Source organism: Pseudomonas sp. ok272 (assembly GCF_900109995.1).
In the GTDB taxonomy this organism is placed as follows: Bacteria; Pseudomonadota; Gammaproteobacteria; order Pseudomonadales; family Pseudomonadaceae; genus Aquipseudomonas.
Genome location: NZ_FOCB01000003.1, coordinates 380,902 through 435,243, shown reverse-complemented (window position 1 = coordinate 435,243; position 54,342 = coordinate 380,902). Strand labels below are relative to the sequence as shown.

Sequence of the window (54,342 nt, the reverse complement as noted above, 5' to 3'; positions counted from 1 at the left end):
GTTCCAGGACAAAGTCGGTGATCTGGCGGATCTGTCCGGAGTTCTCCGCCATGGGAATGAACAGGTCCGGGCTGGTCAGCGTTCCGTCCGGGCGCCGCCAGCGCAACAAGGCTTCGGCACCGACACACTGGCGGCTGCCCAAGTCAAAGATCGGTTGGTACAGCACCTGCAACTCATCGCGTTTGAGCGCACCGTGCAACTCGCCGCCCATCGACTGGCGCTGGCGAGCCAACAAGTACACCACCGCGCCAATGCAGGCCCCCAGGAGCAAGCTCGACGGCACCAACCACCACCACAAGACCGGCAGGTGCAAGGCGGTACGCGGCGAGATCAGCACCAGTTGGTATTCGGGGTTGATGGTGGGCATGCGATAGATCAGGCGATTCTGGGTGATCTGCAGCGGTTCAGTGCTGAAGGGCGACCAGGCCTCCTTCGGCGGCCACGACTGGGGGGCGCCCAGCACCGGTATGGCCCGAGTGCCGTGGTCGACAATCACCAGCAAGCTGCTGCCCGGCATCAGGTCGACCATATCGGCCAGGTGCCCGCGAGAGGTCGCGACCCGAAAGTTGCCCCGCCCAAGCATCAAGGCCGCGCGGTTCTCATTGGGCTCGGTGCTGGTGTTGAGCCAGTAGCTGTAGGTCGGGCCCTGGATGTCGGGGGATCGAACGGCGGCCAGGTCTTCCTGGCGGGGGCGGTTGGAACACAGTTGCGACTTATCGATGTAGGCGGCTTCATACACAAATCGGTAGTTGAAGCTGACCTCCTGTAACGCCGCGATCATTTGCGCGCTGCACCCCCTCAAGGGCTGCGCCTCCAGGTCATCGAGGCTTTCGCGCAACTGGCCGAACAATTGCTCCAGGCGTTCAAGGAAACGTTCGCCCTGGGCGTTCATCTGTTCGCTTTCACGCTGTTGGACCTGACGCAACGCCACCCCCAGGCTGACGGTCAACAGCAGCGTGAGACTCAGCGCAGCCGCCATCATCGCCAAGGGCCAGGGGCGATAGAACCAACGGTGTAGGGTCTGCCTAGCGGCCGCCATCATCGAGTATCCGAAGGATTACCAATGAGTTATAGCTACTAATTTGGATTTAGCGAAAGTCCTCGGACAAGCGCCATTATTTTGTCTGGTTCAGCACCTGCAGGATCGCTGCACTTTGCGCATCTGGCGTACCGTCAAAGCGCGCCGGACGAAAACGCATCTGGAAGGCGGCCAGCACGTGGCGCGTGGCGACATCCAGTTCACCGGTCTGCGGCGTGGCGTAACCCAGCCGGGCGAGTTCTTCCTGGAACCAGGTGATGCTGGGCAACTGCGCGGCAAATACCGCTTGCTGGCGGGCCACGGCCTGCTCGTCCGGCCAGACCGCAACGCCGGCTTCAGCCAGGCGCTTCCAGGGGAACAACGGACCCGGATCGAGTTTGCGCAGCGGGGCAATGTCGCTGTGGCCAATCACATGCCGAGGGCTGATGCCATATCGCTTGTTGATGTCTTTGATCAAGACAATCAGCGATTGGACCTGTGCCTCACTGTAGGGATACCAGACGCGCCCAGTGGGCATGTCGCGGTAGCCGGGGTTGACGATCTCAATGCCGATGGAGCTGGAGTTCAACCAGGTACGCCCCTGCCATTCACTTTCACCGGCATGCCAGGCGCGATAGTTTTCATCCACCAGCTTGTAGATGGTCCCGTTCTTGTCGTCGCCAATCAGGTAGTGGCTGCTGACTTCGCCATGGGTCAGCAGGGCCAGCGAACGCTCCAGCGAGGCGGAGGTGTAATGCACCACGACAAACTGCACGCGGCTGTCGTAGTTGACCGAGGGATGGCGGGTGTCGATACGCGGGCCGCTCGCACAACCGGCCAGGACAATAAGCGACACAAGCAAGGCAATAAATTTCATGGCAGAGACAGTACGCTGAAGACAGTAATGCAACAGTGTAACGTAATGCCCGCGACCGAGCCGGCAAAAGCCGGGGATTATACAAAATGGAACAATTGGCTCAGCCAATCTCGATCCGGTTACGACCGGCATCCTTTGCCCGGTACAGCGCCTGATCGGCTCTTTTAAGCACCAGATCGCTGTGTTCTCCCGCCTTGAACGCACTCATCCCGATAGAGACGCTGATGGTGACCCGCTCGCCCTTGAAATGAAACGGGCAGGCCTCGATCGCTGCACGCAGGGTTTCCAGCAGCTTGGCCCCCACCGGTAACGAGGTGTCAGGCATCAGCAGCACAAACTCCTCGCCACCAAAGCGCGCAATAAAGTCTGATCCGCGCAGGCGCTTGCGCAGGACGGTGGCGATGATCTTCAGTACCTTGTCGCCCGCCAGGTGCCCGTAGTTGTCGTTAATGCGCTTGAAATGATCGAGGTCGAGCATGGCCAGCAACAGGGTATTGCCGTGCTGCTGCCACTGCCCGACCTCATGCTCCAAGCGTTCGCTCCACGCCGCGCGATTCGGCAACCCGGTCAGCGGGTCGACCAGGGCTTTCTGCCGCTGCTCTTCAAGGTGCTCGCGATAGCCCTGGGCTTCCTGCTCCATGCTCGCCACCCGCTCGGCCAGGCCCTGCAGGCGCATAGCGACTTCCTGCTCACGCTCGTCGCGCTGCTTTTTATGCTGGTCCATGGTGCCGAGCAAGCCTTCGAGGTGATTCTCCAGCACGTGCTTGAGGCCTTCCAGGTCCTCGGCCTGCTGCATGCTGCTGTGTAAGCCATCGACCTGCTCACGGATTTGCGTGTCCAACTCATGCGCCGCGCTGCGGTTATCCGCATGCCCGTCACTGGCGGCTTGCAAGTTGCTCTGGAACGACTCCAGCCGCTCGTTGAGTTGCTTTAGATACACTTCGAATTCGTGCTGGCCGCTGTCGGTGATTGCCAGCATCAGCACCGCCAGGTCGTCCAGGATCGGCAGCAGTTCGTACCAATTGAGTCCGTTTTTCAGCCGCTCACGCATGGCCTCGGCTTGCGGCCGGTGGCGCTCAGGCAATGTCAGGTCGTCCAGCAGGCCCAGCAGTGTGCTTTCAATGTGCTTGGCGACCGAACTGTACGAAGGCTCGGGTGAATCCGGGAGGGCATAGTGCACCGGGTACTCGGGGTGCTCCGAGTCGGCTTCGACCGGCGCCTCGCCCTCCGTTGGCAACAGGGGCTCAGGCAACGGTTCGGGCTCTTCCGGCGGCGGGGCCTTGGGTGCCAGTTCCTCGACCTGCGCCGCCGCAGCCGGCGGGTCCTGCTCGACGTCCGACACCGGAGCGGGCGCCACCTTGGGTTCCACCACCGGCGGCACAAACGCCACGACCGCAGGAGCGAGCGGCTCAGCAACCGGCACCGCCGCAACCACGGATGGCGCCGGTGCCGCGACGGGAGCCGGCACGGGTGCAGCAGATGCCAGCAGGGAAGGTTCAGGGCTGGGCGCCAGCACCTCGTGATTCGGCTCGGGAGCGGCGCTCGGGGCAGGGGCAGGCGCCACCTCGACCACGCCCGTGACCTGCGGCGCTTGCGCGTCCTCGTCACGAGCGCCAAACAGACGCTGCAGCAGCCCCGGGCGGGCGGGCTCCGTGGGGGTCTCCAGTGCATCGATGGCCTGCGCCTGCAAACTGCTCAGTTCACCGAGCAATAAGGGAATCTCTCGGGCCTGGCCGACGCGGGCATCCAACTGCTTGGCAAACGTCTTCAGCGGGCGGCTGACTTCGCGGGGCAGCGGCAGGCTCTGGAGCTGATTGACCAGGGCGGTCAGCGCGGTGCCAATCTGATCGACCCGGGTCTCACGGCGCTGTTCGGAGTCGAGCACGGCTTTTTCAAGACGCGGCAGCAACGCCGCCAACCCGGCGTCCATGTCGTTGGTGCGGATGACTTCGCGCATTTCCTTCATGCACTGGTCAACCACCCGGTCGGTGCCCTCCGCCGCCAGCGTGCTGCGCACCAGCCCACGACGCAACAAGTCGAGCCGGGCATCCCAGCGACGTTCGAGTTTTTCCTGTTGTTCGATGCTCTTGAGGTACTTCTCTTTCCAGCGCTGTGCTTCGTCGCTCATTCAGGGGTTCCGCGCAGGGCAGGGCTCAACGCGGGCAATGCATCGGCCGTGAGCGAACCGGGCAGACGAATCTCTACCGCGACCGGCAGGTGATCTGAAATCGGCTGCGCCAGCACTTCGACCCGTTCGAGGGTCAAGGTCGGGCTGAGCAGAATATGGTCCAGGCAGCGCTGAGGGCGCCAGCTGGGGAACGTGGCTTCGACTTGCGGCGCGAGCAGGCCAAGGTCGCGCAAGGGCGAACTTTGCAGCAGGTCGCTGGCATGGGTGTTCATATCGCCCATCAACACCTGGTGCTTATAGCCGCCAATCAGCTCGCGAATGTACGCCAACTGCAGGCTGCGCACCCGTGCCCCCAACGCCAGGTGCATCATCACCACCACTAACGCTTCGGGGCCCTCGCCAAAGCGCACCAGGATGGCGCCCCGGCCCTTGGGGCCTGGCAACGGGTGATCCTCGATCTGCCACGGCCGCAGCCGGCTGAGCACGCCATTGCTGTGCTGGCCAAAGCGGCCCAGGTTGCGATTGAGTTGTTGATACCAGTAGGGGAAGGCGCCGAGTTGGGCCAGGTGCTCGACCTGGTTGACGTAGCCCGAGCGCAGGCTGCCGCCATCGGCTTCCTGCAAGGCGACCAAATCGTAGTCACCCAGCAGGTTGCCGATCTTTTGTAGGTTGTCGGCACGCCCGACATGGGGCAGCAAGTGCTGCCAGCCCCGGGTCAGGTAATGCCGATAGCGCTCGGTACTGATACCGACCTGGATATTGAAGCTGAGCAAGCGCAAGCGACTGTCTGCGGGCAAGCCCGCGGGTTGCAGGTGATGCTCGTTGACCTGCGGGTCATGCAGGCCAACGATGCGCTCATTACCCCAGCGACGCATGGCGGGGCGCGCGCTTAGTTAGCGGCGGCCTTGTTTGTCGCTCGCTCTTTGGCAACCAGTTGATCCGCTAGGTTCAGGGCTTGCTCAGGGCCGCCGGCAGAACCAATGTCGAAGCGGTATTTACCGTTGACAATCAGGGTGGGGACGCCGGAGATTTCATACTTCTTGGCCAGCTCTTTGGCCTGGACGACTTTGCCTTTGATGGCAAAGGAATCGAACGTCGCGAGGAACTTGTCCTTGTCGACACCCTGGGTGGCCAGGAAGTTGGCCATGTCGTTCTTATCGACCAGCTTCTCGCGCTTGTTCTGGATAGCGTCAAAAACCGCAGCGTGAACTTTGTGCTCTACGCCCATGGCTTCCAGGGTCAAGAACATCTGGCCGTGTGCGTCCCAAGGGCCGCCGAACATGGCGGGAATACGCACGAAATTCACATCCGACGGCAGTTTCTCAACCCATGGATTGATTACCGGCTCAAATGAGTAGCAATGTGGGCAGCCGTACCAAAACAACTCCACCACTTCGATCTTGCCTGGCACCGCGACCGGCACCGCATTGCTCAATTCGACGTAAGGTGCGCTAGGCGCTTCGGCAGCCTGGGCGGTCATGCCGAACAGGCTGGCAGTGACGAGTGCGGCGCTGAGAATCAGATTACGCATGCTTTGCTCCTGGACAAATTAGGTCGCCTCGCTCGGCAAGTGTTCAGACACATCGCGGCGGGCTTGAGTTCGCTAGTGTAACGGCAGCGGCCACAAAAAAGGGCGGCCAAGGCCACCCTTTTTATGCTCGCACCCAAGGATTAATCGAGCGTTAACGCTGTGCGCGGTCAATACCGCCACAACGCCCGCCCGAGAGGCCTTAGTGCAGGCCCTGGATGTAGCTGGAGACCGCCGCGATATCTTCGTCGCTCAGTCGTTTAGCAATGGTTTGCATGGTCTTGGTGTCGCCGTCGTTGGTGCGGCCGCCTTCTTCCTTGCGGAAGTCGGTCAGTTGCTTGGCCACGTACGACGCATGCTGGCCACCCAGGTGCGGGAAGCCGGCCGCCGCGTTGCCAGCACCGTTAGGCGAATGGCAACCGGTGCAGGCCGGCAGGCCCTTGGCCAAGTCGCCGCCACGGAACAGTGCTTCACCGCGCGCCACGAGTTTCGGGTCTGCTGCACCGACGCTACCTTTCTGGCTAGCGAAGTAGGCGGCAATGTCAGCCAGGTCCTGGTCGCTCAGGTTGGTCAACAGGCCGGTCATTTCCAGGACCGTGCGCTTGCCCGACTTGATGTCGTGCAACTGCTTGCTCAGGTATTTTTCACCCTGGCCTGCCAGCTTTGGAAAGTTTGGCGCCATGCTGTTGCCATCCGGGCCATGGCAAGCACCACAGACTGCGGCTTTCGCCTGACCAGCTTTAGCATCGCCTGTCACTGCGTTACCTGCGGCATGGGCAATGCCGGAGATCCCCACGGTCAACAGCAGACTCACGATCAATTTGTTCATCAGCTAATCCAACTACGGCTAAGGGTTAAAGAGTTATGGACCGGGATCACTCGCTCATCCACTGGATGATGGCCTGGTAATCCTCGGCACTGCAGTCCATGCACAAACCACGCGGCGGCATTGCCTTGAAACCCTGGGTCACGTGTTGCACCAGCGTCTCCATACCTTGCGCCAATCTTGGCGCCCAAGCTTGCTGATCGCCTTTTTGAGGCGCCGTCGGCAGCTGGCCGGAATGACAGGCGCCACAAACACGGTTGTACACAACTTCCGGATCCTGTGTAGCCTGCGCGCTATAAAGCGGCATCAAGACACCAGCAGCCAGCAGCCATTTCGTCATAAAACGACCTTTTCAGGGTTGAGAGCGTGCTGCGTTCTTATGCGCAATCAAGGTCAATCGCTCTCGTGAACTTCATCCTACGCTGGGACAAAGCGCACACAAAATCTGCGGCATTATATACTGGCGTCACTGAAACGGAAACGACGCAGCTCTTTGCGACCATTCTCGGCACCGCCCATATCGGAAATCCCATGCAACTCAAGAACCCCATCCTCGGTCTGTGCCAACAGTCCACCTTCATGCTCAGCGCTGCCAAAGTTGATCAATGCCCCGATGACGAGGGCTTTGAAGTGGCCTTCGCCGGGCGTTCCAACGCCGGCAAATCCAGCGCCCTGAACACCCTGACCCACGCCAGCCTGGCGCGCACCTCGAAAACCCCGGGCCGCACGCAGCTGTTGAACTTCTTCAAGCTAGACGATGATCGGCGTCTGGTCGACCTGCCGGGCTACGGTTATGCAAAAGTACCCATCCCGCTGAAGCTGCACTGGCAGCGTCACCTGGAAGCCTACCTGGGCAGCCGCGAGAGCCTGAAGGGCTTGATCCTGATGATGGACATCCGTCATCCAATGACTGACTTCGACCTGCTGATGCTCGATTGGGCCGTGGCCAGCGGCATGCCGATGCATATCTTGCTGACCAAGGCCGACAAGCTGACCTATGGCGCCGCCAAGAACACGCTGCTCAAGGTCCAGGCGGATATCCGCAAGGGCTGGGGCGATGCGGTGTCCATCCAGCTGTTCTCGGCGCCAAAGCGCCTGGGCCTGGAAGACGCCTACACCGTGCTGGCGGAGTGGATGGAGCTGGCGGACAAGGGCGCAGAAGTCGCCGAGTAAGGCAGGAGCGAAAACTCGCCGAGCGGCGATCAGGCAAGGCAAACGTGCGGCTCGAAAGCGGAGCCTAGGGGCCTAAGTGAGCATTTCGAGCCGCACGTTTAACGCCGCATGATCGACGCACAGGCAGTTTTCAGGCAAAAAAAACCCCGAATCTCTATGGGGAGGGAAAATTCGGGGTCCAAGGCCCGGACCGCCAGGGGAGGGGTCCGGATATCTGCCAACACTTAACACAACATAGGAGCATTGAAGGGCTTCACCACCCAACAGTAGCTCTGAGTAGCGGTTCATGGATTTAGTTCAAACTGATTTCAAAACCCATTGGCAATAAGCCCAAGTGTTTTACGAACTAATAGCCCTTCGCCGCTGATTGGCCGCGACACTATGCCGCGGCAATCCCCCCGAAAAACCGCCCGGATCGGCCTAGTGAGCCTCGTCCCAGTTGTTCCCCACGCCCACTTCCACCAACAGTGGCACCTCCAGGGTGGCCGCGCCGCTCATGTGCACCCGAATCTCCTCGCTGACCTGATCCACCAGATCCTCGCGAACCTCAAGTACCAATTCATCGTGCACCTGCAGGATGACCCTGGCATCCAGGCCGGAAGCGGCCAGCCAGTTATCCACCGCCACCATGGCGCGCTTGATGATGTCTGCCGCCGTGCCTTGCATCGGCGCGTTGATCGCCGTGCGCTCGGCGCCGGCACGTTCCTGCGGCTTGTTGGAGTTGATCTCCGGCAGGTACAGGCGCCGGCCGAACAGCGTTTCCACGTAGCCCTGGTCCGCCGCCTGGGCACGGGTGCGGTCCATATATTCGCGAACTCCCGGGTAGCGGGCGAAATAGGTGTCGATATAGGCCTTGGCCTGCTTGGCCCCAACGCCGATGTCCTTGCCGAGCTTCTGCGCGCCCATGCCGTAGATCAGGCCGAAGTTGATCGCCTTGGCACTGCGCCGCTGATCGGTCGTCACGTCTGCCAGCTCGACCTTGAACACTTCCGCCGCTGTCGCGGTGTGCACGTCGAGGTTGTTGCGAAAGGCATTCAACAAGCCTTCATCGCGGGACAGGTGGGCCATGATCCGCAACTCGATCTGCGAATAGTCCGCCGCCAGCAGCTTGTAGCCCTTGGGCGCGACAAACGCCTGGCGAATACGCCGGCCCTCGGCCGTCCGTACGGGGATGTTCTGCAGGTTCGGATCACTTGAGGACAAGCGCCCCGTGGAGGCCACGGCCTGGTGGTAAGAGGTGTGGATGCGCCCGGTGCGCGGGTTGATCTGCTCTGGCAACCGGTCGGTGTAGGTGCTTTTGAGCTTGCTCATGGAACGGTACTGCATCAGCACCTTGGGCAGCGGATAGTCATCTTCCGCGAGCTTGGCCAGCACCTCTTCGGCGGTGGACGGCTGGCCCTTGGCGGTCTTCTTCAGCACCGGCAAGCCGAGCTTTTCGTAGAGGATCACGCCCAACTGCTTGGGCGAGCTGAGGTTGAATTCCTCACCGGCGATCTCGAAGGCTTCGCGCTCCAGGGCAACCATCTTGTTGCCCAGCTCAATGCTCTGGATGCCCAGCAACTCCGCATCCACCAGCGCACCCTGGCGCTCGATGCGCGCCAGCACCGGCACCAGGGGCATCTCGATATCGCTGAGCACGCTGGCCAGGGTCGGGATAGCGGCCAGCTTCTCATGCAGGACTTGATGCAGGCGCAGCGTCACGTCGGCATCCTCGGCCGCGTAAGGTCCGGCCTGCTCAAGGGCGATCTGGTCGAACGTCAGTTGCTTGGCACCCTTGCCGGCGATGTCCTGAAAACTCACGGTGGTGTGGTCCAGGTACTTCTGCGCCAGGCTGTCCATGTCATGCCGGGTCGCCGTGGAGTTGAGTACGTAGGACTCCAGCATGGTGTCGAAGGCAACGCCGCGCACCGTGATGCCACAGGCCGGGTCGCCACCGATGGCGCAGTTGGCCAGGATGTTGATGTCGAACTTGGCGTGCTGGCCAACCTTGAGCCTGGTCTCATCTTCCAGCAGTGGCTTCAAGGCCCGCAGTACGGTGTCGCGGTCCAGTTGGTCCGGGACGCCGATGTAGGAGTGGGTCAGCGGGATGTAGGCCGCTTCATTGGCGCGCACGGCGAAGGACAGCCCGACCAGTTGCGCCTGCTGGGCATCGACGCCCGTGGTTTCGGTGTCGAAGGCGAACAGCTTGGCCTTGTTCAGCTTCGCCAGCCAAACGTCGAAACGCGCCTGGTCGAGGATGGTTTCGTACTGCGCCTCGGCGACCACCGCCACTTCGGGCTCGGCTTCACTCAACAGGTCCACCGCGGGCGCCGCCTGGGCCGCCGCCTTGAGTTCTACGCGCTTGGCATCACGTTGCAGTTCGTCGAGCCAGCTCTTGAATTCAAGCAGGGCGTAGAGCTCGGCCAGCTTTTCACGGTCCGGCTCACCCAGGTGCAGGTCCTCCAGCCCTACGTCCAGCGGCACGTCGACCTTGATGGTCGCCAGTGCATAGGACAGGAACGCCATGTCCTTGTGCTCTTCGAGCTTGGCCGGCAGGGTCTTCGCCCCCCGAATCGGCAGGGTCGGGACGATGTCGAGCTGCGCATACAGCTCGGTCAGGCCACCATTGACGCCCACCAACAGGCCGGATGCCGTCTTCGGCCCGATGCCGGGAACGCCGGGAATGTTGTCGGAGGAGTCGCCCATGAGCGCCAGGTAATCGATGATCTGCTCGGGAGCGACACCGAATTTCTCCTTCACGCCAGCCACGTCCATCGCGCTACCGGTCATGGTGTTGACCAAGGTAATGTGCCCGTCGACCAACTGCGCCATGTCCTTGTCGCCCGTGGAGATCACCACCGGACGGCCTGCGGCGGCGCTGCTGCGGGCCAGCGTACCGATCACGTCGTCCGCCTCCACACCTTCGACGCACAACAGCGGGAAGCCCATGGCGATCACACTGGCGTGCAACGGCTCGATCTGCACCCGCATGTCGTCGGGCATGCTCGGACGGTTGGCCTTGTATTCGGCGTACATGTCATCGCGAAATGTCCCGCCCTTGGCGTCGAACACCACGGCGAACGGGCTATCCGGGTACTGCTTGCGCAGACTCTTGAGCATGTTCAGGACGCCCTTGACCGCGCCGGTCGGCAGGCCTTTGGACGTGGTCAAGGGTGGCAGCGCGTGGAAGGCGCGATACAGGTATGAAGAACCGTCCACCAGGACGAGGGGGGCTTGGCTCATGAGCAGGATCAACCTTTTCGGCGGGTCCGGCGCTAGAATAGCGGGACCGTTGACGACAAAGGGACAAGGTTATCATGCGTACACTTAATCGCCTGTTGCTGGCTGGCTTCTTTGCAATGACTCCGCTGGCCGTGATGGCAGCCAATGACGCACCGACGCCTGAGCCAGAGGTCACCATCCACACCGAAGGCGACAAAGTCATTCAGGAGTACCGCCAGAATGGCTTCCTGTACGCCATCAAGGTCACCCCGAAGGGCGCACCACCGTACTTTCTGGTACGCGCGGACGGGACGGATGCCAATTTCATCCGCTCGGACCAGCCGGATATGCTGATTCCGGCGTGGAAGATCTTTGAATGGAAATAGTTTCTTAACTTTAATCGGCGCTGGCTGGTTCGCAGCGCCCGAACTGAGCAGTTTTTAACCATGTCTGTGTTCACCCCCCTGGCTCGGCCCGAGCTGGAAACCTTTCTCGCCCCTTACGGGCTCGGCCGCCTGCTTGATTTCCAGGGAATCGCCGCGGGAAGCGAAAACACCAATTTCTTCATCAGCCTGGAGCGGGGCGAATGTGTCCTGACCCTGGTTGAGCGCGGTCCGGTGCAAGAGATGCCGTTCTTCATCGAGTTGCTCGATGTCCTGCACGACGCCAACCTGCCCGTGCCCTACGCCCTGCGCACCACCGACGGCGTCGCCCTGCGCACCCTGGCCGGCAAGCCCGCGCTGTTACAGCCCAGGCTTGCGGGCAAGCACATCAAGGTCGCCAACGCCCAGCATTGCGTGCAAGTCGGCGAGTTGCTGGGGCACCTGCACCTGGCGACCAAAGACCAGATGATCCCGCGCAAGACGGACCGGGGCCTGGACTGGATGCTGGAGCAAGGCACCCAACTGCTGTCGCACCTGGCCACCGAGCCACGGGAGCTGCTGCAACGCGCCCTGGATGAAATCAGCGCGCAGAAGGCGAACATTCTCGCGCTGCCCCAGGCCAACATCCACGCCGACCTGTTCCGCGACAATGCCATGTTCGAAGGCACGCACCTGACCGGGCTGATCGACTTCTACAACGCCTGTTCGGGCCCCATGCTCTATGACGTGGCCATCGCCTTGAATGACTGGTGCGCAGACGACGACGGCGTCATCGACGGCCCGCGCGCGCGCGCGCTGCTGGGCGCCTATGCCGCACTGCGGCCGTTCACCGCCGCCGAAGCCGAGCTGTGGCCAACCCTGTTGCGGGTGGCGTGCGTTCGGTTCTGGCTGTCTCGGCTGATCGCCGCCGAGTCGTTTGCCGGGCAGGACGTGCTGATTCACGATCCGATGGAGTTCCAGCAGCGCCTGACCCAGCGGCAGCAAGTCAGCACACCGCTGCCGTTCGCCCTCTAAACGGTTCGCGAACAGTCTCGCTCCCACAAGAGCCGCGTTGTACCTGTGGGAGCGAGACTGCTCGCGATTGAGGCGAAGCCGAATACGGCTTAAAGCGACTCCAGGCACCCCGCCAAATCATTGCCCAGCTTCTCCAGCACCTGCTCATAGCCCTGCGCCGTGGCGGGCGTGTAGCTACCGAGCGCATCCAACTCCGCGAGTTTCACCGGCAGGCCGGCGACCAGGGTTTCAGCCAGTCGTGGACGCAACGGTGGCTCACTGAACACACAGGTCTTGCCCACGTCCTGCAAGCGCGTGCGCATCGCCGCAACATGCTGGGCGCCCGGCTGTACTTCGGCGGCCACGCTGAACACACCGGCGTGCTTGAGGCCGTAGGCGTCTTCGAAGTAGTCGAAGGCTTCGTGGAACACGAAGTACGGCTTGCCCGCAACGGCGGCCAAACGGGCCTTGAGCCGCTGATCCAGCGCGTCCATGCGCGCATCGAAGGCCTTGAGGTTGCTCTGGTAGCGCGCTGCATTGGCGGGGTCGGCAGCACTGAGGTCGGCGGCGACCTTCGCCGCGATCACCCGCGCATTGACCGTCGACAACCACAGGTGGGCATCCAGCGTCCCTGGACGATGGTCGTGATCGTGCTCGTCGGCCTCTTCGGTGTGGGAGTGGCTATCCTCGGCGAAGTGACGCAGCTTCAGCCCGGGCAGGTCCTGCACCGCCACCGTGGGCAAGGTGCGCCCCTTGAGTACCCGAGGCAGGAAGCCTTCCATGTCCGGGCCGATCCAGTACAGCAAGTCCACGGCTTGCACCTTGCGAACGTCGGAAGGGCGCAAGGCATAGTTGTGCGGCGATGCCCCCGGTGGCAGCAAGACCTCGGGAACCCCGACGCCGTCCTGCACCGCCGCGACAATCAACTGCAGCGGCTTGATGCTGGTCAGCACCTTGACCTCGGCCTGGGCAGTGCCAATCACGAACAAACTGGCGGTAAATGTGACAAGGATGACAAAAAGTCTGGACACGATGAGCACTCAAGGAGACGAGAACGGGTAACATAATAACGTCTCCAACTAAACGCGTCGCCGCCCATGCCTAAAACACCGCTCGCCAGCCGCCCCCACGACCACTCGCACTGCGTGCATAACGCGCTGTCCGCGGCCGATGTCATCTGCGAACAAAAAGGTCTGCGCCTGACCGCCCTGCGCCGGCGGGTGCTGGAACTGGTGTGGCAAAGCCACAAGCCGCTGGGCGCCTACGACATCCTCGCGGTGCTCAGCGAGCAGGACGGTCGCCGCGCCGCGCCGCCCACCGTGTACCGCGCCCTGGACTTCCTGCTGGATAACGGCCTGGTGCATCGCATTTCGTCGCTCAACGCCTTCGTCGGCTGCAACCATCCGGCGCACGCCCACCAGGGCCAGTTCCTGATCTGCCGCCAATGCCATGCGGCCATCGAGCTGCAACAGCAGTCCATCAGCGATGCCATCGTGCACAGCGCCCTCGACGTCGGGTTCGTGGTCGAAGGCCAGACCGTCGAAGTGATCGGGCTCTGCTCGGGTTGCCAGGGGGCTTGATGAGCACTGCGTTGATACGCCTTGAGCAGGTCGCCGTGGCCTTTGCCGGGCAAGCCGTGCTGGACAAGATCGACCTGAGTGTCGAGCCGGGGCAGATCGTCACCCTGATCGGCCCCAACGGCGCCGGCAAGACCACCCTGGTGCGGGCGGTACTCGGCTTGCTCAAGCCCGACAGCGGCAGCGTCTGGCGCAAGCCCAAGCTGCGTGTCGGCTATATGCCGCAAAAACTCCATGTCGACCCCACGCTGCCGCTGTCGGTCCTGCGCTTCTTGCGCCTGGTGCCGGGCGTGGACCGGGCCAGGGCCCTGGCGGCGCTCCAGGAGGTTGGCGCCGAGCAGGTGATCGACAGCCCGGTACAGAGCGTTTCCGGTGGCGAGATGCAGCGCGTGCTGCTGGCCCGCGCCTTGTTGCGCGAACCGCAATTGCTGGTCCTCGATGAGCCGGTGCAAGGCGTCGATGTCGCCGGGCAAGCCGAGCTGTACAGCCTGATCACGCGCCTGCGCGACCGTCATGGTTGCGGCGTGTTGATGGTCTCCCATGATTTGCACCTGGTAATGAGCACCACCGACCAGGTGGTCTGCCTCAATCGCCATGTCTGCTGCTCCGGACACCCCGAGCAGGTCAGCGGCGACCCGGCGTTCATCGAGCTGTTCGGCAAGAACGCGCAAAGCCTGGCGATTTATCACCACCACCACGACCATGCCCACGATTTGCACGGCTCGGTCGTCAGCGCGGCACCGTCCGCCCACACCCACGTTCATGGAGATGGCTGCAAGCATGGCTGATTTTCTGTTGTATGCCCTGCTCGCAGGCCTGGCCCTGGCTGTGGTCGCGGGGCCGCTCGGCTCGTTCGTGGTCTGGCGGCGCATGGCCTATTTCGGCGACACCCTGTCCCATGCCGCCTTGCTCGGCGTGGCGCTGGGGTTCTTGCTGGATGTCAGCCCCACCGTCGCCGTGACCGTCGGCTGCCTGTTGCTGGCCGTGCTGCTGGTCACCCTGCAACAGCGCCAGCCACTGGCCTCGGACACCCTGCTGGGGATTCTTGCACCCAGCACCCTCTCTCTGGGCCTGGTGGTACTAAGCTTCATGCATGAAGTGCGGATCGACCTGATGGCCTACCTGTTTGGCGACCTGCTGGCGATCAGCCCGGGCGACCTGGCCTGGATCCTGGGCGGCAGCGCGGTGGTGCTGCTGTTGCTGGTCGCCCTGTGGCGGCCACTGCTGGCGATCACCGTGCACGAAGAGCTGGCCAGGGTCGAAGGCCTGCCCGTCGCGGCGTTGCGCCTGACATTGATGCTGTTGATTGCGGTGGTGATTGCGGTGGCGATGAAAATCGTCGGTGTGTTACTGATCACATCGTTGCTGATTATCCCGGCAGCCGCGGCACAACGTCACGCCCGATCACCCGAGCAGATGGCGTTGGGCGCCAGTTTGCTAGGTATACTCGCCGTCTGCGGTGGCCTGGCGCTGTCGTGGTTCAAGGACACGCCCGCCGGCCCCTCGATTGTGGTCGCCGCCGCCGCGCTGTTTTTGCTGAGTTTTGTCCTGCCCCGTCGAGGGGTGTAGACTTGCTCGTTTTTTGCGCAATCAGAGAGTCGCAGGAATGAAGCCGTTCGCCTCACGTTATCTGCTCCTTGTTGCATGCTTGCTGCTTGGCGCCTGCCAAAGCACGCCTCCGGCCGCCGAGGTCCCGGACGCGCGCGCGACGGCGCTCGCTCAGTTGCAGCAAAGCCTGGCCAGCAGTGAGCTGGCCACCGCCGAAGACCAATTGGCCACCTTACAGGCGCAATCGCCCAACGACCCGGCGCTGGAACCCTACCAGCGGCAGCTCGCCGAAGCGTATTTGCAGCGCAGCCAGATCGTCCTGCAAAAGGGTGATGTGAATGCCGCGGCCACGGCGCTGAGCCGTGCCCGCGCGCTGATGCCCAAGGCCCCCGCACTGACAGGCGGGGTCAACGGGGCGATTACCCAAGCGCGCAAAGCTGAGCTGGACCAGGCCGAAGCCGCCTTGCAAGCCGCTGCCGCCAGACGTGCGGCCAAGGTCATCGACCCGGCGGCCGAAAGCACCACCGTAGCGCTGAACATCAACGATAGTAAGCAACTTCGCCGACAACTGGATGCGATCGCCGCCGATGTGGTGAATTACCAGTGCGACGTGACCATTCAGGCCCCGCGTACCGAGGATTACCCCTGGCTGGCGACGCTGTTGAGCAAACGGGTGACCAAACTGGACGCCGGGTTCGACCTGAAGATCGAGCGACAGATCCTGCGCCATGTCCCGGCGCAGATGGTGCTGTCGCCACGTAAACCGTAACAGAGGATCGCCGCCTCCTGCGGGCTACCCATAAAAGCCCTGCGAGAGACGGCGATCTTTACGTTTAGGATGGCTTGGTTATTTCCAAATGGCATAACAGCCATCAAACAAATGCTAAGTACGTCTAAAAAGACACGCTAAAATGCGCGCCCGGCTAACCGCTGACCCTTTTCCAACGCGCCCCACAAGGTTCGCTAAGTGATCGAGTTTCAAAACGTCCATAAAACCTACCGCGTCGCCGGCAAGGATATTCCCGCACTGCACCCGACCAGTCTGACGATTGAGAACGGCCAGGTGTTTGGCCTGATCGGCCACTCCGGTGCAGGAAAAAGTACCCTGCTGCGCCTGATCAATCGCCTGGAAAACGCCAGCGGTGGCAAGATCTTCGTCGACGGCGAAGAAGTCACCGCGCTGGACGCCAAGGCACTGCGCCGTTTCCGCCAGCAAGTCGGGATGATCTTCCAGCACTTCAACCTGCTGGCCTCCAAGACGGTGGCCGACAACGTGGCGCTGCCCCTGACCCTGGCCGGCGAACTGTCGCGTAGCGATATCGACCGGCGCGTGGCCGAGTTGCTGGAGCGGGTCGGCCTGTCCGACCACGCCAAGAAGTACCCGGCCCAGTTGTCCGGCGGCCAGAAGCAGCGCGTCGGCATTGCTCGCGCCCTGGCGACCAAACCCAAGATCCTGCTGTGTGACGAAGCCACCAGCGCCCTGGATCCGCAAACCACCGCGTCGGTCCTGCAACTGCTGGCCGAGATCAACCGCGAACTGAAGTTGACCATCGTGCTGATCACCCATGAAATGGACGTGATCCGCCGAGTCTGCGACGAAGTGGCGGTGATGGATGCCGGCGTCATCGTCGAGCAAGGCCCGGTGGCCAAGGTGTTCCTACACCCGGCGCACCCGACCACCAAGCGTTTTGTCCAGGAAGCCGAGCAGGTCGACGAAGGCGAGCAGCGCGATGACTTCGCCCACGTGCCGGGCCGCATCGTGCGCCTGACGTTCCAGGGTGATGCGACCTACGCGCCACTGCTGGGCACCGTCGCCCGCGAAACCGGCGTGGACTACAGCATTCTCGCCGGTCGCATCGACCGCATCAAAGACACCCCCTACGGGCAACTGACCCTGGCGATCACCGGCGGTGACATGGAAGCGGCCTTCGCCCGCTTCACCGCCGCCGACGTCCACATGGAGGTGCTGCGCTGATGGATCTGTTCCTGAGCTTTTTCGTCAATATCGACTGGTCGGACATCTGGGAAGCCACCGGCGACACCATGCTGATGCTCGGCGGCTCGCTGCTGTTCACCGTGCTGCTGGGCCTGCCGCTGGGCGTGCTGCTGTTTCTCTGCGGTCCGCGCCAGTTGCTTGAGCACAAGGCCCTCTACTCGGCCCTGGCGTTTGTCGTCAACGTCGTGCGCTCGCTGCCGTTCATCATCCTGCTGATCGTGCTGATCCCCACCACGGTGTTCCTGACCGGCACTTCGCTGGGCGTGGCCGGCGCCATACCACCGCTGGTGATCGGCGCCGCACCGTTTTTCGCGCGCCTGGTGGAAACCGCGCTGCGTGAAGTCGATCGCGGCATCATCGAAGCCACCCAGGCGATGGGCGCCTCGACCCGCCAGATCGTGTTCAATGCCCTGTTGCCGGAAGCCCGCCCGGGCATCCTGGCCGCGATTACCGTCACCACGATCACCTTGGTGGGCTACACCGCCATGGCGGGCGTGGTTGGTGCGGGTGGCCTGGGTGACCTGGCGATCCGCTACGGTTACCAGCGCTTCCAGAACGATGTCATGCTGGTCACCGTGATCTTGCTGGTGCTGTTGGTACAAGTACTGCAAACCATCGGCGACAAGCTCGTAGCCCACTTTTCCCGAAAATAAATGCAATCGCCAGCCACCGCTGGCAGGCGCCCGCAAGGGCGCTTCACAAGGAGTTTGCTGGATGAAAAAACTACTCGTTGCGTTCGCCGCCGTGGCCGCGTTCTCTGCCCATGCCGCTGAAACCCTGACCGTTGCCGCCACCCCGGTGCCGCACGCGGAGATCCTCGAATTCGTCAAGCCAGCCCTGGCCAAGCAAGGCGTGGACTTGAAGGTCAAGGTCTTCACCGACTACGTACAACCCAACGTACAAGTGGCCGAGAAGCGCCTGGATGCCAACTTCTTCCAGCACCAGCCGTACCTGGATGAGTTCAACAAAGCCAAGGGCACCCACCTGGTCAGCGTTGCCGGCGTGCACATCGAGCCGCTGGGCGCCTACTCCAGCAAGTACAAAAAACTGGATGAGCTGCCAGGCGGCGCCACCGTGGTGATCCCCAACGACGCCACCAACGGCGGCCGTGCGCTGTTGCTGCTGGACCAGGCGGGCCTGATCAAGTTGAAGGATGCGAAAAACATTCTGGCGACCACCAAGGACATCACCGAGAACAGCAAGGGCCTGAAGTTCCGCGAACTGGAAGCCGCCACCATCCCGCGCGTGCTGACCCAGGTCGACCTGGCGCTGATCAACACCAACTACGCGCTGGAAGCCAAGCTCGATCCGGCCAAGGACGCGCTGTTCATCGAAGGCAAAGACTCGCCTTACGTGAACATCCTGGTTGCCCGTGAAGACGACAAGAACAGCGACGCGATGAAGAAGTTGGTCGCGGCCCTGCACAGCCCGGAAGTCAAAGCCTTCATCCTGGAGAAGTACAAAGGCGCAATCGTGCCGGCGTTCTGATCCAAGGCTGTCACATAAAAAATGGGGTGCATTGATTGCACCCCATTTTTTTATGCCCAGATTCGCCCCCACCTGTGGGAGCGAGCCTGCTCGCGAAAGCGGTGAACCTGATCCACCGCACTGCCTGATTCGCGGGCCAGCCTCGCTCCTACCGCTTGAGCATCACCGGCAACTGCGCCACCAGCTTGACGCTGTTCAACGGCGCCCGGATGAACCCACGCTGGGTCCCGTCCGGCCCGATCACCGCCAGGTTGCCGCTGTGGTCCACCGTGTAGTTGGGCTTGCTGGTGTCGGCCGGGATGAACGGAATGCTCACCGCGTTAGCGACCTTTTGCAGGTCTTCGACCGAGGCCGGCGTCAGGCCAATGAACTGCGGATCGAAGTAGCCCAGGTATTGCTTGAGCTGCTGGGGCGTGTCGCGGTGGGGGTCGACGCTGACCAGGATGATCTGCAACTTGTCCACTGCATCGGCCGGCAGCTCGCTCTTGATCTGGCGCAACTGGGCCAGGGTGGTCGGGCAGATGTCCGGGCAGAAGGTGTAGCCGAAGAACAGCACGCTCCACTTGCCCTTGAGCTCGTTGATCATGACCGGCTGGCCGTCCTGGTTGGTCATCTGCACGTCCGGCAGGTGACGGCTTTGGGGCAGCAGGATGATCCCGGCATCGATCAGCGCCGTCGGGTCGCCCTGGCCCTTGCCGGACAGTACTTTGTTGACGGTCAGCCCCAGCACCAGCGCGATCAGGGCAACAAGGATGAAGACGGTTTTCTGGGTTCGAGTCATAGGTTCAACATTAGGTAGTGGTCTACGAGCAGGGCAATGAACAACAGGAACAAGTAGTAAATAGAGTACTTGAAGGTGTTGATCGCCGCGTGCGGCCGAGTGCCACGGTACAGCACCACGGCCCATTGCAGAAACCTCGCGCCCAGTCCCAGGGCACAGACCAAATACAACACCCCGCTCATGTGGATCACGTACGGCATCAGGCTGACCGCCAACAGCACGAAGGTATAGAGCAGGATGTGGATCTTGGTGTAGTGCTCGCCATGGGTCACCGGCAGCATCGGGATATCCGCCTTGGCGTATTCCTCCTTGCGGTGAATGGCCAGGGCCCAGAAGTGCGGCGGAGTCCAGGCGAAGATGATCAACACCAGCAGCAGTGGCTCGGCGCCGATATGCCCGGTGGTGGCGACCCAGCCGAGCAACGGTGGCGCCGCGCCGGCCAGCCCGCCAATGACGATATTCTGCGGCGTCGCGCGCTTGAGAAAGCCGGTGTAGACCACCGCATAGCCCAGCAGTGAAGCCAGGGTCAGCCAGGCCGTCAGCGGGTTGGTGAACGCCAGCAGCAAGGCCTGGCCCGTGAGCGCCAGGATCAGGGCGAAGGTCAGCGCCGCCGTGGGAGAAACCCGCCCTTCGGCCAGCGGGCGCTTGTGGGTACGGGCCATCACCGCATCGATCCGCCGGTCCACCACATGGTTGACCGCCGCCGCCCCCCCGGCGCACAGGGCGATGCCCAGGTTGCCGAACACCAGCACCGTCCACGGCACCCCGGCACGCGTGGCGAGGAACATGCCCACCAGCGACGTGATCAGCATCAGCACCACCACCTTGGGCTTGGTCAGCTCCAGGTAGTCGCGCCAGATCGCCTGACTGTGCCGTTCACCGATCAGAGTCGCCATGGCATTTCTCCTTTTATTGTTATGGGGCCCGCCGTGGGTTTACGGGGGCTGAAACGCCAGCGTCCGGGCGCGTGCTGCTTGACCCGGACCAGGCTGGTGCGGGCGTGATAATTGACCAGCACCAGGGTCAACAGCAGCGCCGCGCCCCCCGCGTTGTGGGCCACGGCCACCGGCAGCGGCAGATGAAACAGAACGTTGCTGATGCCCAGGGTGATCTGCGTCGCCAGGGCCAGCAGCACCAGGGCGGCGAGGCGCGTCATGCCCACGGCCTTCAACTGCCAGGCCAGGCCCAGCAGCACCAGGGTCACCAACAGGGCACCGATGCGGTGGGTCAGGTGAATGGCGGTGCGCGCATCGCTATCGAGTTGCCCGCCCAGGTAATTGGGACCGATGTGTTGGGTCAGGTGAAAGCCGTTGGCGAAATCCGCCGGGGGCAACCACTGGCCGTGGCAGGTGGGGAAGTCGATACAGGCCACCGCTGCGTAGTTGGAACTGACCCAGCCGCCCAGGGCGATCTGCCCGATCACCAGCAGCAACCCGGCCGTGGCCCAGTACTGCAAGCGGCGCGGCACGATCAGCGCCGGCAGTACGCCGGACAGGCGCAGGGTCAGCAGGAACAGCAAGCTCAAGGTGGCGAACCCACCCAGCAAATGCCCGGTCACCACCTGCGGCCACAGCTTGAGCGTCACCGTCCACATGCCAAACGCCGCCTGGGCCACCACCACCGCCAGCAGGAACAGCGGCAACTTGAGCGGTTGGTCCGGGTGCCGCCGGTGAGTCCAGGCCCGGGCGGCCAGCAACAGGATCAGCACGCCCAGCGTGCCGGCGAAGTAGCGGTGGATCATCTCGTTCCAGCCCTTGTGGGCCACCACCGGATCATCGGGAAAGTGCCGCTCGGCGTGGGCCAACTGGGCTTCGCTGTTCGGCACGCTGATAAACCCATAGCAACCGGGCCAATCCGGGCAGCCGAGACCGGCGTGGGTCAGCCGGGTGTAGGCCCCCAGCAACACGACAATCAGTGCCAGCAAGGTGGCAAACAGCGCAAGGCGAAATCCAGGCTTGGCCATGACGATGCCCTTATCCGATATTCGACAGTTTCAGCAGGTGGCGCAGATCGTTGAGCAGATCCTTGCCCTTGAGGGTGGCGTCATAGCGCAGCACCAGGTTGCCGTGGGGGTCGATGATCCACAGTTGCGGCGCCGGCTTGCCCGGCACGGTCTTGCTGTAGGTCGACAGGTCCAGCGGGTAGCGCCGCAATTGCGGGTATTCACGGCTCAGCTTGGCCTCGTAGTCGGCATTCAGCGGCTGGGCCGTCGCCAAGGCGTGGCTGGCGCGCGAGGCATCGCGCCCCAGGCCGACCTGAATCTGCCGGGCCAGGTACACCAGTTGCTGGCAATCCACCGAGCAGTCCTGGGGCGCCGTCACCAGCATCTGCCAGCGTTCTTCGTCGGCCTGTACGCCGAGGTCGGCGCGGCTCTGGCCGTTGCCGATCATCTGGCCGTGATAGCTGCGGCCCTCCGGCACCCAGAACTGCAATTTGTACATGCCGGTGGCCAGGACCATGGGGCCGATCACCATCAGCAGGATCAGGATCAGTTGCCAGCGCCCGCGACGTCGCTGTGGCGCTTGAGTGTCAGACATGTTGGGTGGATTCATGGCCGCTCCCATGGTGTTTCTCCCTTGCGTTGTGCCATCCGAGATAGAGATAAAGGCCGAACAGTGCGAACGCCATGGCGAACCACTGCACGGCATATCCGATATGTTTCTCCGGCCCCATGGCCACCACGGGCCAATCGGCCTCGTAGCTCGCCGGGCCCGCTTCTGCGCGCACTTCATAGGCAAAACCGCTACGCCCCAGCTCGCTCCAGAGCTTGTCCGGGTCAATCGCGGTCACCAGCCGTGGCCAGTTGGCGTTGCTCGGGTCGGCGTGCAGTTGGAAGGTCGCGCCCGGCGCGACATACACCCAGGCGTCCAGGTCCAGGGCTTGCGTGGGGGTCGTGAACGACGGCGGGGTGCGCCGGTCGGGCCACGGCAGCCAGCCGCGATTGACCAGCAACCAAAGGCCGCTGGCCTGATCGTGAAAGGGCTGCAGCAACTCGACACCGGGGCGGCCGTTACGGGTGCGGTTGTCCAACAGGTAACTGTGGGCCGCCTCGAACTGGCCCTGCAGGCGCACGCGGCGGAAGGCCGGGTCCTGGATACCCGCCAACTGCTCGCTGGGCATAGGCTGTGCGGCTCGGCGCTCGGCGTAGCTTTGCAGCAACACCCGCTTGTGCTCACCGCGGTTCAGTTGCCAACAGCCCAGGAACACCAGCAATGGCAGCAACACAGCCACCACCAGGGTCGGCACGATGCCGGGCTGAAAGCGCCTCACGGCACCGCCAGAAAAGGCGTAGAAACGAAAGCTATACTCAAGTACATCGCGTTCCCCCCGGAGTCTCACCATGCTCAAAGCAGCCATCGTCCTGATGCTGATTGCCACGGTTGTCAGCCTGTTCAGCGGCCTGTTTTTTCTGGTCAAGGACGACGCCAGCTCCAATCGCCTGGCCATCGCCCTGAGCGTTCGTGTCAGCCTGGCCGCCGTCACCGTCGGCCTGATTGCCTGGGGCTTTTTCAGCGGCCAACTGGTTTCCCACGCGCCCTGGTAATCCCCCTCAGAGCACGTAGACGAAGACAAACAAGCCGATCCACACCACGTCCACGAAGTGCCAGTACCAACTCGCGGCCTCGAAGCCGAACTGGTGCTCGGCGTCAAAGTGCCCGCGCATGATGCGCACCAGCATCACGAACAGGATCAGCGTGCCGATGGTGACGTGGGCGCCATGGAAGCCGGTGAGCATGAAGAACGTCGCACCGTAGATGCCCGAGCCCAGGGTCAGCCCCAGTTCGCGGTAGGCGTGCATGTACTCTTCGACCTGGAAGCCCAGGAACGCGCAGCCCAGCAACACGGTCAACGCCAGCCAGATCTTCAGTGCACCCCGATGCCCCTTCTTCAAGGCATGGTGGGCGATGGTCACCGTCACGCTGGAGGTCACCAGGATGATGGTATTGAGCAGCGGCAAGCCCCAGGGACTGATGACCGCCTTGGGCGGTGGGAACAGTTGCGGGTCAGGGGTATGCAGCAGTGGCCAGGCGAACTGGAAATTGGGCCAGAGCATGTGGGCAATGCCCTTGGTGCCCTCGCCCCCCAGCGCCGGGCCGGAGATGTGCCGCACGTAGAACAGCGCGCCGAAGAAGGCGATGAAGAACATCACCTCGGAAAAGATGAACCAGCTCATGCCCCAGCGAAACGAACGGTCGAGTTGCGCGCTGTACAGGCCGGCGCGGCTTTCCTTGATTACCGCGCCGAACCAGCCGAACAGCATGTAGGCCAGCAACAGCCCTCCGACGAAGAAGATCAGCGGGCCATGGGATTCCGGGCGTGCGGCCTTCAGGTCGTTGAACCAGGTGGCCAGGCCGAACACGGTGACGAACATGCCGACCGTGGCAATGATCGGCCATTTGCTTTGGGCGGGAACGTAATAATGCTCATGAGTTGCCATTTATTGTTCTCCTTATCGGGCACGCGTTGACGTCTAGCCGCCAGCCTTTTCAGCTACTGCCACGGGCGGATGACGGGCGGTGATATCGAACAGCGTGTAAGACAGCGTCAGGTGCTTCACGTCCTTGGAAATCTCACGGTCAACGATGAAGCGTACGGGCATTTCAATCTGCTGGCCGGGCTGCAGCACCTGCTGGGTAAAGCAGAAACACTCGGTCTTGTGGAAGTACGCCGCCGAGTCACCGGGCGCGATGCTGGGAATCGCCTGGGCACTCATTGCATGATCACTGGGGTTGCGGGCGACGAAGACCATCTCGTTGACCGCTCCGGGGTTGACCAGCATGTCGTCGGCCTTGGGATAGAAGTCCCAGACCATGTCCACGGCGTTGGTCGACAGGAACTGCACGCGGATCTGCCGCGACGTGTCCACCACCTGTTCACCCTCGTACTGCCCGGCCGTCTTGCCATTGATGCCGAACGCCTTGCACATCACGTCGTAGATCGGCACCAGGGCAAAACCGAAGACAAACATCGCGACCACCACCATCAGTAATCGCGTGACCAGCTTCTTCATCGAAATCGAATCAGCCATGACAATCCCCTGTGGGAGCGAGCCTGCTCGCGAACGCGATGTGCCTGACACACTCCAGTGCCTGCTTCGCGAGCAGGCTCGCTCCCACCAGGGCTAAGGCGTTCATTTCACTTCCGGTGGCGTGGTGAAGGTGTGATACGGCGCCGGCGATGGAATGCTCCACTCCAGGCCCTCGGCACCATCCCACGGCTTGGCCGGCGCAGGCGGGCCGCCGCGAATGGTCTTGATCACGATGAACAGGAAGAAGATCTGCGTGGCGCCGAACATGAACGCACCGATCGAGGACACCATGTTGAAGTCGGCGAACTGCAGGTTGTAGTCCGGGATCCGTCGTGGCATGCCGGCCAGCCCCACGAAGTGCATCGGGAAGAACGCCATGTTCATGCCGATGAAGGACAGCCAGAAGTGCAGCTTGCCCAGGGTTTCGTCGTACATGTGGCCGGTCCATTTCGGCATCCAGTAGTACGCCGAAGCGAAGATCCCGAAGATCGCGCCGGGCACCAGCACGTAGTGGAAGTGCGCCACCACGAAGTAGGTGTCCTGGTACTGGAAGTCCGCCGGGGCAATGGCCAGCATCAAGCCGGAGAAGCCACCAATCGAGAACAGGATGACGAACGCCACGGCAAACAGCATTGGCGTCTCGAACGTCAACGACCCCTGCCACATGGTACTGGCCCAGTTGAACACCTTGACCCCGGTGGGCACGGCAATCAGCAAGGTGGCGTACATGAAGAACAGCTCGCCCACCAGCGGGATGCCGACCACGAACATGTGGTGGGCCCAGACGATGAACGACAGGAAGGCGATGCTCGCCGTCGCGTAGACCATCGAGGTGTAGCCAAACAGCGGCTTGCGCGAGAAGGTCGGGATGATCGAGCTGACGGCACCGAAGGCCGGCAGGATCATGATGTACACCTCGGGGTGGCCGAAGAACCAGAACACGTGCTGGAACAACACCGGGTCACCGCCACCGGCGGCACTGAAGAAGCTGGTGCCGAAGTGGATGTCCATCAGCATCATCGTCACGCAACCGGCCAGCACCGGCATCACCGCGATCAACAGGAACGCGGTGATCAGCCAGGTCCAGACGAACAGCGGCATTTTCATCAGGGTCATGCCCGGGGCACGCAGGTTGAGGATGGTGGCGATCACGTTGATCGCACCCATGATCGAGCTGATGCCCATCAGGTGGATGGCAAAGATGAAGAAGGTCACGCTTTCCGGGGCGTAGGTCGTCGAGAGCGGGGCGTAGAAGGTCCAACCGAAGTTCGGCCCACCCCCTGGCATGAACAACGTGGAAACCAGGATCAGGAACGCCGCCGGCAACAGCCAGAAGCTGAAGTTGTTCATCCGCGGCAGGGCCATGTCCGGCGCGCCGATCATCAGCGGGATCATCCAGTTGGCCAGGCCGACGAATGCCGGCATCACCGCACCGAAGACCATCACCAGGCCGTGCATGGTGGTCATCTGGTTGAAGAACGCCGGCTCGACGATCTGCAGTCCGGGCTGGAACAGTTCGGCACGGATCACCATGGCAAACGAGCCGCCCAGCAGGAACATCATGAAGCTGAACCACAGGTACAGCGTGCCGATGTCTTTGTGGTTGGTGGTCAGCACCCAGCGCATCAGGCCCTTGGCCGGACCGTGGGCGTGGTCGTCATGGCCGGCGTGACCATGGTCATCGATGACGGCACTCATGTCCTGTCTCCTGCAAGCAGATGGGCGGGGCGGCTCGGGGCGACGAGCCCCAAGCGTTCACGGGAACACGCAATCGAGCGGCTCATTTGCTCTGCGCCTGTTTGAGAGCCAGGACATCTTTAGGGGTGACCATGTCGCCTTTGTTGTTGCCCCAGGCATTACGTTCATAGGTCACGACGGCGGCGATATCGACTTCCGACAGTTGCTTGCCGAACGCGGCCATCGCGGAGCCGGGCTTGCCGAAGAACACGCGGTGCAAGTGGTCCTCTTTGGGTCCGGTGGCTATCGGCGAGCCCTTGAGGGCCGGGAACATGGGTGGCAAGCCCTGGCCTTCGGCCTGGTGACAGGCGACGCAGGCGGTGTGGTAGACCTTGTCGCCGCGCTCCTTGAGCTCATCGAGTGTCCATTCCTTGCTGGTCAGCTCCTTGAGCTTGGCGGCTTCGGCCTTGCGTTCGGCCAGCCAGGTGGCGTAGTCCTCGGGGGACTTGACGTCGACCACGATGGGCATGAAACCGTGATCCTTGCCGCACAGCTCGGCACACTGGCCACGGTAGAGGCCGGGCTTGTCGACGCGGGTCCAGGCTTCGTTGACGAAACCGGGGATCGCGTCGCGCTTGACCGCGAATGCCGGCACCCACCAGGAGTGGATCACGTCGGCGGAGGTCACCAGGAACCGCACCTTGGCCCCGGTCGGCAGCACCAGCGGCTGATCGACTTCCAGCAGGTAGTGTTCGCCCTTGGGGCTCTGGTTGTGGATTTGGTCCTGGGGCGTGGCCAGGTTGCTGAAGAACTCAACGTCCTGGCCCAGGTATTTGTAGTGCCACTTCCACTGATAGCCGGTGACCTGGATGTCGATATCCGGCTCACTGGTGTCGTACATCTTGATCAGGGTGGCCGTCGCCGGAACCGCCATGGCAACGAGAATGATGAAGGGCACCACGGTCCAGAGGATCTCGACCGTCGTACTTTCATGGAACTTGGCGGCTACCTGCCCGGTAGAGCGCCGGTGCACCATCATCGACCAGAACATCGCGCCGAAAACGATGATGCCAATCACTACACAGATCCAGAAGATGGTCATGTGCAGGTCAAATACTGCGTGACTGATTTCAGTCGCTCCAGGCGCCATATTCACAGTCCAGGCCGCTTGCGCCTGGCTGAAAATCGACCACAACAGGAGGCCCATCCATACGTGTGGATGTCGCATCATTGCGGGTTCCCCTTATCGTTCTTGTTATTCCCGTAGGCGTATCACCTGCGGCAAGGGATCGGCATTCCAGACTACTCAACTTGAATCGCCGGGCCTTGCTGCCTGCGCAGTCGGGCTCACTCAGCTAACTCCGTTCAAAACCGAGTATAGACAGCGAGTCCGACCTCGCAATGCGATGTCGTAAATCAGCTGAAACACCTTGAACTTGCGCTTCAGACCAGGAATGGAGAAGGATGCGGGGAGAATGATGGCAAAACGATATAACGCAACTGCATCAAAAATGAAATAATTATGAAAAATACGTCTTAGCCGTTTTCGTAAGCACGCTAACTTATGTCTTCCCTATTTCATTGCCTTTGTTTCCTGGAGTATTCATGAACACCGCCGCATTGCGCGAGCAGATCAAACTTGCCCAACAACATGAAGCCCAGACCGGCCAGCTCACTCGCCAGCTGGAAGTCCAGTTGCCCCACCTGCACGCCGCCATCCAGCTACCTGACGTCGACGCCAAGGGCGTCATGACCCGCTTTGTCACCGCCTACATCGAGCTGGTTCCCGACCTGCTGGACGCCGCCCATGATGTGGCCCGCGAAGCCGGTATCGAATCGCAGATCAAGCCTGTGCTGAAGATCGCCGAGCACTTCTTCATCCAGCCGCCGGCCATCATGGACGGCCACGTGGGCCTCGACAGCCTGTTGGACGAAGCCTACCTGGCGCATCGCCTGGTGGAAGAAGTGAATGACCTGTACATCAAGCACTTCAGCCAGCCGCTGATTCCCGTGGACATGACCGTCGCCAACTTGATTGCCCACCAACTGATCGGCGAGGATTTTGCCAATCAACTGGATGAGGCGGTGCATCACGCCGTTGATGAAATGCTCGACGAAGATAGCTTTGCCCTGGAGTCCGTCGAGGCCTACCGGGAAAAACTCAACAGCCCGGACACTGGCGCCGCCTGGAAGCGCTGGCCGTGCCTGTCACGCCAATTGGGCGTTGGCCTGGAGTTGGATCTACCCGCGGCCTGAGGCATCCCGACGACAGTGGGAGCACCGCTCGGTGGCTCCCACGGACTGAGCCCCTGAGCGCGACTTAGAAGCGCGCCTTGGGCGTCGCCATGGGGATCGGCAGGCTGCCGTCCAGCGGCAGGAAACACCCTCGATCCGCATCGTAGGCTTTTATCTCGCTGGTGCCGATGCTGTAGACCCAGCCGTGGATAAACAGCTGACCGTTCGCCATGCGCGACGCCACCGAGGGATGGGTACGCAAGTGCTGCAACTGGGCGATGACGTTTTCCTCAGTGAGCACCTGCATGCTTTCGTCTTCGTTGGCGCAGTTGCAGTTCTCCTGGACCATGGTTCGCGCCACTTCGACGTGCTGCAACCAGGCCTTGACCGTGGGCATTTTCTCCAGGGACTGGGGGTTCAGTACGGCGCGCATGGCACCACAGTCAGAATGCCCGCAAATGATGATGTGCTGCACACCCAACGCCAGCACCGCGTATTCGATGGCCGTGGACACACCCCCATTCATCTGCCCATAAGGCGGCACGACGTTACCGACGTTGCGCGTCACGAACAGGTCGCCGGGGGCACTTTGGGTGATCAGTTCCGGAACGATGCGCGAGTCCGCACAGGCAATAAACATCGCCCGGGGACGCTGGGCCGTCGCGAGCTTCTTGAACAGTTCTTCCTGCTCGGGAAAGACGTCGTGATGAAAATGCAGGAAGCCGTCAACGATATGCTTCAACGCCGCATCGGCGCTTTCGCCCTCGGGAACGCTGGACGCCGACGCAGCCACCGGCTGTTTAGCCTTGTCACTCATGATTCATCCTCTTGGGCGCAATCCGGGAATCTTCCCGGTTTACCGGGGACAAAGCCAGCCACCGCGACAAAAGCCTACCAACATAACGCCTCATTTCCGACTCAACGATAGGCCCGTCGCCGCTTGATCTCGAAATCCAGCCCCGGCGACAGGTTCCAATAGGCATGGCTGGGCCGTGCGTAGCTGTAAATGCAACCGTGCTCGCACCTCACTCACCGGGCAACTCACAACAATTCACCCACTAAAGGCAAACTAAAGAAACATATAAGCGATGGTCACGATTAATCACCGCTCGTATATTCGCCCTACCAAGTAACTTTCTCCACGGCACATAAATAAAGGATTTATTAATGTCTTTCTTTAATCAGCGCGGTATATTCCTGCAACTTCTATCCCCCAGTATCGTCGCCCCACAAGAAGCACAAGTTTCAATGCAACTTGCTCGAAAGGAACTGGTCTGGGATGCCGAGAACCAAGTTCAAACCGAGACTCTGGTGGACTCGATATTCGTCACTGCGGTGTCCAGCGACGCGGGTAAAACCTTCAGTATTCGCACGCTCAACAAGGATGTTGACGGCGATGGCGACATCGACGCCGATGACAAGGCCAAGCTGCTGGCCCTGGCCAAAGCCTATGCAAGTATCGTCAACCCTTGACCTCGAACCCAAGCCCCACAAGGCTTGACCGTTCAAGGCGCCATTACCGGGTACACACAGCACTCGCTCATGTATCCGGTAATAACTACCAGGATTAAACATGTCGATATTCATCAGCAACGGCGTCTTTCTACAACGCGTAGATACACCGGAACACGTCCACATAATCATCAAACTAATAAGGATTACAGATCCGTCCACCCGTGCAGCGCAACTGTCCACTCACGCGTTTAGCCATGCCCCAAGCCTGATCCTCCAGGTGGACAATAACGGCGACCCGGTCCGCCTCGACTATGATCCCTGGTCCGCTATCAATGTGACGCCCGGCAACGACATCGACGAGCGGGACATCGCCCTGATAACGGATCTCGCCCTGGCCTACTTCCAGCAATCCATCATTGATTCCGAGCAGGCCGGGTATCTCTATCAGCTCCCCGCGGATCCACCTGAACGCCGGGTCAACGTAGAAGCCCTGGAGTTCGATGACGATCAACAGTGGTACAGCGTCGATGTGTTCGAGACCCGATCCCCGAATGCTGGCGCAGCGTTTCGCGGTATTCGCCGCAACCCTCTCACCGGGGCGCAGTTTGACTACGGGGTACTGCTGGAAAAGCTCATTGGCGCCTTTATCAAGCTCAAGCTGTAGACCCTGGCGACGATCAAGCACCGAAAAATAGCTTCACGTTTCTTTGACACACACCTCACAGAGCTTTGACTGCTGGGGCGGCAGGCTTGAGCCCGGTCATTCCCGCCTTCAACAACGGCCCTCCGCCCAATGTCGAAACCTCGCCTCATCCCGATACTGTGTCTGTCGTTCATGGCGTTGTTTGCGCTCGGCCCGGTTCAGGCCGACCCCCTCCCGACCATTCGCCCCAGTGAGTGGGCACAACCCCTGGAAACCCCGTACACGCTGTTCCAGATGTCACCGACCCTCTACCGCGGCGGCACTCTGGATCAAGGCGCACTCGCCCTGCTGGAGACACTCAAGGTGCGCACGGTGATCACGTTCCTGCCCGAGTCCGACGCGAGTTGGCTGTCGTCGCCAGGTATCACCCAGGTGCAACTGCCCTACAAAACCAACCACGTGGATGACAGCCAAGTCCTGAGTGCCTTGCGGGCCATCGAGACCGGCCAGAGCAAAGGCCCGGTGCTGATGCATTGCAAGCGTGGCTCGGACCGCACCGGCCTGATGGCCGCGATGTACCGGGTGGTGGTGCAAGGTTGGAGTAAAGAGGATGCGTTGCGCGAAATGACCGAAGGTGGCTTCGACGACAGTGCCCACTTCAAGGACAGCATTCGCTACATGATGCGCGCCGATGTCGACAAACTGCACACGGCACTGGTCAATGGCGAGTGCAGCACCAGCGTGTTCGCCACCTGCTCGATGAAAAGCTGGTTGAAGACGGTGAGTGAAGGCAAGCCGGCTCCTTGACGGAGCCGGTCGTGCATCACGGCGTCAGTCCGTGTTCTTTTTCAGCTTCGGGTTCACAAAGAACTGCACGGTCTGGACCTTGGCGTCCGCCACCTTCACCGCGCTGGCGTTGACCCGCGTCCCCAACTCCTTGGGCACTGACAGACCCTGTTCGTTGAGCGTGTCCGCATAACCGCAGGCCACGCATACGCGGTGCGGCACATCGTCCTCGCTCCACATCATCAATTTGTCCGGCTCGCTGCACGCCGGGCAGACCGCCCCGGCGATAAAGCGTCGTTTGGTAATCACAGGCCCCTCACTCATGCTGCCGCGCCCTCGTTCAGGCCGCTGTGACGCAAGAGTGCGTCAATCGACGGCGCACGTCCGCGGAAATCGACGAACAGCACCATCGGCTCCTGGGAACCGCCGCGTGCCAGGATCGCCTCGCGGAACGCGCGACCGGTGGCGGCATTGAGCACACCTTCTTCCTCGAACCGGGAGAACGCATCCGCCGACAGCACTTCAGCCCATTTGTAGCTGTAGTACCCCGCCGCGTAACCGCCCGCGAAAATGTGTGCGAAGCTGTTGGGGAAGCGGTTGTAGGCCGGCGGACGCATCACCGACACCTCGTCGCGCACGCCTTCGAGTACGTGCAACACACTGCGACCGTCACCATGGGTGGCGTGCAGTTCGAAGTCGAACAGCGAGAACTCCAGCTGGCGCACCATCATCAGGCCGGACTGGAAGTTTTTCGCCGCGAGCATTTTCTCCAGCAGGTCCTGGGGCAGTGGTTCGCCGCTCTCGTAGTGACCCGAGATCAGCGCCAGGCCTTCGGGTTCCCAGCACCAGTTCTCCATGAACTGGCTCGGCAGCTCGACCGCGTCCCAGGCCACGCCATTGATCCCGGACACCCCGGCGTGCTCGACGCGGGTCAGCAGGTGATGCAGGCCATGGCCGAACTCGTGGAACAGGGTGGTCACTTCGTCGTGGGTCAGCAGCGCCGGCTTGCCGCTGTCGGCCGGGGTGAAGTTGCACACCAGGTTGGCCACCGGGTTTTGCAGCACGCCATCGACGGTGCGGCGGCGGTCGCGGGCGCCGTCCATCCAGGCCCCGCCACGCTTGTTGGCGCGGGCATACAGGTCGAAGAAGAAGCGGCCGACGTGCTGGCCGTTTTCCTTGATCTCGAACAGGCGAACGTCCGGGTGCCAGGTGTCGAAACCGGTCTGCTCGGCGATCTCGATGCCGTACAGGCGCTGGACGATGGCGAACAGGCCACCGAGGACTTTATCGATGGGGAAGTAGGCGCGCAGGGTTTCCTGGGCGACGCTGTAGCGCTGTTCACGGAGTTTTTCACCGTAGAAGCCGCTGTCCCAGCTTTGCAGGTCCGGGCAACCCTGTTCGGCGGCATAGGCCTTGAGTTGCTGCAGGTCCTTGGCGGCGAAAGGCTTGCTGCGCTTGGCCAGGTCCCGTAGGAAACCCAGCACCTGATCGCTGGATTCGGCCATCTTGGTCGCCAGGCTCAATTCGGAGAAGCTGGCGAAACCCAACAGCTTGGCCAGCTCCTGGCGCAGGTCGAGGATCTCTTCCATCACCGGGCCGTTATCGTTTTGACCGGCATTCGGCCCCTGGTCCGACGCACGGGTGCAGTAGGCGGCGTACACTTCTTCGCGCAACGCACGGTCGTGGGCGTAGGTCATCACCGCGTAGTAGCTGGGGAACTCCAGGCTGATCAACCAACCGTTCAGGCCCTTGGCTTGGGCGGCGGCGGCCATCTGGGCCTTGGCCGAATCGGTCAGGCCGGCGAGGGCCGAGTCGTCGGTGACGTGCTTGGTCCAGGCCTGCGTGGCGTCGAGCAATTGGTTGGAGAAGCGGCTGCCCAGCTCGGACAACTTGCTCTGCACCTGCGCATAACGCTGTTGCTCAGCCTCGGGCAGGTCGATACCCGACAGGCGGAAGTCGCGCAGCGCGTGTTCGAGGATGGTTTTCTGTGCGACGTCGAAACCGGCAGCCTCGGGGCTGTTGGCCAGGGCTTCGAAGGCCTGGAACAGTTCACGGTTCTGGCCCATTTCGGTGGCGTAGGCGCTCAGGGCCGGCAGGCAGGACTCATACGCCTCGCGCAGTTCGGCGCTGTTGCACACGGCGTTGAGGTGGCTGACCGGACTCCAGGCGGCGCCCAGGCGATCGTTGAGTTCGTCCATTGCCAGCACCAGGCCAGCCCAGGTGGGCTGTTGGCCCTGGGTCTTGAGGATCTGGGCAATGGCGGCGCGGTTGTCCGCGAGGATCTGTTCAATGGCCGGTTGCACGTGTTCGGCGCGGATGGCCGAGAACGGCGGCAGGTCGTAGGACTGCAAAAGAGGGTTGTTCACGCTCACGGTTGGCACCTTGGCTGGAAGAAACATGCGGCCATCTTAATTACAATCGACGCTCACCGCAGCTATCAGCAACAGAGAGAGAGCCTATCGTGTCCCTTCGCAAGTACCAGAACCACACTCCCACGCTTGGCAGTGGCGCCTTTGTCGACGGCTCGGCGGTGGTGATCGGCGACGTTGAAATAGGCGCCGACAGCTCGGTCTGGCCCCTGACCGTGATCCGTGGCGACATGCACCGTATCCGCATTGGTCAGCGCACCAGCGTGCAGGATGGCTGCGTGCTGCACATCACCCACGCCGGACCGTTCAACCCCGACGGCTTCCCCTTGCTGATCGGCGACGACGTGACCATCGCCCACAAAGTCATGCTGCATGGCTGCACCGTGGGCAGCCGAGTCCTGATCGGCATGGGCAGCATCGTCATGGACGGCGCGGTGGTTGCCGACGACGTGATCATCGGCGCCGGCAGCCTGGTACCGCCGGGCAAGCACCTGGAGAGCGGCTTCCTGTATGTCGGCAGCCCGGTGAAGCAAGCGCGCCCATTGACCGACAAGGAACGCGCCTTTTTCACCTACAGCGCGGCCAACTACGTAAAGCTCAAAGACCTGCACCTGGCCGAAGGCTACGACACGTTCTGACTCTGACCTGGGAATTTTCATGCACTATCAAACTGTATTGTTCGACCTCGATGGCACCCTGACCGACCCGCGCGAGGGCATCACCCGCTCGATCCAGTTTGCCTTGGCCAAGCTGGGAATCGACGAGCCGGACCTGGGCAAGCTCGAACACTTCATTGGCCCGCCGTTGCTGCAAGCCTTCATGCAGTTCTACTCCTTCGACGAGGCCAAGGCCTGGGAAGCGGTGAACTTCTACCGTGAGCGCTTCAAGGTCACCGGGCTCTATGAAAACCGGGTGTTCGACGGCGTCAAACCGTTGCTGGATACCCTGCGTGACCAGGGTCGGCACCTGTACATCGCCACCTCCAAGCCGTGGATCTACGCCCGGGAGATCGCCCGGCACTTCGACTTCGACCCGTACTTCAAGGTGATCTACGGCAGCGAACTGGACGGCACCCGCACCGATAAAGTCGAATTGATCGCCCACCTGATGGCCGCAGAAGGGCTGGACCCCAGCAGCACCCTGATGATCGGCGACCGCAAGCACGACCTGATCGGCGCCCAGCGCAACGGCCTGGACGCGGCGGCGGTGGGCTATGGCTTTGGCAGCGTTGAAGAATTGAGCGCTGAGCAACCGGCCTACTACTTCGAAACGCTGGACGCATTGCACCAGGCGTTTTTGCGCGGTTAGTCGGAGCGCTTTCGCGAGCAGGCTCGCTCCCACAAGGATTGCGCTAACCCTGTGGGAGCGAGCCTGCTCGCGAAGGGCCTACGCCGTTCCTGACGCCGCCAACGCTTTCAACGCCGCCTTGCGCTGTTCAACCGGCAACGCCCCCAGCGTCTCCACCGCCGCAAAAAACCTCGACCAATCGCCACCCGCCTGTCGGAACACTTCGGCAAAGGCTGGCACCCATTGGTCGTACAGCCCGAATGGCAGCAGCTTGGCGTTGTTCATCGGCGCGTTGATCCAGGCGTCATACCGCTTGTCACCCGGCCACTGGCTATCGCGCAGGGCTCGGTAGTCGCGGCGTAGCCGTTCGAATTCGGCGGCCTTGAGCGAACGCATCGGTTCGGCCGGCAGCGGTTGGGCGTAGAGTGTTTCCAGGCGTGTGCGGGTGTCCAGCACCAGTTGGGTGAACCGTTCACGCTGGTGTTCCTGAGCCTCGCTCACCGGGGGCAAGCCACGATAGGCGCGCCACTGCCGCGTACCTTCTCGCTCAACAAAGGTCGCGTAGGACTCGTTGAACTCGGTGTCGTCCTTCACATACATCCGTTGGTGCGCCAACTCGTGAAAGATCAGCGTCGCCAGGCGTTCATCGCCCCAGCCCAGCATCGAACTCATGATCGGATCATCAAACCAGCCCAGGGTTGAGTAGGCCTCGACACCGCTGACCGACACATCCATGCCCTGCAGGCGCTGCAAAGCCGCCGCCCCCCGCGCGGCCCCCAGGCTGTAGTAACCGCGGTAGGCCACGCACCCGGCAATCGGGAAGCAATGGGTCTGCGCCGTAAGGGAAAATTCCTCGGTGGCGAACACATTCCACACCACGTAGGGACGGCCAATGTCGGCGTACACCCGATAACTCCGGTTGTCCGGCAGGTGCAGGTGCTGGCTGGCGAAATCCCGGGCCTTTTGCGACTGGGCCAGATGGGCACGCAACGTGGCATCGCGGCCCGGATCGGCAATCGCCTCGCTCACTGGGGTGCGCGAGCGCAGCAACTGCAACTGACCCTCGGCCAACTGGCTGTAGTAACGGACGCTGGTACAACCGTTGAGCAGCAAAAGCACGGTCATCGGAAACAAAACGCGTAAAACGCGATCAAGTAACCGATGGCTTGGAAGCAGCCTGATCACATCAACACATCCTTGGGGAGTCTGCTCGCAAGACTATCTCGCTGACTGGAGCTTCGCTATGCGCGTGTTACTACTGACTGGCGGCCTGCTCATACTGGGCGGCTGCGCTGGACTGCCGCAACCCGACCCACGCCAAGCCTGGATCGACCTTGCCCCTCATCCCCAGGACACCGCGCTGCAAGCACTGGAGGTCGATGACAAGGCCACCAGCGACAAGCGCTACTTTCAAGTCGAGCCGGGCAGCCATGAGCTGACGGTGCGCTACCAATTCGCCGTACAGCCCACCGACATCGGCCCGAACGCAGAACCACTGTGGCGCGATTGTCAGTTGAACGTAAAATTCAGCGACTTCAATGCCGGCCAGCGTTATCAGTTGCACGCGGGAAACATCGGCTTTCGGCCGTGGGCAAAACTGTATGACGAGCAGCGAAAAGTCGTCGGCCAGGCCAAGCCGGCAGGCTGCCAGCGCACGTGATCGACGCTATGCTTGATGTATGCCCCTTTGGAAATTCATCATGCGCACGTATTTGCTGTTGCTGCCCATCAGTTCACTGGCCGCGTGTGCCAGTCCCTTGCCTGAGGTCAATCCACAGATGGCCTGGGTCGATTTCGCCATGCCCTCGCCGGGCGGCAAAGTGCTGATGGCCGAGCGTCTGGACAACCAACCGCAACGCGACGGACGGTTCTTCCAGGTCCCGCCGGGCAGTCATGAGCTGATGGTGCGCTTTGACTTCGAGGTGTTCGGCGGGGGCATGGGCATGAACACCGACCCGCAGGAGCGGCTGTGCTACATGACCATTCCTTTTGCGCACTTCGAAGCGGGCCAGCGCTACCGGCTCGAAGCCCGCTCGCTGGCCTTCACCCCCAGCGCCCGGCTGTACAACGCCAAGCGCGAGGTCGTCGCCGAAGAACGCCAGGTCAACTGCGTGCCGTAGGGCCGATCAGCTGTCGTTCTTCTGGTAGATGATTTTCTTGGTGCCGAAATCGCAACTGCCAACCACCATATTCTGGTCGTGCACGTCCTCATTGCTGACAATCTCCAGCGTGTAGGACGACACGTTATTGGCCTGGATCTTCGCTTCGATCTCGGCCTTGAGTTCTTCACAGGGTTTGGGGGCAGCCAGGACCGAGGTGGCCAGGGCACTGCAGATAGCCGCCAAAACAAGACGTTTCATGGTTGAAGCTCCCTTGAGGCAGCGCGTACGGACATACGCTACAGCTGCGGTCACTGATTCGACCACAATTTTGCCCGGGGAGCTGCGCTTTGTAGCGCGATCACCCCACGAGCGTCGCATCCAGGCTGATTTTAGCGTTCAACACCTTGGACACCGGGCAACCTTGCTTGGCCTGGTTACTGAGGGCGTCGAACTGCTGCTGGTTGGCGCCGGGGATCTTGGCCTTGAGGATCAAGTGCACCGCGGTGATCGCAAAACCGCCATCGACTTGATCCAGCGTTACCTCGGCCTGGGTATCGATGCTGTCGGCCTTGAGCCCGGCTTCCCCGAGAATCAGCGACAAGGCCATGGAGAAACACCCCGCATGGGCCGCACCGATCAACTCTTCCGGGTTGGTGCCCTTGCCACCCTCGAAACGCGCCTTGAAGCCGTAGGGTGCGTCCCTGAGCACCCCGGTTTCAGTGGAAATCGAACCGATGCCGGTTTTCAGGTCACCTTCCCAATGTGCCGATGCCTTCTTCTTGATGCTCATCTGTGCCTCCTCGAAATACGGGTTCGCGGGTACTAGGAACTCTGAGGATAGAAGGTCAAGAAACGTTCAGCTTGTCGGACAGAACCGTTTATCTGGTAGCCAATTTCACGCTGGCTATTGAAACTCGGGTATATGCCCACATTGATGAAGCACGCTTACGCATTCGGCAGGTTTTCGCTCGTAAGAAAAGCCTGCGTACCCCCATTGGAGAAGCAGGCTCATGAAACCACTGTCCGATATCAAGTTCTCGACCCTGGACCTCGTGCCCGTACGCGAGAATGGCAGCCCCGCGCAGTCGCTGCGCAACTCCCTGGACCTGGCGCAACATGTCGAACAATGGGGCTACACCCGTTTCTGGGTCGCCGAGCACCACAACATGGACGGCATCGCCAGCTCTGCCACCTCGGTGCTGCTGGGCTATCTGGCCGGTGGCACGTCGACCATTCGGGTCGGTTCCGGTGGCGTGATGCTGCCCAACCATGCGCCACTGGTGATCGCCGAGCAGTTCGGCACCCTGGAAAGCCTTTACCCTGGCCGCATCGACCTGGGCCTCGGCCGGGCACCCGGCTCCGACCAGATGACCGCCCGCGCCTTGCGCCGTGAACGCTCCGGCAGCGCCGACGATTTCCCCGAGGACGTCAGCGAACTGCTGCGCTACCTCGGCCCACGCACCCCCGACCAACGGATCATTGCCATGCCCGGCACGGGCACCAACGTCCCGGTCTGGCTGCTGGGTTCCAGCCTGTTCAGTGCACAACTGGCCGGGGAACGCGGCTTGCCCTACGCCTTTGCCTCACATTTCGCACCGCGCTACATGCATGAAGCGATTCGCGTCTACCGCAACCACTTCAAGCCTTCGGCCGTACTGGATAAGCCGTATGTGATGCTCGGTGTGCCGTTGGTGGCGGCCGATACCGATGAGCAGGCTGACTACCTGGCCACCTCGGTGTACCAGCGGATCCTCGCGCTGATGCGTGGCCAGAGCCTGGTCCAGCGTCCGCCAGTGGACACCATGGACGGCCTGTGGCTACCGCACGAGAAACAAGCGGTGGGCGATTTCCTCGGGCTGGCCATGGTCGGCAGTCCGGCGAAGATCCGCGCCAAGCTCGACGTCCTGATCGAACAGACCGGCGCCGATGAGCTGATCTTCACCTGCGACCTGTACGAACATGCCGACCGCCTGCATTCCTACGAACTGCTGGCCCAGGTGATGAAGGGCTGAACTGCGCCCACAAAAAAGCCGACGCCTTGGCGTCGGCTTAAGGGTCACTGGCGCTTATTTGCGCTTGTAGACGATTTCTTTCTTACCCGCGTCGCAGGTGCCGACGGTCTTGCCATCGGTACCGGTGTTGCTGGCCTTATCGACAATCTGCAGCGAGTAGCCGTGGACGCCTTTGGCTTCAAGCTTGTCCTTGATTTCCTTTTCCAGCACATCGCACGACTTGCCGGCGGCAAGGGCTGTGCCCGCCAGGCTCAATAAACCTACAGCCAGAATCAACTTCTTCATCGCTCACATTCCCTGGTCGATCAAAAGGATAAGCATCCGGGCATCTGCTGCCAGGACTCAATAGCGCTTTGCCATCTCCTATGGCAATCAGCCAGCGCACACGTTCATCAGCCTAGCGTAATGTCAGCTATTGGCAATCCGAAAGCCCACCTTGAGCGTCACCTGAAAGTGCGCGGCCTTGCCGTCCTTGATATGCCCACGGGTCTCGGTGACTTCGAACCACTCCATGTGTTTGATGCTTTTACCGGCCTCGGTCAAGGCATTGTTGATGGCTTCTTCTATGCTGGTCGGGGATGAGCCCACCAGCTCGACTTTTTTGTAGGTGTGATGGTCAGTCATGGCGCTCTCCTGCTAGGTGTTCCTAGAGCCTAGCAGCGATCCCAAAGAAGTCTTGCCGCGTGAAAAGCGCAGATCGACTGCACTTTCCAGACCCCCCGCAGTCCCAACCTTCACACGCCACTCAATCAATGCAGGAGAGCCATCATGGCCAACACTTCTTTACGTAAAGCCTCATTGCAAAGCATGGAAGCCGAGATCGAGAGCCTGCTCAAGTCGCTGGAAAGCTTGAAGAGTGACGCCTCGGACGAGTCGCTGAAAACCCTCAAGAACCTCAAAAGCAACGCCGAGAACGCGCTGAAACACTCGCGCCACCTGCTCAGCGATGCCTATGAAGAAGTCAAAGTGAAGACCCGTGAGACCGGGATCGCCACCCGCGACTACGCCCAGGAACACCCCTGGACCACCGCTGGGGTCGCCGTGGGTGCCCTGGGCTTGCTGGCCGCTTACTTGCTGTGCAAACGCGGCGATTAATCGGTTTGGCGCAGTTCGTTCTTTAGCCACTGCGCCAACTGCCGAGCGCGCCCGTCCGCGGCGCGCTTGGGTAGCCACAACGCCAGTTGCGCCGGGGTTTGACTGAACCCCCACGGCGCAACCAGGCGACCGGCCTTCACGTCCTCGGCCACCAACGGCTGCGGGGCAATCGCCACACCGAGCCCGGCCACCGCCGCCTCCAGCAAGTAATACAAATGCTCAAAGCCCTGACCGAACGTCAGCCCCGCCGCGTCGAGGTGGTTTTGCCGTGCCCAGCTCGGCCAGGCTTGTGGCCGGGACGTGGTGTGCAGCAAGGGTTCGCCGAGCAACGCGCTGGCCGGAGCCTGGCGCAGGCGTTCGTAACCGGCGAAACGCGGGCTGAGCACCGGGCCGATACATTCGCTGGTCAATTCATACACCTGCATGTCCGCGGGCCACGGCGGCTCGGCGAACACCAGCAGGGCATCCAACCCCGGACGACGCGGGTCGAGATCGCCTTCGCCCGCCGACAAGTGCAGGCGCAGGTCCGGCAAGTCGGCATTGAGCCGCCCCAGGCGCGGAATGAACCAGCGGGCCAGCAAGCTGCCGGAGCAACCGAGCACGAACGGCGCATCGGCGTGCACCTGGGTCAGCTCAGCGCAGACGGTGCGCAGGCGCTCGAACGCCTCGCTGCTGGCATCACGCAGGCGCACGCCGGCATCTGTGAGTTTAAGGCCGCGTCCATCCTTAACGAACAGGCTCACGCCCAGGTGTTCTTCCAGCACTTTCAATTGCCGGCTGACGGCCCCGTGGGTCACGTGCAGTTGTTCTGCCGCCTGGCTGACGCTGTTCAGGCGGGCAGTGGCTTCGAAGGCGCGCAGGGCGTTGAGCGGGGGAAGGTCGTGGCTCATGGGATCTGTGAGTTTTCCTGACAGGTTGCGGCGATCTTATCGGTTTTCAGTCCACCGCGTCAGGGGTAGAGTGGGCGCCATTGTCACTTCATGCACTCAACGGGAGCGCCCCATGACCCAGACTCATCTGCGCAACGGCCCTGATGCCAACGGCCTGTTTGGCGCGTTCGGCGGCCGCTACGTCGCCGAAACCCTGATGCCGCTGATCCTCGACCTGGCCCGCGAATACGAAGCGGCCAAGATCGACCCTGCCTTCAATGAAGAATTGGCCTACTTCCAACGCGATTACGTCGGACGCCCAAGCCCGCTGTACTTCGCCGAGCGCCTGACCGAGTTCTGCGGCGGCGCCAAGATCTACCTCAAGCGTGAAGAGCTGAACCACACCGGCGCGCACAAGATCAACAACTGCATCGGCCAGATCCTGTTGGCCCGGCGCATGGGCAAGAAACGCATCATCGCCGAGACCGGCGCCGGCATGCACGGCGTGGCCACCGCCACCGTGGCCGCGCGCTTTGGCCTCGATTGCGTGATCTACATGGGCACCACCGACATCGAGCGCCAGCAGGCCAACGTATTTCGCATGAAGCTGCTGGGCGCCGAAGTGATCCCGGTGGTGGCCGGCACCGGCACCCTCAAGGACGCGATGAACGAAGCCCTGCGCGACTGGGTGACCAACGTCGACAGCACCTTCTACCTGATCGGCACCGTGGCCGGTCCACACCCGTACCCGGCGATGGTCCGCGACTTCCAGGCGGTGATTGGCAAGGAAACCCGCGATCAACTGCACGCCCAGGAAGGCCGCCTGCCGGACAGCCTGGTGGCGTGCATCGGCGGCGGTTCCAACGCCATGGGCCTGTTCCACCCGTTCCTCGATGACACCAGCGTCGACATCATCGGCGTCGAAGCCGCCGGCTACGGCATCGAGACCGGCAAGCACGCGGCCAGCCTGAACGGCGGCGTGCCGGGCGTGCTGCACGGCAACCGGACCTTCCTGCTGCAGGACGACGATGGCCAGATCATCGACGCCCACTCGATCTCCGCCGGCCTCGACTACCCGGGTATCGGCCCGGAACACGCCTGGTTGCACGACATCGGTCGCGTCCAGTACACCTCGGTGACCGATGACGAAGCCCTCGACGCGTTCCACAAGTGCTGCCGCCTGGAAGGGATCATTCCTGCCCTGGAAAGCGCCCACGCCCTGGCCGAAGTGTTCAAGCGCGCACCGACCTTGCCCAAGGATCACCTGATGGTGGTCAACCTGTCGGGCCGTGGCGACAAAGACATGCAGACCGTGATGCACCATATGCAACAGTCCCAGCAGGAGAAACACTGATGAGCCGCCTGCAAACGCGCTTTGCCCAGCTTAAAGAACAAAACCGCGCCGCCCTGGTGACCTTTGTCACGGCTGGCGACCCGGACTACGACACGGCGCTGGCGATCCTCAAGGGCCTGCCCGGTGCCGGCGCCGACGTCATCGAGTTGGGCATGCCCTTCACCGACCCGATGGCCGATGGCCCAGCCATTCAACTGGCCAACATCCGCGCCCTGGGCGCCAAGCAGAACCTGGCGAAAACCCTGCAGATGGTGCGCCAGTTCCGCGAAGGCAACAGCGACACACCGCTGGTGCTGATGGGCTACTTCAACCCGATCCACCACTACGGCGTACCGCGCTTTATCGCCGATGCGCTCGAGGCCGGTGTCGACGGCCTGATCGTGGTCGACATGCCACCCGAGCACAACAGCGAGCTGTGCGATCCGGCACAGGCCGCTGGCATCGACTTCATCCGCCTGACCACCCCGACCACCGATGACGTGCGCCTGCCGACCGTGCTCAACGGCAGCTCCGGCTTCGTGTACTACGTCTCGGTGGCCGGCGTGACCGGCGCCGGTACCGCGACACTGGAACACGTCGAAGAAGCCGTGGCCCGCTTGCGCCGCCACACGACACTGCCGATCAGCATCGGCTTCGGCATCCGCACCCCGGAACAAGCGGCGTCCATCGCCCGCCTGGCGGACGGTGTGGTGGTGGGCTCGGCACTGATCGACCACATCGCCAACGCCACCACGCCCGCGCAAGCCATCGATGGCGTACTGGGCCTGTGCTCGGCGTTGTCCGAAGGTGTGCGTAACGCACGGATTGGCTAAGACACACCAATACCTCTGTGGGAGCGGGCTTGCTCGCGAAGAGGCCGCGTCAGTCGACTTTGATGTTGCCTGACACGCCGCTTTCGCGAGCAAGCCCGCTCCCACAGTAGGTTTTGTGCGACACCTGCGATCTCAATCGGCTCAAAACACCGACAAATCCAGTGGCCGGATGGCGCCCATCCAGATCGCATGGTCGGTGTGATCCGCGAGGTCATCGCCGGTGTCGGGGTGCAGGAACACCACCAGGCCCTTGCGATTAAGCGCCAACCACGGCAACACCACCCCCAGGTATTGCGGCTCGAACGCCAGCTGGCAGCTCCAGTCCGGGTGCGGGCCGACAGGCCGCTCATGCACTCGCCCCATCCGCAGCGCAAACAACTTCGCCGCCTGTTCGCACAAGCTACGCGCCTGATCGATGCTGTTCGCATCAAAATATACGTGGGCGTGATAGCCCTTGATTCGTTGCATAACGTTCTCGTGGACGGGTTGCCAAGCCGCAACGCTACACCGCAATCGAGGGCAGGACCAAGCCCGTCAACGTGTCGGCGCTGCTGGCTTGCTCGGCCATCAGCCAGTCGACGAACTGCTGGATCAACGCACTGCGGCGCTTGCGCTGGGGCAAGACCACGTAATAGCCAAAGCTCGACATCGTCGTCTCGCTGATCGGCCGGCACAACAACCCCTGCGCCAACAAGTTATCCACAAGGTGGCGCCAGCCGATGGCCACACCCTGGCCGCCGATGGCGGCTTGAATCAACAGCGTGTAGTTGTCGAACCGCAACTGGCCGGGCGCCGGCGCGGCGGTGATGCCCAAGGTGCGGAACACCCCACTCCAATCGAACCAATGGCTGCTGTTTTCCCCGCGCAGATGCAGCAGCGGCAACGCCTGCAAGGCCTGGGCGGGCAGGGGCAGCGGGCGCCCCTTGAGCAGCAGCGGGCTGCACACCGGGAACACCTCTTCGCTGAACAACCAGCGGCTCTCGCCCTGCTTGAAACGACCATCGCCAAACAACACCGCGACATCGATGTCGGTGCGCAGCATGGTGTGGTTGCGTTCGCTGGTGACCAGGCTGACGTCCACCTGCGGATTGGCCTCGTGAAACCGGTGCAGGCGTGGCATCAGCCAGTAGGCGGCGAAGGCAAAGTCGGTGGCCACCTGCAACACCTCGTGCTGGTGCTGGGCGCTGATGGCCGCCAACCCGGCGTCGATGCTCTGCAACCCGGCCTGGACCTGTTCGAACAGGATCGCGCCGGCCTCGGTCAGCTCGATGCCTCGGTAGATGCGGTCGAACAGGCGCGTGCCCAGCTGTTCCTCCAGCCGCTTGAGCTGCTGGCTGACCGCCGGCTGAGTGGTGCCCAGCTCCGCCGCCGCGGCGGTGAAACTGCGCTGGCGTGCCGCGGCCTCAAAGGTACGCAGCAGGTCCAGGGACAAATCGCCAAGGGCGTCATACATAAGCAGTACTTATCCTAGTCATTGCCGGGCATGGGCTTTACCACGAAGGGTACGGGCGACATCCTCGATCGCAGCACCTTCGCATAACTGCTCACTATGGAATGCCGCGATCACATGAAGCGCAAGAACATTCTTTTCATCATGGCCGATCAAATGGCCGCCCCCTTGCTGCCGTTCTATGGCGCTTCGCCGATCAAGCTGCCTAACCTGAGCCGCCTCGCCGCCCAAGGCGTGGTGTTCGAGGCCGCGTACTGCAACAGCCCACTGTGTGCGCCGTCGCGCTTCACCCTGGTCAGTGGCCAGTTGCCGAGCAAGATCGGCGCCTACGACAACGCCGCGGATTTCCCCGCTGATGTACCGACCTATGCCCACTACTTGCGGCGCCTAGGCTACCGCACCGCGCTGTCGGGCAAGATGCACTTCTGCGGCCCGGACCAACTGCACGGCTACGAAGAACGCCTGACCAGCGATATCTACCCGGCCGACTACGGCTGGGCCGTGAACTGGGACGAACCGCACGTGCGGCCCAGTTGGTACCACAACATGTCCTCGGTGCTGCAAGCCGGACCCTGCGTACGCACCAACCAACTGGATTTCGACGAAGAGGTGGTGTTCAAGGCCCAGCAGTACCTGTTCGACCACATCCGCGAAGACGGCGACCGGCCGTTTTGCCTGACGGTATCGATGACTCACCCACACGATCCGTACACCATTCCCAAGGCCTTCTGGGATTTGTACGACGACAACGACATCCCATTGCCTGCAACCCCGGCCCAGGAAAGCCTCGATCCCCACTCACAACGCCTGCTCAAGGTGTATGACCTGTGGGACAAGCCGCTGCCTGTGGATAAGATTCGTGACGCCCGTCGTGCCTACTTTGGCGCGTGCAGCTATATCGACGCCAACGTCGGCAAACTCCTGCAAACCCTCGAAGAAACCGGGCTGATGGACGACACCATCATCGTCTTCTCCGGCGATCACGGCGACATGCTCGGCGAGCGTGGCCTCTGGTACAAAATGCACTGGTTCGAAATGGCCGCCCGGGTACCGCTGCTGGTCAGCGCGCCGGGGCAATTCGCCGCTGGGCGGGTCAGCGCCGCCGTTTCCACCGCCGACCTGCTGCCGACCTTCGTCGAGTTGGCCGGCGGCGCGCTGGAGCCCGGCTTGCCCCTCGACGGCCGCTCACTGGTCCCACACCTGCAAGGGCAGGGCGGCCATGACGAGGTGTTCGGCGAGTACATGGCCGAAGGCACCGTCAGCCCGCTGATGATGATTCGCCGGGGCGCCTACAAGTTCATCTACAGCGAGGACGATCCGTGCCTGCTGTTCGATGTGCACAACGACCCCCACGAACAGCAAGAACTCAGCCAATCGCCGCCACATCGCCACCTGTTCAGCGCTTTTCTCACAGAGGCCCGCGCCAAGTGGGACATGCCGGCGATCCACCAACAGGTACTCGCCAGCCAGCGCCGCCGTCGATTCGTCGCCGACGCGCTGGCCCAAGGCACGCTCAAGAGCTGGGACCACCAGCCGCTGGTCGACGCCAGCCAACAGTACATGCGCAACCACATCGACCTCGATGACCTGGAGCGCAAGGCACGTTATCCACAGCCCTGCCAAAACCAATAACGTAAGGGGAAGCACATGCAACGGTTATCCACAGCACTGGTGGCAGGTCTGCTGGCCTTGGGCAGCGCATCGGCCGGGGCCGAGCAACGCTGCGAGACGGTGAAAATGGCCGACCCGGGCTGGAGCGACATCGCCGCAACCAATGCCATCACCGGCGTCCTGCTCGATGGCCTGGGCTACAAGGCCAAGGTCGACACCCTGGCCGTGCCGATCATCTTCGGCGGGCTCAAGGACGGTCAGGTCGATGTGTTCCTCGGTAACTGGATGCCGGCGCAGCAGGGCTTCTATGACAAGTTCGTGGCCACCGGCGAGGTCACCCAACTGGCGAAGAACCTCGACGGCACCGAGTTCACCCTGGCCGTGCCGGACTATGTGTGGGACGCCGGCGTGCATGACTTTGCCGACCTCAACCGGTTTGCCGGGCAGTTCGACAAGAAGATCTTCGGCATTGGCGCCGGCGCCCCGGCGAACCTGTCGCTGAAGGCGATCATCAGCAAGAACGACTTCGACCTGGGCCAGTGGAAGCTGATCGAGTCCAGCGAACAAGCGATGCTCGCCGAAGTCTCACGCGCGGTGAAGAAGCAAAAATTCGTCACCTTCCTCGGCTGGACTCCGCACCCGATGAACGTGCAACTGAACATGCGCTACCTCAAGGGTGGCGAGAAATACTTTGGCGCCACCGGCAGCGTCTACACCCTGACCCGCAAAGGTTATGCACAGGCCTGCCCGAACGTCGGCCAGTTGCTGAGCAACCTGAGTTTCACCCAGGCGATGGAGAACAGCATCATGGCCGAGGTCCTGAACAAAAAGGTCAGCAATGCCGAGGCGGCCAAGGCGTGGATCAAGGCCAATCCACAGGTGTTGGAGCAATGGCTCGACGGGGTGAAGACGGTGGATGGGCAGGAGGCGCTGGCGGCGGTGAGGGCCAAGCTGTAGAGACTGATAGGGGATCAGTAAAACACCACAAGCCCCCTGTGGGAGCGGGCTTGCCCGCGAAGAGGCCATCCGCCGTGGAATCACTGTTGGCGGGGCCACCGCTTTCGCGGGCAGGCCCGCTCCCACCCTGATCGGCGTCACCCCCGGTATTTCATCCACTGGCGCTCAAGTGTTTTGAGATATGTGTTTGCGCCCGACAAAGGTACGATCCATGACTCTCTCACCGCCCTTCATCTTGAGGCCCCATGGCAATTCCCACACGCCATAAACTGTTTCCCTTCCTCAGTTGGCTACCCCGGCAAACCCGTGCCAGCGTGGGCCGCGACCTGGTGGTGGGGCTGAGCGGGGCGGTCCTGGCGCTGCCGCAATCGATTGCCTACGCCCTGATCGCCGGGTTGCCGGCCGAATACGGTTTGTACGCGGCCATCGTCCCGGTGCTGATCGCCTGTTTGTGGGGGTCGTCGTGGCACCTGATCTGCGGTCCGACGGCGGCCATCTCCATCGTCCTCTACGCCAGCGTCAGCCCGTTGGCCGTCCCCGCCTCCCAGGACTACATCACCCTCATCCTGTTGCTGACCTTGCTGGCCGGGGTTTTCCAATGGCTGCTGGGCATGCTGCGCTTCGGCGCCCTGGTGAACTTCGTCTCGCACTCGGTGGTGCTGGGGTTCACCCTCGGCGCGGCGGCGGTGATTGCCCTGGGGCAGTTGCCCAATCTGCTGGGGCTGGAGCTGGCGAACCAGGCCACCGCGCTGAACAGCCTGTTGTCGCTGGTCAGCCACCTCGACGCCCTGGATCAACCCTCGCTGGTGCTGGGTCTCGGCACCTTGGCGCTGGGGATTGTGTTGAAGCTGCTGCTGCCGCGCTGGCCGAGCCTGCTGCTCAGCCTGGTCCTCAGCAGCGTGCTGGTGTGGCTGTGGCCGTCGATGTTCGGCCACGTGAAGCTGGTCAGCGCGTTCGTCGGCCGCCTGCCACCGTTCAGCCCGTTGCCGCTGGACCTGGAGTTGGTGCTGCGCCTGCTGCCCAGTGCAGTGGCGGTGGGCATGCTCGGGCTGGTCACCAGCCTGTCGATTGCCCGCTCGCTGTCGATCCGCTCGCAGCAGTTGCTCGACGCGAATCAGGAGATCCGCGCGCAGGGCCTTTCCAACATCGTCGGCAGTTTTTTCTCCGGTTCGCTGTCAGCCGGCTCCTTCACCCGTTCGGGCCTGAGCTACGAGGCCGGGGCCTGCTCGCCCCTGGCCGGGGTGTTTTCGGCGCTGTGGGTGGCGTTGTTCGCGGTGACCGGGGCGACGTTGATTGCACACATCCCGATCCCGGCCATGGCCGGCAGCATTCTGCTGATCAGTTGGGGGCTGGTGGACCACCGTGGCATTCGCGCGCTGTGGCGGGTCAGCCGTGCCGAGTTCCTGGTGATGGCGCTGACCTGCGTCGCCACGCTGTTGCTGGAGCTACAGACGGCCATCTACGCCGGGGTGCTGGCGTCGCTGTTCTTCTACCTCAAGCGCACCTCGCAACCGCGGGTGCAGCAGTGGCGCGAGGGTGACGAAGAGATCCTGCGGGTCGGCGGCTCGATCTTCTTCGGCGCCAGCCACTACCTGCAAGTGCGCCTGCAACGCACCCAGGCCCCGAAGGTGGTGATCGAGGCGCAGCACATCAACTTCATCGATTACTCAGGGGTGGAAATGCTCCACCAGCAAGCGCGGCGCCTGCTCCAGCAGGGCCGCAGCCTGACCTTGCGCCGAGCGCGGGGGCATGTGGTGGAGGAATTGAGGAAGTTGGAAGGGGCGCAGAAGTGTCCGATTCGGTTTGAAGATTGATCTGACACCACAATACGGCTCTTGTGGGAGCGAGACCGGCTGGCCGGCGAAAGCGATGTATCAGACTGCAATGCTGTCGACTGACACACCCTCTTCGCGAGCAGGCTCGCTCCCACATGGAAATGATCTGCTTCCGGGTTTACGCCGCCAACTGACGACGCAGCTCGGCCAATACCGGTGCCGTGTCCGGGCGCACCCCGCGCCACAGGAAGAACGCTTCGCCGGCCTGCTCGGCGAGCATGCCCAGGCCGTCCATCGCCACCGCGGCCCCCTGCTCACTGGCCCAGCGGCAGAACGGGGTGGGCTCCTTGCCGTACATCATGTCGTAGCACAGGGTCTTGCCGGGGTCGACCAAGCTGCTGGCGATCGGCGGGACCTCGCCGGCCAAGCTGGCGGACGTGGCGTTGATGATCAGGTCCACCGGCTCGCGCAGCCAATCAAAGCCGCTGGCCGATACCGGGCCCAGGTCCGCGAACAATTCGGCCAGCAACTCGGCCTTTTCCACGGTGCGGTTGGCGATGATTACCGACGCCGGCTGCTCGGCCAGCAAGGGCTCCAGCGCCCCCCGCACCGCGCCGCCGGCACCCAGCAACAGGATGCGTTTGCCCCGCAGGCTGAACCCGGCGTTGACCGTCAGGTCGCGCACCAGCCCGGCGCCGTCGGTGTTGTCCCCCAGCAGGCGGCCATCGGCCTGCTTGCTCAGGGTGTTGACCGCCCCGGCCCGTTGCGCCCGCGCCGTCAGGTGGTGGGCCAGGCGATACGCCTCTTCCTTGAACGGCACGGTGACATTGGCCCCACGGCCTTCGCGGAAAAAAGCCGCCGCGCAGCCGGCAAAATCGTCGAGTGGCGCCAGCAAGGTGCTGTAGTCCAATTGCTGGCCGGTCTGCTCGGCAAACAGGCGGTGGATCAGCGGCGACTTGCTGTGGCCAATCGGGTTACCGAATACGACGTAACGGTCCATCGGGACTCCTCGTTCAGGCGTTGGCCAACCAATCGCGGTCTTGCAGGTAGTACTCGGTCAGGCGCGCTTCTTCACTGCCCGGCTCGGCCTTCCAGTCATAGCCCCAACGCACTTGCGGCGGCAGCGACATGAGGATCGACTCGGTACGCCCGCCCGACTGCAGGCCAAACAGCGTGCCACGGTCGTAGACCAGGTTGAACTCGACGTAGCGGCCACGGCGGAACTCCTGGAACTCGCGCTGTTGCTCGGTGTAGGCCTGGGCCTTGCGCCGCTGCACGATGGGCAGGTACGCCTGGATGTAAGCGTCACCGATGGCGCGGATGAAGGCGAAGCAGGTGTCGAAGTCCCACTCGTTCAAGTCATCGAAGAACAGGCCGCCGATCCCCCGGGGCTCGTTGCGGTGCTTGATGTGGAAGTAGCTGTCGCACCAGTCCTTGTAGCGGCTGTAGACGTCCGGGCCAAACGGCGCGCAGGCCTGCTCGGCGACCCGGTGCCAGTGCACGCAGTCTTCTTCATTGCCGTAGTAGGGGGTCAGGTCGAAGCCACCACCGAACCACCAGACGGGCTCTTCACCGTCTTTCTCGGCGATGAAAAAGCGCACGTTGGCGTGGGATGTCGGCACATGCGGGTTGTGCGGGTGAATCACCAGCGACACGCCCAGGGCTTCGAAGCCGCGCCCGGCCAGTTCCGGCCGATGGGCACTGGCGGACGGTGGGAGGCCGCTGCCAAAGACGTGGGAAAAGTTGACGCCACCTTTCTCGATCACCGCGCCGTTTTCGATCACTCGCGTACGGCCGCCACCACCGGCAGGCCGGGTCCAGGCGTCTTCGACGAAGCGCGTGGCACCGTCTTCGGTTTCCAGCGCGGCACAAATACGGTCTTGCAGGTCGAGCAGGTAGGCTTTAACGGCCTCGGTGCGGGTAGTCATGGCATCACCTTGAATCGGGCAAAGCTACGTGGCGCGCCATCAGGACGGCGGCCAGCGCAAATGGGCGCGTAGCATAACACCGCACCCGCAAGCACCACAGTTGACGAAGATCAAGCTTAGGAGTCCGATAGGCCCCCTACGCAAAACCCCTTCAGGAGAATGCAGATGGCCAAACGTATCCAGTTCCGCGCCCATGGCGGCCCCGAGGTGCTTGAGTATGTGGACTACCAGAGCCCCGAGCCGGGCCCGCAGCAGGTGCGCGTGCGCAACCAGGCCATTGGCCTGAACTTCATCGACACCTATTTCCGCAGCGGGCTCTATGCGCCGCCCGCCTTGCCATCGGGTCTGGGGGCGGAAGGCGCGGGGGTGGTCGATGCCATCGGCAGTGGCGTGACCCGCTTCAAGGTCGGTGACCGCGTGGCCTACGGCAGTGGCCCACTGGGCGCCTACAGTGAGCTGCACGTATTGCCGCAGGACAATCTGGTGCACCTGCCGGACGCCATCAGCTTCGAGCAGGCCGCCGGGGTCATGCTCAAAGGCCTGACGGTGCAGTACCTGTTACGTCAGACCTATGAACTCAAGGGGGGCGAAACCATCCTGTTCCACGCCGCCGCCGGGGGCGTGGGTTCGCTGGCCTGCCAGTGGGCCAAGGCCCTGGGCGTGAAGCTGATCGGCACGGTCAGCTCGAAGGAGAAAGCCGCGCTGGCCATGGCCAACGGCGCCTGGGCGACCATCGACTACAGCCATGAAAACGTCGCACAGCGGGTACTGGAACTGACGGACGGCAAGAAGTGCCCCGTGGTGTACGACGGGGTCGGCAAGGACACCTGGTTGACGTCTCTGGACAGCACCGCGCCGCGTGGGCTGGTGGTGAGCTTCGGCAACGCCTCGGGGGCGGTGGATGGGGTGAACCTGGGGATTCTGTCGACCAAGGGCTCGCTGTACGTCACCCGGCCAACCCTGGCGACGTACGCCAACACGGCCGAGAACCTGCAAGCCATGGCCGATGAGCTGTTCGCGATGATCATCAGCGGCACGCTGACGGTGGACATCAGCCAGCGCTATCCATTGGCCGAGGCCGCCAAGGCGCAGACCGAGTTGTCGGCGCGGCGCACCACCGGGTCGACCATTTTGTTGCCTTGAGGGGACGCCTTCGCGGGCAAGCCTTAATGCCAGTCAGTTAAGGCGCCAAACCTGTGGGAGCGAGCCTGCTCGCGAAGACGGCAACACAGCCAACATCTCCGTTGACTGACCTACTGCTATCGCGAGCAGGCTCGCTCCCACGTGGGTTTCGCTTAACTGACTGGCATTAGGGCAAGCCTCGCTCCTACATAAGATCAATCAACGCAACGATCTGTAGGAGCGAGGCTTGCCCGCGAACCACCGCAACCCGGTCTCAATCCGGACGCACCACATGCCCGGTCGCCAGGTCACGAATCACGCTGGGGTTCTTGCGCCCACCCAGGTTGCCGCCCAGCACCAGGTCGACCTGGCCACGGAAGTACTGCTCGACGCGCAGCCGCGTCCGCGCCGCCGGCCGGCCTTGCGGGTTGGCCGAGGTCGACACCAACGGCCCGACCAATGCGCACAAGTCCCGCACCTGCGGGTGATCGCTGACGCGCAGGGCCACGGTCTCGTGCACCCCGGTGATCCATTGCGGCAGCAGGTTCTGGTGCGGCACCAGCCACGTGTTCGGCCCCGGCCAGGTACTGGCCATGCGGTCCATCCACAGCTCGGGGAAATCCTCGAACAGGAAGTCGAACTGGCGGATGTTGTCGGCAATCAGGATCAGGCCTTTTTCCACCGAGCGCCCCTTGATCGCCAGCAAGCGGTACACCGCCTCTTCGTCCCAAGGGTCACAGCCCAGGCCCCAGACGGCTTCGGTCGGGTAGGCAATCACCGCCCCTGCGCGAATTCCCCGGGCTGCCTGCTGCACACGCCATTTGTTGACCATCACCAACTCTCCAAAATAAGGCTGCGCGCAGTTTACCTATCTTTCTAGCGTAGGCGGGCAAACCAGCGTCCGCCTTCACACACCGCACGCGCTTGCATCTCCAACTCGGTCAGGGCGGCCAACACCTTGGGCAACGGCCAACCCACCGCGTCGGCCAGGGCCTCACTGGTGTAGGGCGCGGCAAACAGCAACCGCAGCAGCGGGTGATCCGCTGGGGGCGGGGCGTCGGGGGCAGACGGTTCGTGGTGCCAGCCGCGCAGGCCTTCGAGGATGTGTTCGATGGTTTCCACCAATACCGCGCCATCGCGGATCAATTGATGGCAGCCACGGGCGCCGGGGTGGTGAATGGAACCGGGGATCGCGTACACCTCGCGTCCCTGCTCCGCCGCCAACCGGGCCGTGATCAACGAACCGCTGGCGACACTGGCCTCGACCACCAGCACACCCAGTGACAATCCGCTGATGATTCGATTGCGCCGGGGGAAGTTGCTGGCGTGTGGGCCAGCGTCCAGGGGGAACTCGGAAACCACTGCGCTGCCTTGGGCGATCATGGCCTCGCCGAGGCGTCGATTGCGCTGTGGATAAAAATTTCCCAGGCCTGTGCCCACCACCCCGATCGTGTGCCCACCGACGTCCAGCGCGGCTTGATGCACCGCCGCGTCGATGCCCAGGGCCAGGCCGCTGGTGATGACGAATCCGGCTCCCGCCAGGCTGCGGGAAAACGCCGTGGCGGTGTCCAGGCCCGGTCGTGAAGCGCGGCGGCTGCCGACCATCGCCAACTGCGGTTGTTCCAGGATCGCCGGGCTGCCCGCGACAAACAACAGCGGTGGCGGGTCGCTGATTTCTTCCAGCAGTGCCGGGTATCCCGGTTGCCCCAACACCAATAAATGTTGGTCCTCATGCTCTAGCCAGGCCAATGCGCGGTAGGCGCAGTCGCGAATCAGCGGGCTGCGCCGGGCATCGGCACTGGCCGCCGGCAACCCGAGGGAGCGCCATGCACTGGCCGGTGCACTGAGCGCCTTGGAGGCACAGCCGAAGGCATCGAGCAGGGTTTTGAACCGCCGCGGACCGACATCCGGCAGGCAGTGCAGGCGTAAGCGGGCTTCCAGTTCTGCAGGCGAAAGCGCTGCAGGTGCAGACGGCGACATAGGATCATCCTTGATCGTTAGACGGTGTTAAGACCTAGGCACAAGCTGTGGATAAGTCTGTTGGTAACTTGTTCGCGAGGGGACCGTTGCAGCGGTGTGTCCAGGGGCGAAACCGCCCGGATCGCGACGCCACAGGGCGACTAGTGATTTCATCATGCGGTGATTCCCTTTATCATGTGCGCTCGCGTAAAACACTGGAGCCTCCATGGCTCGCTCCCTTGAAACAAGGAGCTTGGTTTTACAACGGTAGCCCGCCTCCACGGACTGAGTCCCTGGA

General features: G+C 62.5%; 60 protein-coding genes and 1 pseudogene (1 of these 61 only partly in view). 27 read left to right on the top strand and 34 right to left on the bottom strand.

Annotated features, from left to right (window positions below):
• From BMW74_RS07670 to BMW74_RS07640, 7 genes are all read right to left on the bottom strand, one after another.
• Window positions 1-1,042, bottom strand: partial view of an EAL domain-containing protein gene (locus BMW74_RS07670; protein ID WP_093415949.1) — the 5' portion only. The gene continues 575 nt to the left of window position 1, outside the view; 1,042 of the gene's 1,617 nt are visible here — the first part of the coding sequence; it begins with the start codon at window positions 1,040-1,042; its stop codon lies off the left edge, out of view.
• A 73-nt stretch (window positions 1,043-1,115) separates the two neighbouring features.
• Window positions 1,116-1,895 carry an N-acetylmuramoyl-L-alanine amidase gene (locus BMW74_RS07665; protein ID WP_093415946.1) on the bottom strand — a complete coding sequence of 260 codons (780 nt, stop codon included), beginning with the start codon at window positions 1,893-1,895 and terminating at the stop codon, window positions 1,116-1,118.
• Between the two features lie 100 nt (window positions 1,896-1,995).
• On the bottom strand, window positions 1,996-4,023 hold the full coding sequence (locus BMW74_RS07660) for a GGDEF domain-containing protein (protein WP_093415943.1): 2,028 nt from the start codon (window positions 4,021-4,023) through the stop codon (window positions 1,996-1,998).
• Window positions 4,020-4,898 (bottom strand): endonuclease/exonuclease/phosphatase family protein, encoded by an 879-nt coding sequence (locus BMW74_RS07655; protein WP_093415940.1) that lies wholly within the window; start codon window positions 4,896-4,898, stop codon window positions 4,020-4,022. Before BMW74_RS07655 ends, BMW74_RS07660 begins: the two co-directional genes overlap by 4 nt.
• A gap of 14 nt (window positions 4,899-4,912) precedes the next feature.
• The gene (dsbA, locus tag BMW74_RS07650; RefSeq protein ID WP_093415937.1) at window positions 4,913-5,554 is read right to left on the bottom strand and encodes a thiol:disulfide interchange protein DsbA; all 642 of its coding nucleotides are present in this window, start codon (window positions 5,552-5,554) and stop codon (window positions 4,913-4,915) included.
• A 199-nt stretch (window positions 5,555-5,753) separates the two neighbouring features.
• Window positions 5,754-6,380, bottom strand: a complete 627-nt coding sequence (locus BMW74_RS07645; protein ID WP_093415934.1) for a c-type cytochrome — start codon at window positions 6,378-6,380, stop codon at window positions 5,754-5,756.
• 46 nt (window positions 6,381-6,426) lie between these two features.
• Window positions 6,427-6,717 (bottom strand): c-type cytochrome, encoded by a 291-nt coding sequence (locus tag BMW74_RS07640; RefSeq protein ID WP_093415931.1) that lies wholly within the window; start codon window positions 6,715-6,717, stop codon window positions 6,427-6,429.
• Between the two features lie 191 nt (window positions 6,718-6,908).
• Between BMW74_RS07640 and yihA the strand changes: the two genes are divergently transcribed.
• A complete protein-coding gene (yihA, locus tag BMW74_RS07635) occupies window positions 6,909-7,550 on the top strand; it encodes a ribosome biogenesis GTP-binding protein YihA/YsxC (RefSeq protein ID WP_093415929.1) in 642 nt (213 codons plus the stop codon).
• A gap of 420 nt (window positions 7,551-7,970) precedes the next feature.
• On the opposite strand, the gene polA is transcribed toward yihA, so the two are convergent.
• Window positions 7,971-10,772 (bottom strand): DNA polymerase I, encoded by a 2,802-nt coding sequence (polA, locus tag BMW74_RS07630; protein WP_093415926.1) that lies wholly within the window; start codon window positions 10,770-10,772, stop codon window positions 7,971-7,973.
• Between the two features lie 74 nt (window positions 10,773-10,846).
• Here polA and BMW74_RS07625 point away from each other — a divergent pair, with 74 nt between their 5' ends.
• Together BMW74_RS07625 and BMW74_RS07620 are read left to right on the top strand one after the other, a co-directional pair.
• Window positions 10,847-11,137 (top strand): DUF2782 domain-containing protein, encoded by a 291-nt coding sequence (locus tag BMW74_RS07625; RefSeq protein WP_093415923.1) that lies wholly within the window; start codon window positions 10,847-10,849, stop codon window positions 11,135-11,137.
• A 60-nt stretch (window positions 11,138-11,197) separates the two neighbouring features.
• Entirely contained in the window at window positions 11,198-12,148 is a 951-nt protein-coding gene (locus BMW74_RS07620; RefSeq protein ID WP_093415920.1) for a homoserine kinase, read from the top strand.
• Between the two features lie 89 nt (window positions 12,149-12,237).
• Here BMW74_RS07620 and BMW74_RS07615 read toward each other — a convergent pair whose 3' ends face one another.
• Window positions 12,238-13,167: a zinc ABC transporter substrate-binding protein ZnuA gene (locus BMW74_RS07615; RefSeq protein WP_093415917.1), complete on the bottom strand. Its 930-nt coding sequence runs from the start codon at window positions 13,165-13,167 to the stop codon at window positions 12,238-12,240.
• 57 nt (window positions 13,168-13,224) lie between these two features.
• On the opposite strand from BMW74_RS07615, the gene BMW74_RS07610 reads away from it, so the two are divergent.
• The 7 genes from BMW74_RS07610 (at window position 13,225) to BMW74_RS07580 (ending at window position 18,736) form a co-directional block, all read left to right on the top strand.
• Window positions 13,225-13,707, top strand: coding sequence for a Fur family transcriptional regulator (locus BMW74_RS07610; protein ID WP_093415914.1), 483 nt, complete (start codon window positions 13,225-13,227; stop codon window positions 13,705-13,707).
• Entirely contained in the window at window positions 13,707-14,492 is a 786-nt protein-coding gene (znuC, locus tag BMW74_RS07605; protein WP_093415911.1) for a zinc ABC transporter ATP-binding protein ZnuC, read from the top strand. Before BMW74_RS07610 ends, znuC begins: the two co-directional genes overlap by 1 nt.
• A complete protein-coding gene (gene znuB / locus BMW74_RS07600) occupies window positions 14,485-15,273 on the top strand; it encodes a zinc ABC transporter permease subunit ZnuB (RefSeq protein WP_093415908.1) in 789 nt (262 codons plus the stop codon). Before znuC ends, znuB begins: the two co-directional genes overlap by 8 nt.
• Before the next feature lie 37 nt (window positions 15,274-15,310).
• Window positions 15,311-16,021, top strand: coding sequence for a PA5502 family lipoprotein (locus BMW74_RS07595; RefSeq protein ID WP_093415905.1), 711 nt, complete (start codon window positions 15,311-15,313; stop codon window positions 16,019-16,021).
• Between the two features lie 198 nt (window positions 16,022-16,219).
• Window positions 16,220-17,227, top strand: a complete 1,008-nt coding sequence (locus BMW74_RS07590) for a methionine ABC transporter ATP-binding protein (RefSeq protein ID WP_093415902.1) — start codon at window positions 16,220-16,222, stop codon at window positions 17,225-17,227.
• Window positions 17,227-17,901 (top strand): methionine ABC transporter permease, encoded by a 675-nt coding sequence (locus BMW74_RS07585; protein WP_093415899.1) that lies wholly within the window; start codon window positions 17,227-17,229, stop codon window positions 17,899-17,901. Before BMW74_RS07590 ends, BMW74_RS07585 begins: the two co-directional genes overlap by 1 nt.
• A gap of 61 nt (window positions 17,902-17,962) precedes the next feature.
• On the top strand, window positions 17,963-18,736 hold the full coding sequence (locus BMW74_RS07580) for a MetQ/NlpA family ABC transporter substrate-binding protein (protein WP_093415896.1): 774 nt from the start codon (window positions 17,963-17,965) through the stop codon (window positions 18,734-18,736).
• A gap of 148 nt (window positions 18,737-18,884) precedes the next feature.
• On the opposite strand, the gene BMW74_RS07575 is transcribed toward BMW74_RS07580, so the two are convergent.
• The 5 genes from BMW74_RS07575 to BMW74_RS07555 are packed head-to-tail and all read right to left on the bottom strand — an operon-like array spanning window position 18,885 to window position 22,787.
• Window positions 18,885-19,517: an SCO family protein gene (locus BMW74_RS07575; RefSeq protein WP_093415893.1), complete on the bottom strand. Its 633-nt coding sequence runs from the start codon at window positions 19,515-19,517 to the stop codon at window positions 18,885-18,887.
• Complete coding sequence (cyoE, locus tag BMW74_RS07570) at window positions 19,514-20,413, bottom strand: heme o synthase (RefSeq protein WP_093415889.1); 900 nt, start codon at window positions 20,411-20,413, stop codon at window positions 19,514-19,516. The genes BMW74_RS07575 and cyoE overlap by 4 nt, the downstream gene beginning before the upstream one ends.
• Window positions 20,401-21,480, bottom strand: coding sequence for a COX15/CtaA family protein (locus BMW74_RS07565; RefSeq protein ID WP_093415886.1), 1,080 nt, complete (start codon window positions 21,478-21,480; stop codon window positions 20,401-20,403). The genes cyoE and BMW74_RS07565 overlap by 13 nt, the downstream gene beginning before the upstream one ends.
• A gap of 10 nt (window positions 21,481-21,490) precedes the next feature.
• Complete coding sequence (locus tag BMW74_RS07560; RefSeq protein ID WP_093416092.1) at window positions 21,491-22,081, bottom strand: hypothetical protein; 591 nt, start codon at window positions 22,079-22,081, stop codon at window positions 21,491-21,493.
• Window positions 22,047-22,787 carry an SURF1 family protein gene (locus tag BMW74_RS07555; RefSeq protein WP_093415883.1) on the bottom strand — a complete coding sequence of 247 codons (741 nt, stop codon included), beginning with the start codon at window positions 22,785-22,787 and terminating at the stop codon, window positions 22,047-22,049. The genes BMW74_RS07560 and BMW74_RS07555 overlap by 35 nt, the downstream gene beginning before the upstream one ends.
• Window positions 22,788-22,857: 70 nt before the next feature.
• Here BMW74_RS07555 and BMW74_RS07550 point away from each other — a divergent pair, with 70 nt between their 5' ends.
• Window positions 22,858-23,061 (top strand): twin transmembrane helix small protein, encoded by a 204-nt coding sequence (locus BMW74_RS07550; RefSeq protein WP_093415880.1) that lies wholly within the window; start codon window positions 22,858-22,860, stop codon window positions 23,059-23,061.
• Window positions 23,062-23,067: 6 nt separating this feature from the next.
• On the opposite strand, the gene BMW74_RS07545 is transcribed toward BMW74_RS07550, so the two are convergent.
• The 4 genes from BMW74_RS07545 to coxB form a co-directional block, all read right to left on the bottom strand.
• Window positions 23,068-23,955 (bottom strand): cytochrome c oxidase subunit 3, encoded by an 888-nt coding sequence (locus tag BMW74_RS07545; RefSeq protein WP_093415878.1) that lies wholly within the window; start codon window positions 23,953-23,955, stop codon window positions 23,068-23,070.
• A 33-nt stretch (window positions 23,956-23,988) separates the two neighbouring features.
• The gene (locus BMW74_RS07540; RefSeq protein ID WP_093415873.1) at window positions 23,989-24,546 is read right to left on the bottom strand and encodes a cytochrome c oxidase assembly protein; all 558 of its coding nucleotides are present in this window, start codon (window positions 24,544-24,546) and stop codon (window positions 23,989-23,991) included.
• Window positions 24,547-24,648: 102 nt separating this feature from the next.
• Entirely contained in the window at window positions 24,649-26,244 is a 1,596-nt protein-coding gene (gene ctaD / locus BMW74_RS07535) for a cytochrome c oxidase subunit I (protein WP_093415869.1), read from the bottom strand.
• A gap of 82 nt (window positions 26,245-26,326) precedes the next feature.
• Window positions 26,327-27,454 carry a cytochrome c oxidase subunit II gene (coxB, locus tag BMW74_RS07530; protein WP_093415867.1) on the bottom strand — a complete coding sequence of 376 codons (1,128 nt, stop codon included), beginning with the start codon at window positions 27,452-27,454 and terminating at the stop codon, window positions 26,327-26,329.
• 374 nt (window positions 27,455-27,828) lie between these two features.
• On the opposite strand from coxB, the gene BMW74_RS07525 reads away from it, so the two are divergent.
• Window positions 27,829-28,479, top strand: a complete 651-nt coding sequence (locus tag BMW74_RS07525) for a hypothetical protein (protein ID WP_093415864.1) — start codon at window positions 27,829-27,831, stop codon at window positions 28,477-28,479.
• 64 nt (window positions 28,480-28,543) lie between these two features.
• On the opposite strand, the gene BMW74_RS07520 is transcribed toward BMW74_RS07525, so the two are convergent.
• Entirely contained in the window at window positions 28,544-29,275 is a 732-nt protein-coding gene (locus BMW74_RS07520; protein WP_093415861.1) for a carbonic anhydrase, read from the bottom strand.
• A gap of 122 nt (window positions 29,276-29,397) precedes the next feature.
• Window positions 29,398-29,481, bottom strand: a pseudogene (locus tag BMW74_RS25450) (hypothetical protein); the annotation flags it as partial.
• Between the two features lie 144 nt (window positions 29,482-29,625).
• Between BMW74_RS25450 and BMW74_RS07515 the strand changes: the two are divergent.
• The 3 genes from BMW74_RS07515 (at window position 29,626) to BMW74_RS07505 (ending at window position 31,363) form a co-directional block, all read left to right on the top strand.
• On the top strand, window positions 29,626-29,931 hold the full coding sequence (locus BMW74_RS07515) for a hypothetical protein (RefSeq protein WP_093415859.1): 306 nt from the start codon (window positions 29,626-29,628) through the stop codon (window positions 29,929-29,931).
• A 100-nt stretch (window positions 29,932-30,031) separates the two neighbouring features.
• On the top strand, window positions 30,032-30,577 hold the full coding sequence (locus BMW74_RS07510) for a hypothetical protein (protein ID WP_093415856.1): 546 nt from the start codon (window positions 30,032-30,034) through the stop codon (window positions 30,575-30,577).
• A 129-nt stretch (window positions 30,578-30,706) separates the two neighbouring features.
• A complete protein-coding gene (locus BMW74_RS07505; RefSeq protein WP_093415853.1) occupies window positions 30,707-31,363 on the top strand; it encodes a phosphatase domain-containing protein in 657 nt (218 codons plus the stop codon).
• A gap of 24 nt (window positions 31,364-31,387) precedes the next feature.
• On the opposite strand, the gene BMW74_RS07500 is transcribed toward BMW74_RS07505, so the two are convergent.
• Window positions 31,388-31,666, bottom strand: a complete 279-nt coding sequence (locus tag BMW74_RS07500; RefSeq protein WP_093415850.1) for a YheV family putative zinc ribbon protein — start codon at window positions 31,664-31,666, stop codon at window positions 31,388-31,390.
• Window positions 31,663-33,741, bottom strand: a complete 2,079-nt coding sequence (gene prlC / locus BMW74_RS07495; protein ID WP_175479165.1) for an oligopeptidase A — start codon at window positions 33,739-33,741, stop codon at window positions 31,663-31,665. The genes BMW74_RS07500 and prlC overlap by 4 nt, the downstream gene beginning before the upstream one ends.
• A 62-nt stretch (window positions 33,742-33,803) precedes the next feature.
• Here prlC and BMW74_RS07490 point away from each other — a divergent pair, with 62 nt between their 5' ends.
• A complete protein-coding gene (locus BMW74_RS07490; RefSeq protein WP_093415847.1) occupies window positions 33,804-34,349 on the top strand; it encodes a gamma carbonic anhydrase family protein in 546 nt (181 codons plus the stop codon).
• 19 nt (window positions 34,350-34,368) lie between these two features.
• On the top strand, window positions 34,369-35,019 hold the full coding sequence (locus tag BMW74_RS07485; protein ID WP_093415844.1) for an HAD family hydrolase: 651 nt from the start codon (window positions 34,369-34,371) through the stop codon (window positions 35,017-35,019).
• A gap of 78 nt (window positions 35,020-35,097) precedes the next feature.
• Here the strand turns inward: BMW74_RS07485 and BMW74_RS07480 are convergent, their stop codons facing one another.
• Window positions 35,098-36,183 (bottom strand): aminopeptidase, encoded by a 1,086-nt coding sequence (locus tag BMW74_RS07480; protein WP_093415842.1) that lies wholly within the window; start codon window positions 36,181-36,183, stop codon window positions 35,098-35,100.
• Window positions 36,184-36,241: 58 nt separating this feature from the next.
• On the opposite strand from BMW74_RS07480, the gene BMW74_RS07475 reads away from it, so the two are divergent.
• Together BMW74_RS07475 and BMW74_RS07470 are read left to right on the top strand one after the other, a co-directional pair.
• Window positions 36,242-36,658 (top strand): PA0061/PA0062 family lipoprotein, encoded by a 417-nt coding sequence (locus tag BMW74_RS07475; RefSeq protein WP_093415839.1) that lies wholly within the window; start codon window positions 36,242-36,244, stop codon window positions 36,656-36,658.
• Window positions 36,659-36,698: 40 nt separating this feature from the next.
• Entirely contained in the window at window positions 36,699-37,118 is a 420-nt protein-coding gene (locus BMW74_RS07470; RefSeq protein ID WP_093415836.1) for a PA0061/PA0062 family lipoprotein, read from the top strand.
• 6 nt (window positions 37,119-37,124) lie between these two features.
• Here BMW74_RS07470 and BMW74_RS07465 read toward each other — a convergent pair whose 3' ends face one another.
• Window positions 37,125-37,358: a DUF1161 domain-containing protein gene (locus BMW74_RS07465; RefSeq protein WP_093415833.1), complete on the bottom strand. Its 234-nt coding sequence runs from the start codon at window positions 37,356-37,358 to the stop codon at window positions 37,125-37,127.
• 100 nt (window positions 37,359-37,458) lie between these two features.
• Entirely contained in the window at window positions 37,459-37,890 is a 432-nt protein-coding gene (locus BMW74_RS07460; protein WP_093415830.1) for an OsmC family protein, read from the bottom strand.
• A 220-nt stretch (window positions 37,891-38,110) separates the two neighbouring features.
• Between BMW74_RS07460 and BMW74_RS07455 the strand changes: the two genes are divergently transcribed.
• On the top strand, window positions 38,111-39,112 hold the full coding sequence (locus BMW74_RS07455) for an LLM class flavin-dependent oxidoreductase (protein WP_093415827.1): 1,002 nt from the start codon (window positions 38,111-38,113) through the stop codon (window positions 39,110-39,112).
• Window positions 39,113-39,166: 54 nt separating this feature from the next.
• Here the strand turns inward: BMW74_RS07455 and BMW74_RS07450 are convergent, their stop codons facing one another.
• Both BMW74_RS07450 and BMW74_RS07445 read right to left on the bottom strand, forming a co-directional pair.
• Window positions 39,167-39,397 (bottom strand): DUF1161 domain-containing protein, encoded by a 231-nt coding sequence (locus BMW74_RS07450; RefSeq protein WP_093415824.1) that lies wholly within the window; start codon window positions 39,395-39,397, stop codon window positions 39,167-39,169.
• 123 nt (window positions 39,398-39,520) lie between these two features.
• Window positions 39,521-39,736, bottom strand: coding sequence for a dodecin (locus tag BMW74_RS07445; protein WP_093415820.1), 216 nt, complete (start codon window positions 39,734-39,736; stop codon window positions 39,521-39,523).
• 144 nt (window positions 39,737-39,880) lie between these two features.
• Here BMW74_RS07445 and BMW74_RS07440 point away from each other — a divergent pair, with 144 nt between their 5' ends.
• Window positions 39,881-40,207 (top strand): ElaB/YgaM/YqjD family protein, encoded by a 327-nt coding sequence (locus BMW74_RS07440; protein ID WP_093415817.1) that lies wholly within the window; start codon window positions 39,881-39,883, stop codon window positions 40,205-40,207.
• On the opposite strand, the gene BMW74_RS07435 is transcribed toward BMW74_RS07440, so the two are convergent.
• Window positions 40,204-41,097, bottom strand: coding sequence for a LysR family transcriptional regulator (locus tag BMW74_RS07435; RefSeq protein WP_093415813.1), 894 nt, complete (start codon window positions 41,095-41,097; stop codon window positions 40,204-40,206). The two genes, BMW74_RS07440 and BMW74_RS07435, sit on opposite strands and share 4 nt — an antisense overlap.
• Before the next feature lie 112 nt (window positions 41,098-41,209).
• Here BMW74_RS07435 and trpB point away from each other — a divergent pair, with 112 nt between their 5' ends.
• Both trpB and trpA read left to right on the top strand, forming a co-directional pair.
• Window positions 41,210-42,430, top strand: coding sequence for a tryptophan synthase subunit beta (gene trpB / locus BMW74_RS07430; protein ID WP_093415810.1), 1,221 nt, complete (start codon window positions 41,210-41,212; stop codon window positions 42,428-42,430).
• Window positions 42,430-43,242: a tryptophan synthase subunit alpha gene (gene trpA, locus BMW74_RS07425; protein ID WP_093415807.1), complete on the top strand. Its 813-nt coding sequence runs from the start codon at window positions 42,430-42,432 to the stop codon at window positions 43,240-43,242. The genes trpB and trpA overlap by 1 nt, the downstream gene beginning before the upstream one ends.
• A 141-nt stretch (window positions 43,243-43,383) precedes the next feature.
• On the opposite strand, the gene BMW74_RS07420 is transcribed toward trpA, so the two are convergent.
• Together BMW74_RS07420 and BMW74_RS07415 are read right to left on the bottom strand one after the other, a co-directional pair.
• Entirely contained in the window at window positions 43,384-43,710 is a 327-nt protein-coding gene (locus BMW74_RS07420; RefSeq protein ID WP_093415804.1) for a DOPA 4,5-dioxygenase family protein, read from the bottom strand.
• Between the two features lie 34 nt (window positions 43,711-43,744).
• The gene (locus BMW74_RS07415) at window positions 43,745-44,695 is read right to left on the bottom strand and encodes a choline sulfate utilization transcriptional regulator (protein ID WP_093415801.1); all 951 of its coding nucleotides are present in this window, start codon (window positions 44,693-44,695) and stop codon (window positions 43,745-43,747) included.
• Between the two features lie 114 nt (window positions 44,696-44,809).
• On the opposite strand from BMW74_RS07415, the gene betC reads away from it, so the two are divergent.
• The 3 genes from betC to BMW74_RS07400 all read left to right on the top strand — a co-directional run bounded on the left by betC (window position 44,810) and on the right by BMW74_RS07400 (window position 49,074).
• A complete protein-coding gene (betC, locus tag BMW74_RS07410) occupies window positions 44,810-46,324 on the top strand; it encodes a choline-sulfatase (protein WP_093415799.1) in 1,515 nt (504 codons plus the stop codon).
• A 15-nt stretch (window positions 46,325-46,339) separates the two neighbouring features.
• Window positions 46,340-47,260, top strand: coding sequence for a choline ABC transporter substrate-binding protein (choX, locus tag BMW74_RS07405; protein WP_093415797.1), 921 nt, complete (start codon window positions 46,340-46,342; stop codon window positions 47,258-47,260).
• 245 nt (window positions 47,261-47,505) lie between these two features.
• Complete coding sequence (locus BMW74_RS07400; RefSeq protein WP_093415794.1) at window positions 47,506-49,074, top strand: SulP family inorganic anion transporter; 1,569 nt, start codon at window positions 47,506-47,508, stop codon at window positions 49,072-49,074.
• A gap of 139 nt (window positions 49,075-49,213) precedes the next feature.
• On the opposite strand, the gene aroE is transcribed toward BMW74_RS07400, so the two are convergent.
• Both aroE and hemF read right to left on the bottom strand, forming a co-directional pair.
• Entirely contained in the window at window positions 49,214-50,035 is an 822-nt protein-coding gene (gene aroE, locus BMW74_RS07395; RefSeq protein ID WP_093415789.1) for a shikimate dehydrogenase, read from the bottom strand.
• Window positions 50,036-50,048: 13 nt separating this feature from the next.
• Window positions 50,049-50,963, bottom strand: a complete 915-nt coding sequence (gene hemF / locus BMW74_RS07390; RefSeq protein ID WP_093415786.1) for an oxygen-dependent coproporphyrinogen oxidase — start codon at window positions 50,961-50,963, stop codon at window positions 50,049-50,051.
• A gap of 165 nt (window positions 50,964-51,128) precedes the next feature.
• On the opposite strand from hemF, the gene BMW74_RS07385 reads away from it, so the two are divergent.
• A complete protein-coding gene (locus BMW74_RS07385) occupies window positions 51,129-52,106 on the top strand; it encodes a quinone oxidoreductase family protein (protein WP_093415784.1) in 978 nt (325 codons plus the stop codon).
• Window positions 52,107-52,359: 253 nt separating this feature from the next.
• Here BMW74_RS07385 and BMW74_RS07380 read toward each other — a convergent pair whose 3' ends face one another.
• Complete coding sequence (locus tag BMW74_RS07380; protein WP_093415781.1) at window positions 52,360-52,917, bottom strand: L-threonylcarbamoyladenylate synthase type 1 TsaC; 558 nt, start codon at window positions 52,915-52,917, stop codon at window positions 52,360-52,362.
• A 44-nt stretch (window positions 52,918-52,961) separates the two neighbouring features.
• A complete protein-coding gene (gene dprA / locus BMW74_RS07375) occupies window positions 52,962-54,065 on the bottom strand; it encodes a DNA-processing protein DprA (protein ID WP_093415778.1) in 1,104 nt (367 codons plus the stop codon).
• Window positions 54,066-54,342: the final 277 nt, after the last annotated feature.

Excerpts from the sequence above, each read along its gene's own strand:
- BMW74_RS07665 (WP_093415946.1), bottom strand. The coding sequence starts at position 1,895 with ATGAAATTTATTGCCTTGCTTGTGTCGCTTATTGTCCTGGCCGGTTGT.
- BMW74_RS07660 (WP_093415943.1), bottom strand. The coding sequence starts at position 4,023 with ATGAGCGACGAAGCACAGCGCTGGAAAGAGAAGTACCTCAAGAGCATC.
- BMW74_RS07655 (WP_093415940.1), bottom strand. The coding sequence starts at position 4,898 with ATGCGTCGCTGGGGTAATGAGCGCATCGTTGGCCTGCATGACCCGCAG.
- dsbA (WP_093415937.1), bottom strand. The coding sequence starts at position 5,554 with ATGCGTAATCTGATTCTCAGCGCCGCACTCGTCACTGCCAGCCTGTTC.
- BMW74_RS07645 (WP_093415934.1), bottom strand. The coding sequence starts at position 6,380 with ATGAACAAATTGATCGTGAGTCTGCTGTTGACCGTGGGGATCTCCGGC.
- BMW74_RS07640 (WP_093415931.1), bottom strand. The coding sequence starts at position 6,717 with ATGACGAAATGGCTGCTGGCTGCTGGTGTCTTGATGCCGCTTTATAGC.
- yihA (WP_093415929.1), top strand. The coding sequence starts at position 6,909 with ATGCAACTCAAGAACCCCATCCTCGGTCTGTGCCAACAGTCCACCTTC.
- polA (WP_093415926.1), bottom strand. The coding sequence starts at position 10,772 with ATGAGCCAAGCCCCCCTCGTCCTGGTGGACGGTTCTTCATACCTGTAT.
- BMW74_RS07625 (WP_093415923.1), top strand. The coding sequence starts at position 10,847 with ATGCGTACACTTAATCGCCTGTTGCTGGCTGGCTTCTTTGCAATGACT.
- BMW74_RS07620 (WP_093415920.1), top strand. The coding sequence starts at position 11,198 with ATGTCTGTGTTCACCCCCCTGGCTCGGCCCGAGCTGGAAACCTTTCTC.
- BMW74_RS07610 (WP_093415914.1), top strand. The coding sequence starts at position 13,225 with ATGCCTAAAACACCGCTCGCCAGCCGCCCCCACGACCACTCGCACTGC.
- znuC (WP_093415911.1), top strand. The coding sequence starts at position 13,707 with ATGAGCACTGCGTTGATACGCCTTGAGCAGGTCGCCGTGGCCTTTGCC.
- znuB (WP_093415908.1), top strand. The coding sequence starts at position 14,485 with ATGGCTGATTTTCTGTTGTATGCCCTGCTCGCAGGCCTGGCCCTGGCT.
- BMW74_RS07595 (WP_093415905.1), top strand. The coding sequence starts at position 15,311 with ATGAAGCCGTTCGCCTCACGTTATCTGCTCCTTGTTGCATGCTTGCTG.
- BMW74_RS07585 (WP_093415899.1), top strand. The coding sequence starts at position 17,227 with ATGGATCTGTTCCTGAGCTTTTTCGTCAATATCGACTGGTCGGACATC.
- BMW74_RS07580 (WP_093415896.1), top strand. The coding sequence starts at position 17,963 with ATGAAAAAACTACTCGTTGCGTTCGCCGCCGTGGCCGCGTTCTCTGCC.
- BMW74_RS07575 (WP_093415893.1), bottom strand. The coding sequence starts at position 19,517 with ATGACTCGAACCCAGAAAACCGTCTTCATCCTTGTTGCCCTGATCGCG.
- cyoE (WP_093415889.1), bottom strand. The coding sequence starts at position 20,413 with ATGGCGACTCTGATCGGTGAACGGCACAGTCAGGCGATCTGGCGCGAC.
- BMW74_RS07565 (WP_093415886.1), bottom strand. The coding sequence starts at position 21,480 with ATGGCCAAGCCTGGATTTCGCCTTGCGCTGTTTGCCACCTTGCTGGCA.
- BMW74_RS07560 (WP_093416092.1), bottom strand. The coding sequence starts at position 22,081 with ATGGGAGCGGCCATGAATCCACCCAACATGTCTGACACTCAAGCGCCA.
- BMW74_RS07550 (WP_093415880.1), top strand. The coding sequence starts at position 22,858 with ATGCTCAAAGCAGCCATCGTCCTGATGCTGATTGCCACGGTTGTCAGC.
- BMW74_RS07545 (WP_093415878.1), bottom strand. The coding sequence starts at position 23,955 with ATGGCAACTCATGAGCATTATTACGTTCCCGCCCAAAGCAAATGGCCG.
- BMW74_RS07540 (WP_093415873.1), bottom strand. The coding sequence starts at position 24,546 with ATGGCTGATTCGATTTCGATGAAGAAGCTGGTCACGCGATTACTGATG.
- ctaD (WP_093415869.1), bottom strand. The coding sequence starts at position 26,244 with ATGAGTGCCGTCATCGATGACCATGGTCACGCCGGCCATGACGACCAC.
- coxB (WP_093415867.1), bottom strand. The coding sequence starts at position 27,454 with ATGATGCGACATCCACACGTATGGATGGGCCTCCTGTTGTGGTCGATT.
- BMW74_RS07525 (WP_093415864.1), top strand. The coding sequence starts at position 27,829 with ATGAACACCGCCGCATTGCGCGAGCAGATCAAACTTGCCCAACAACAT.
- BMW74_RS07520 (WP_093415861.1), bottom strand. The coding sequence starts at position 29,275 with ATGAGTGACAAGGCTAAACAGCCGGTGGCTGCGTCGGCGTCCAGCGTT.
- BMW74_RS07515 (WP_093415859.1), top strand. The coding sequence starts at position 29,626 with ATGTCTTTCTTTAATCAGCGCGGTATATTCCTGCAACTTCTATCCCCC.
- BMW74_RS07510 (WP_093415856.1), top strand. The coding sequence starts at position 30,032 with ATGTCGATATTCATCAGCAACGGCGTCTTTCTACAACGCGTAGATACA.
- BMW74_RS07505 (WP_093415853.1), top strand. The coding sequence starts at position 30,707 with ATGTCGAAACCTCGCCTCATCCCGATACTGTGTCTGTCGTTCATGGCG.
- BMW74_RS07500 (WP_093415850.1), bottom strand. The coding sequence starts at position 31,666 with ATGAGTGAGGGGCCTGTGATTACCAAACGACGCTTTATCGCCGGGGCG.
- prlC (WP_175479165.1), bottom strand. The coding sequence starts at position 33,741 with ATGTTTCTTCCAGCCAAGGTGCCAACCGTGAGCGTGAACAACCCTCTT.
- BMW74_RS07485 (WP_093415844.1), top strand. The coding sequence starts at position 34,369 with ATGCACTATCAAACTGTATTGTTCGACCTCGATGGCACCCTGACCGAC.
- BMW74_RS07475 (WP_093415839.1), top strand. The coding sequence starts at position 36,242 with ATGCGCGTGTTACTACTGACTGGCGGCCTGCTCATACTGGGCGGCTGC.
- BMW74_RS07470 (WP_093415836.1), top strand. The coding sequence starts at position 36,699 with ATGCGCACGTATTTGCTGTTGCTGCCCATCAGTTCACTGGCCGCGTGT.
- BMW74_RS07465 (WP_093415833.1), bottom strand. The coding sequence starts at position 37,358 with ATGAAACGTCTTGTTTTGGCGGCTATCTGCAGTGCCCTGGCCACCTCG.
- BMW74_RS07460 (WP_093415830.1), bottom strand. The coding sequence starts at position 37,890 with ATGAGCATCAAGAAGAAGGCATCGGCACATTGGGAAGGTGACCTGAAA.
- BMW74_RS07455 (WP_093415827.1), top strand. The coding sequence starts at position 38,111 with ATGAAACCACTGTCCGATATCAAGTTCTCGACCCTGGACCTCGTGCCC.
- BMW74_RS07450 (WP_093415824.1), bottom strand. The coding sequence starts at position 39,397 with ATGAAGAAGTTGATTCTGGCTGTAGGTTTATTGAGCCTGGCGGGCACA.
- BMW74_RS07445 (WP_093415820.1), bottom strand. The coding sequence starts at position 39,736 with ATGACTGACCATCACACCTACAAAAAAGTCGAGCTGGTGGGCTCATCC.
- BMW74_RS07440 (WP_093415817.1), top strand. The coding sequence starts at position 39,881 with ATGGCCAACACTTCTTTACGTAAAGCCTCATTGCAAAGCATGGAAGCC.
- BMW74_RS07435 (WP_093415813.1), bottom strand. The coding sequence starts at position 41,097 with ATGAGCCACGACCTTCCCCCGCTCAACGCCCTGCGCGCCTTCGAAGCC.
- trpB (WP_093415810.1), top strand. The coding sequence starts at position 41,210 with ATGACCCAGACTCATCTGCGCAACGGCCCTGATGCCAACGGCCTGTTT.
- trpA (WP_093415807.1), top strand. The coding sequence starts at position 42,430 with ATGAGCCGCCTGCAAACGCGCTTTGCCCAGCTTAAAGAACAAAACCGC.
- BMW74_RS07420 (WP_093415804.1), bottom strand. The coding sequence starts at position 43,710 with ATGCAACGAATCAAGGGCTATCACGCCCACGTATATTTTGATGCGAAC.
- BMW74_RS07415 (WP_093415801.1), bottom strand. The coding sequence starts at position 44,695 with ATGTATGACGCCCTTGGCGATTTGTCCCTGGACCTGCTGCGTACCTTT.
- betC (WP_093415799.1), top strand. The coding sequence starts at position 44,810 with ATGAAGCGCAAGAACATTCTTTTCATCATGGCCGATCAAATGGCCGCC.
- choX (WP_093415797.1), top strand. The coding sequence starts at position 46,340 with ATGCAACGGTTATCCACAGCACTGGTGGCAGGTCTGCTGGCCTTGGGC.
- BMW74_RS07400 (WP_093415794.1), top strand. The coding sequence starts at position 47,506 with ATGGCAATTCCCACACGCCATAAACTGTTTCCCTTCCTCAGTTGGCTA.
- aroE (WP_093415789.1), bottom strand. The coding sequence starts at position 50,035 with ATGGACCGTTACGTCGTATTCGGTAACCCGATTGGCCACAGCAAGTCG.
- hemF (WP_093415786.1), bottom strand. The coding sequence starts at position 50,963 with ATGACTACCCGCACCGAGGCCGTTAAAGCCTACCTGCTCGACCTGCAA.
- BMW74_RS07385 (WP_093415784.1), top strand. The coding sequence starts at position 51,129 with ATGGCCAAACGTATCCAGTTCCGCGCCCATGGCGGCCCCGAGGTGCTT.
- BMW74_RS07380 (WP_093415781.1), bottom strand. The coding sequence starts at position 52,917 with ATGGTCAACAAATGGCGTGTGCAGCAGGCAGCCCGGGGAATTCGCGCA.
- dprA (WP_093415778.1), bottom strand. The coding sequence starts at position 54,065 with ATGTCGCCGTCTGCACCTGCAGCGCTTTCGCCTGCAGAACTGGAAGCC.